The organism is Pseudomonas nitroreducens NBRC 12694 (assembly GCF_002091755.1).
GTDB classification, from domain to species: Bacteria; Pseudomonadota; Gammaproteobacteria; order Pseudomonadales; family Pseudomonadaceae; genus Pseudomonas; species Pseudomonas nitroreducens.
Genome location: NZ_BDAI01000001.1, coordinates 338,485 through 394,864 on the forward strand (window position 1 = coordinate 338,485; position 56,380 = coordinate 394,864).

Genomic DNA, 56,380 nt, shown 5'->3' on the forward strand with positions numbered 1-56,380 from the left:
CGCCTACGAGTACGGCATCGCCGACTACATGCTCAGCTACGTGATCGCCTACGACAGCGAGCGTTTCGGCGACAAGGCACCCAAGACCTGGGCTGACTTCTGGGACGTGAAGACCTTCCCCGGCAAGCGCACCCTCTACAAGTGGATGAACGGCATGCTGGAGGCCGCGCTGCTGGCCGACGGCGTGACCCCGGACAAGCTCTACCCGCTGGACGTGCCGCGTGCCCTGAAGAAGATCGAGGAGCTCAAGCCCCATGTGCTGTCCTTCTGGGGCTCGGGGGCGGAAACCCAGCAGCTGCTGATCGAGGGCGAAGTGTCCATGGGCGCGATCTGGAACACCCGCGCTCAGGTCATCACCGACGACAGCGAAGGCCGCATCAAGTGGACCTTCGACAACGCCCTGCTGGGCTGCAGCAACTGGGGCGTGCTCAAGGGCAACCCGGCCGGCACCGAGGCGGCGATGAAGTTCATTGCCTACGCCCAGGACCCGCAGACCCAGGTCGAACTGTTCAAGATGTTCGGCAACGGCCCGGCCAACCCCGCCGCCGCCGCGTTGATCCCTGACGACCGCAAGCACCTCAACTGCACGGACCCGGCGAACCTGCCCAAGCAGATCATGCTCAGCCACGAGTGGTACACCGACCACTACGGGGCAACCCTGGAGCAGTACCTGACCCACATTTCCAAGTGACGCGGAGCGCAGGTCATGGCCGATAACGCCCCCTCGCGGCTCAAGCTGGGCGCCCTGCTGCTGCCGCTGCCGATCGTCCTGTTCGTGTTCTACGTACTGCCCTTCCTCGGCGTGCTCGGCTGGAGCGTGACCCTGCCGGAGCCCGGGATCGAGCAGTACCAGCGGATCATGACGGACCCGGCGATCCACGACGTGCTCTGGCGGACCTTCCGCCTGTGCACCACGGTCAGCGTGATCTCCCTGGTGATCGCCTACCTGATGGCCTACTGCTGGGTCTACAGCCCGCCGTTCTGGCAGCGCGTGGTGGAAATCTGCGTGTTCATCCCGTTCTGGCTGTCGGTGCTGGTGCGTGCCTTCGGCTGGCTGATTGCCCTGCGCAGCAACGGTTTGCTCAACGACTGGCTGCAATACCTGGGCATCACCAGCGAGCCCTTGCAACTCACGCGCAACGAGCTGGGCGTGGTGATCGGCATGGTCCACTTCATGGTGCCCTTCGCGCTGTTCCCGCTGGTCTCGACCATGCGCCGCCTCGACCCGCGCGTGCTGCTCGCCGCGCGCGGCCTGGGCGCCGGGCAGATGCGCACCTTCTGGAGCATCTTCGTGCCGCAGACCATTCCGGGCATTCTTGGCGCCTTCATCATCGTCTTCGTGTTCTGCCTGGGCTTCTTCATCACCCCGGCGATCCTCGGCGGTGGGCAGACGGTGATGGTGGCCGAGTACGTCTACCTGCAGATGTTCCAGACCAGCAACTGGGGCCTGGGCGCGGCGCTTTCGGTGGTGCTGCTGGCGCTGGTGAGCGGGATGATCTGGGCGCTGCTGCGCATGACCCGCGTCGACAAGCTGGTCGGCTGAGGAACGAGGGCCTGTGGTCGTTTCGCGACGACCGCGACGGAGGCCCATTTGGCGCAGGGCAAGGCGCGAGGAGAGAGGTTTGGTGATCCAAATGAACGACGAGCAACGCGGCACTGCGCCAAATGGGCCCCGTCCCTCCGGGTTGCGCGGCAAATCGCGCCATGCTGCGTTGCAGGACTTGCCAAGGGAATAACCATAACCTGCGTCCCGCGCCTTGCCTGGCGCAATTTGACGCGGCAACGCGGCTCGCCGCGAAACGACAACAGGCCCTCATGATGAACGCACACGAAACCAAAGCCCCCAGCCGCCTGCTGGCGACCATGGCGATGATCTTCATGATCTTCCCGCTGCTGGCGGTGATCCCGGTGTCCTTCACCAGCAAGCGTTTCCTGTCGATGCCCAACGGCAACTGGTCGCTGCGGCATTACCACGCGCTGCTGGACAGCCCGGAATGGCTCTCGGCGATCAGCCAGAGCCTGATCGTCGCCACCGCCACCTGCATCATTGCGACCGCGCTGGCGGTGAGCTTCAGCCTCGGCATCTGGTACCTGCGCTCGCGCCTGGCGACCCTGCTGATCGGCCTGGTGCTGCTGCCCATGGCGATCCCGCCAATGATCTCGGCGATGGTCCTGTACTTCATGGAGACCAAGGTCAGCCAGTTCGCCCCCGGCCTGGGCTACGACACCCTGTTCGGGCTGACCATCGCGCACATCGTGATGGTGGTGCCCTACGGCGTGGTGACCATGCTGGTGGCGCTCAGCCAGCTGGATCGGCGCATCGAGCTGGCCGCGCGCAACCTCGGCGCGAGCCTGGGCCAGACCACCTTCATGGTGGTACTGCCGAACCTCAAGCTGGGCGTGGCGAGCACGGCGCTGCTGTGCTTTGCCCTGAGCTGGGAGGAGATCGCGGTGACCCTGTTCGTCACCAGTACCGAGGTGAACACGTTGCCGCGGCAGATCTGGTCCGGCCTGCGCGACAACATCGACCCGGCGGTAGCGGCGATTTCGGTGGTGCTGATCGCCCTCACCTTCGTCGCGCTGATCGGGCGGATGATCGCCCAGAAGATTGCCGCACGCCCGGTAGGAAGCTGAAGCCTTTCCCTGTGGGAGCGAGCTTGCTCGCGAACAAATCCCCTGGCAGCTCCGGCGCCGGGCGCTTCGCGAGCAAGCTCACTCCCACAGAAAAGCGCTATCGCCGGTGACTCTGCGGCTGAAATTCAACGTCGGGCGCAGCGGCCACTCCCTGCAACAACCGCGCGGCGTAAAGACATCGCGGACGAAGTCCGCTCCCACGGGCGACCGGATATCGGCAGCGCGATCACTCCGCCTTCTTGCGAATCCAGTACAGGTAGGTCCCCGCCTCTTCCTGCTGCTCCACCAGCTCGTGGCCGAGGAAGACGCAGAACTTGGGAATGTCACGGCGCGTGGAAGGGTCGGTGGCAATCACCTTGAGCAGCCCGCCGGCCGGCAGGTCGCGCACCTTGTTGTGCAACATCATGACCGGCTCGGGGCAGTTCAGGCCGGTGGCGTCGAGAATCGCATCGACTGGCTGGGACATCGGGTAACTCCAGAAAAACCAATGGCGTATTGTCGCGCAAAGCGCACCGTGCGGTCACCTCGCGTCCGTCCGGGTCACCCAACCTTGGTTGGGGGTGGGCGCTACGGGCGCCGGGCATGCTGGCGCACCTGCCTGACCTGCCTGGAGTCCCGATGCGCGCCCTCCTCTGCCTGTGCCTCGCCCTGCTCGCCGGCTGCGCCGCCCGCGACCAGGTTCCGGACTTCAGCGCCAGCCGCGGCCAGGACCTGCCGGCCACCTGGTTCGAAGCGGTCATCGTCGCGCGCGACGGCACCCGGCTCTCCGCCACGGTCTTCCAGCCCGCGCTGAAGGCTGGCGAAACGGCCCCGCTGATCGTCCACACCCACGGCTGGGGCGGCTGGCGGGTGACCGGGCCGGAGGGTTACTACGGCAAGAACATGATGTCCGGCCGCGCCGCCTTGCGCGCCTGGAAGGCCGGTTTCTGGGTGGTCAGCTACGACCAGCGTGGCTGGGGCGGCAGCGACGGGCGCATCGAGATGATGAACCCGCAGTTCGAGGTCCAGGATGCCAGCGCAGTGATCGACTGGGCCGCCACGCACCTGGCACGGCTGACCATGGACGGCCCGAACGACCCGCGCGTCGGCATGCTCGGCGAAAGCTATGGCGGCGCCGTGCAGTTGCTGGCCTCGGCGGAAGACCCGCGCATCGACGCCATCGTGCCCATCGCCACCTGGTACGACCTGGCCGACGCCCTGGCGCCGGACGGCCAGCTGAAGATCGGCTGGGGCGGCGTGCTGGTCAGCCTGGGCCTCGCTACCGGCTACGACCTGGGCAAGTTCGTCCAGGCCGACTACCTGCACACCACCGGCGGGCGCATGGCGGAGCCGGTACAGGCCGAGCTGCACGCCAACAGCCTCGCCAGCTACTGCGCGGCCGGCCGCCTGCCCCACGCCGACGCCCTGCTGATCCAGGGTCTGCGCGACACCCTGTTCCCGCTGGACCAGGGCCTGCAGATCCGCCAGTGCCTGAAACAGGGCCCGGCGGACGTGCGCCTGCTCGGCATGCAGGGCGGCCACATCCTGCCGCCGCCCATGCAAGCCTGGAGCGGATTGCCGCCGTTCAACAACGAGCCGGTGATCCATTGCGGCTCGCGGGCGATCAATCTCTATACCGGCATCCTCGCCTGGTACGAGGAAAAGCTGCGCAAGCGCCCTGGCGCCGCCGACGGCGTGCCGGACCTGTGCATCAGCCTCGACCTGGACCAGGGAGTGGCACTAGACGACTTGCCTCCGCCGGGCGTAACCGTCGCGCTGCCGGCCACGGCGATCCGGCCGGCATTGAGTGGCCTGGTTCAGCCTTCGACGTTCATCCCCTTGCAGCGCGTAAGCGAAACCAGCGCCTTGCTGGGCAGCGCCGAAGTGCGCCTGGATCAACCGCTGGCGGAACGCCCGGACGCACAGGTTTTCGCGGCACTGGCGATCCGCAGCGCCAATGGCCGCACGCAGCGCCTGGATGAACAGGTGAAACCCCTGGCGAACCAGGGCAGCACGCGCCTCAACGCCGTCAGCGCCAGCCTTGCGCCGGGGGACGAGGTCGGCCTGCTGGTGAGCGGTTTCAGCGACCAGTACCTGTTCAACAGTTCCTGGCGCATCGCACCGGTAGAGTTGCGGGGCGAGGTGCAGCTGCCGAGCCTGGTGCCGCTGCAACCTCGTATGGCTGGTTCCCCGTAGAAGCAACAGCCTCACGCCCCAACTCAATCCGTGCGCGCGTTTTCCCCTCACCCCAGCCCTCTCCCGGAGGGAGAGGGAGCCTCCCGTGCCGGCTGACGCAGAGTTTTCATCCTGCACCGAATGGTCCCCTCTCCCCCTGGAAGAGGGTTTGGGTGAGGGCCGGGCCAAGTGCAGAACTATCCGATCGGCGTTCGGTGGAGTCCACGATTCGCGAGCAAGCTCGCTCCTACAAAGAGCGAGTCAGAACCAACCTGCAGGGCCGAGGGGGACACCCAGTCCTTGCTCGCGAACAGAGCCACACCAACGCTTCCCGGCGAATCGCCTAACGCAACGGCCCGTCCGGCGCTTCGTCCAGTTGCGCCAGCAGCATCGGCTGGCCATCGCCTTCGGCGGGCAGCAACGCCCACTGCTCCTTCCTGCCGAGGCGGCGATAGACCTGCTTCACCTGGCTGCCCAGCGGCAGCGGCGCCTTGAAGTGTGCATCCAGGCGCACGTTCTCCGTCAGGCGGCGGCCGGTCAGGCTGCGCGCCAGGCCCCACATGCCGTGGGCGAAGGGTTTGCCGAAGCCGTAATGCGAGGCCATCAGGCGCGACAGGTGCAGCGGGTTGAAGTCACCACTCAGACCCGCGTAGCGCCAGCCGACGATCTTCGGCACGCGCCACTGCACGCCGGAGTGGACGGGCGCTTCCAGGGTGTGCCACTGGGCGCGCTCCGGCAGCGGGTCGGGTTCGGTCTGGGCATCGAGGAAATCGCCACGGCGCAGGTAGGTGGTGATCGACTGCCAATAGAGCATGTCGTGGTGCCAGGCCTCGGTGACCACATCCACTTCCAGCCCCAGCTCGCTACGCCGGCTGGTGAGGATGCGGCAGTCGAACTGCAGCGGTTCGTGCTCATCAAGCATGCGGTAGCGCTGGATATGGCTGCGCAGGTGGATCAGCCCCACGACCGACAGCGGCATGCGCGATCGGCTGAGCAGGCGCAGGTGCAGCGGCAGGCTGATGACCTGCGGATAGAGCAGCGGCACGCCCAGCGCCGGGTCGAGACCGAAGTGCTGGCGGTAGGCGCGCAGGTGGCGCAGGTCGAATTTCAGGGTACGGCTGTCCATTGCCAGGTAGGGCACGCGCTCATCGCGGCCCAGGCCGCGGCGCGGCAGCAGCATACGGCTGTAACTGCCCAGCAGGGAGGGCAACTTTCGCTTCACGAAGGTCTCCGCAAGGATTCGCGCCGCCTAGCATGGGCAATGCCGGGCGGCGCGACAAGACACCGAAGGTCGGGTGGCGCTACGGAGCCGTTCCGAGTCGCTAGCGCTCGCCCTTCTCGATGCGGCGCAGGTGGCAGGTCACTTCCTCACGATCGTGGTAAAGCTGCTTGCAGCCGATCTGCACTTTCAGCCCACGCTCGCGGAAGGATTCCTCCAGGCGGTCGAGGATGCGCCGCACCTCGGCATAACGCTGCTTCATCGGCAGCTTGAGGTTGACGATGGCCTCGCGGCACAGCCCCTCGCCGATCCAGGTCTCGATCATCGCTCCCGTGCGTGCGGGCTTCTCGACGATATCGCAGACCATCCAGTCCATGCGCTGGCGCGGGCGGAAGGCGTAACCGTCTACGCGCTGGTGCTCGACCAGCCCGGAGTACATCAGGTTCTCCGCCATCGGCCCGTTGTCCACGGCGACCACGCGCATCTCCCGGTTCACCAGCTGCCAGGTCCAGCCGCCGGGCGATGCGCCCAGGTCCACGGCGAGCATGTCCGGCGCCAGGCGGCGGTCCCAGTCGGCGCGGGGGATGAAGTGGTGCCAGGCTTCTTCCAGCTTGAGCGTCGAGCGGCTGGGCGCCTCGCGAGGGAACTTCAGGCGCGGAATGCCCATCGGCCACATGGCGCAGTTGCGTGCCTCGGCCACGCCGATAAAGGCCTCGCGGCCAGAGCGGAAGGTCAGCAGCAGGCGCGGCAGGCTGGGGTCTTCCACCAGCTTGCCGGCTTTCACCAGGGCCGCGCGCAGGGGCTTCTCGAACTTGCGGCAGAAGGTCGAAAGCTCCTTGCCGTCGTTGGTGTCGAACACCTCCAGCCAGAGGCTGCCGCACTGCGGGAAGCCGGCCAGGGCCTCGAGGATCGCACCAATGCGGTCCTGCTCCGGCAGGGTGGTGAAGCCCGTGCCTCGCGCCCACTGGCGCGGGAAGATCAGCTCGGGGAAGCGCAGTTGGCGCATCAGGCGCTCGGCGCCATCGGCATCCATGCAGATAAATTCGGCGTAGGCTGTAGCCGGTTTGGCGCGAGCGTAGCCGGGAATGTCCAGGCGCGCAGCGTGCTCGGACAGCTCGGCGCAGACCTCATTCTCGAAGCCCGGCCGGCAGTGCAGTAACAGGGTATTCATCGGGGTGTCTCCTCGGCCGCGCACTATAGAGGCTGCCCACGAAGGTTTCATGCTGATTTACAGGAATGGTCCCACAGACAGAGCCATTTGTTCTGAACCCGTTCGCCAAGCGAACGGTCCAGAACAGATGGCAACACGCCGTCGGACGGTCTAGCTTGAGTGTTCTGGCCTAACCGCCCAGAAGACTGCCCGATGATTGCCCTGCATGGCGAAATTTGCCGCCAATCGAGCTTTTTCTGCGATGGATCAGCTCGGTTGAACGCACTTTCGCCAAGTATCGCTAGCGCACCCGACATCAGCCGTGCCTGACGATCACGAGCAGAATCCAAGCCTGAGGAGAATGTCATGCCCGCAGTGGATAGCCTGAACAGCCTGCGTACCCTGGAGGTCGCCGGCAAGACCTATCACTATTACAGCCTGCCTGAAGCGGCGAAGAGTCTCGGCGACCTGGGCAAACTGCCCATGTCCCTGAAAGTCCTGCTGGAAAACCTGTTGCGCTGGGAGGACGGCAATACCGTCACCGGCGATGACCTCAAAGCCCTGGCCGGCTGGCTGAAGACCCGCAGCTCCGAGCGCGAGATCCAGTACCGCCCCGCCCGCGTGCTGATGCAGGACTTCACCGGCGTGCCGGCGGTGGTCGACCTGGCCGCCATGCGCGACGCCATGGCCAAGGCCGGCGGTGATCCGCAGAAGATCAACCCGCTGTCGCCGGTCGACCTGGTCATCGACCACTCGGTGATGGTCGACAAGTTCGCCAGCCAGTCAGCCTTCGCGCAGAACGTCGAGATCGAGATGGAGCGCAACGGCGAGCGCTACGCCTTCCTGCGCTGGGGCCAGAACGCCTTCGACAACTTCCGCGTGGTGCCGCCGGGCACCGGCATCTGCCACCAGGTCAACCTGGAATACCTGGGACGCACGGTGTGGACCAAGGACGAGGACGGCCGCACCTACGCCTTCCCCGACACACTGGTCGGCACCGATTCGCACACCACCATGATCAACGGCCTCGGCGTGCTCGGCTGGGGCGTCGGCGGCATCGAGGCAGAAGCGGCCATGCTCGGCCAGCCAGTGTCGATGCTGATTCCCGAGGTGATCGGCTTCAAGCTCACCGGCAAGCTGAAGGAAGGCATTACCGCCACCGACCTGGTGCTGACCGTCACCCAGATGCTGCGCAAGAAAGGTGTTGTCGGAAAATTCGTCGAATTCTATGGCGACGGCCTCGCCGACCTGCCGCTGGCGGACCGCGCCACCATCGCCAACATGGCCCCGGAGTACGGCGCCACCTGCGGTTTCTTCCCGGTAGACGAGATCACCCTGGGCTACCTGCGCCTGTCCGGCCGCCCGGACGATGCCGTCAAGCTGGTGGAGGCCTACAGCAAGGCCCAGGGCCTGTGGCGCGAGAAAGGCCACGAGCCGGTCTTCACCGACAGCCTGCAACTGGACATGGGCGAAGTCGAAGCCAGCCTCGCCGGGCCGAAGCGCCCGCAGGACCGCGTCGCCCTCGGCCATGTCGGCCAGGCGTTCGATGACTTCCTCGGCCTGCAGATCAAGCCCGTGCCCAGCGAAGAAGGTCGCCTGCTCAATGAAGGTGGCGGCGGTGCGGCCGTGGGCGCCTCCATTGCGGCCGGCGAGACCGATTACCAGCACGACGGCCAGACCCATCGCCTGAAGAACGGCGCCGTGGTAATCGCCGCCATCACTTCCTGCACCAACACCTCCAATCCCAGCGTCATGATGGCCGCCGGCCTGCTGGCGAAGAAGGCGCTGGAGAAAGGCCTGCAGCGCAAGCCCTGGGTGAAGAGCTCGCTCGCACCCGGCTCGAAAGTGGTGACCGACTACTTCCGCGCCGCCGGCCTGACCCGCTACCTGGACGAACTGGGCTTCGACCTGGTGGGTTACGGCTGCACCACCTGCATCGGCAACTCGGGGCCGCTGCTGGAGCCCATCGAGAAGGCAGTACAGCAGGCCGACCTGACCGTCGCCTCGGTGCTTTCCGGCAACCGCAACTTCGAAGGCCGCGTCCATCCGCTGGTGAAAACCAACTGGCTGGCCTCGCCGCCGCTGGTGGTCGCCTACGCCCTGGCCGGTACCGTGCGCACCGACCTGACCAGGGACCCACTGGGCACCGGCAAGGACGGTCAGCCGGTCTATCTGAAGGACATCTGGCCAACCCAGCAGGAAATCGCTGACGCCGTACAGAAAGTCGATACGGCGATGTTCCACAAGGAATACGCCGAAGTCTTCCAGGGCGATGAGAAATGGCGCGCGATCCAGGTGCCGGACGCCAAGACCTACGTCTGGCAGAACGACTCCACCTACATCCAGCATCCGCCCTTCTTCGAGCACATCGCCGACGCGCCACCGAAAGTCGAGGACATCAAAGGCGCCAACATCCTTGCGGTGCTGGGCGACTCGGTAACCACCGACCACATCTCCCCCGCCGGCAACATCAAGAAGGACAGCCCGGCCGGGCGTTACCTCAGCGAGCACGGCGTGGCCTACGCCGATTTCAACTCCTACGGATCGCGCCGTGGGAACCATGAAGTGATGATGCGCGGCACCTTCGCCAATATCCGCATCAAGAACGAGATGCTCGGTGGCGAGGAAGGTGGCAACACCCTCTACGTACCCACCGGCGACAAGCTGGCGATCTACGATGCCGCGATGCGCTACCAGCAGGACGGCACGCCGCTGGTGATCGTCGCCGGCAAGGAATACGGCACCGGCTCCTCCCGTGACTGGGCAGCCAAGGGCACCAACCTGCTGGGGGTAAAGGCAGTGATCGCCGAAAGCTTCGAGCGCATCCACCGCTCCAACCTGGTGGGCATGGGCGTGTTGCCGCTGCAGTTCAAGGACGGCGAGGACCGCAAGGCGCTCAAGCTGACCGGCAAGGAAGTGCTGAGCATCAGCGGCCTGTCCGGCGAGCTGAAGCCGCACATGAACCTAAAGGTCGCGGTGCAGCGCGAGGACGGCAGCCAGGACAGCTTCGAGGTGCTCTGCCGGATCGATACCCAGAACGAAGTCGAGTACTTCAAGGCCGGCGGCATCCTTCACTACGTGCTGCGCAGCCTGATCTGAGGCATGGCGGCGGCCTGCAACAGGCCGCCGCCTCCTTCTTTGGTTTCATTTCGGTGACCAGTGGCGATAGGCTATCGTCCATATCCTGGCGTCACTCTTCTGACTTTTTTCTGTGACAGCCATCAAATTTTCGATCTGGCGGCCGATAAGCTGGACAGACGTACCATTTTCGACTTTGCCCGAGATCCCAGCCTGATGCGCAACAACCAGCCGATCACCCAGCGTGAATGCTCCTTCCCCGCCGAACAGCGGCTGATCTCCACCACCGATGCCCGCGGCGTGATCGGTTACGCCAATGAAGCTTTTACCGCCATCAGCGGATTCTCCCGCGAGGAACTGGTCGGCGCACCGCACAACCTGGTGCGCCACCCGGACGTTCCGTCCGCCGTGTTCGCGCACATGTGGACCACCCTGAAAAAGGGCCGCCCGTGGATGGGCATCGTCAAGAATCGCTGCAAGAACGGCGACCACTACTGGGTCAGCGCCTACGTCACGCCCATCTATGAGCGCAACGAGATCGTCGGTTACGAGTCGGTGCGGGTGAAACCCACCGCCGAACAGGTGCGCCGTGCCGAGGCGCTGTATGCACGGATCAATGCCGGAAAGTCGGCCATTCCCACCCGCGACCGCTGGCTGCCGGTGCTGCTGGACTGGCTGCCGTTCATCCTGATCGGCCAGATCGGCTTCCTCATCGGCGTCTGGCTGAATTCTCACTGGGGCTTCCTGCTGGCCGCCCTGCTGTCGATCCCGCTCGGCCTCATCGGCCTTGGCTGGCAGCAGCGCGGCCTCAAGCGCCTGCTGCGCCTGGCCGAGCAGACCACTTCCGACCCGCTGATCGCACAGATGTACACCGACAGCCGTGGCGCACAGGCGCGCCTGGAAATGTCCATTCTCAGCCAGGAAGCACGCCTGAAGACCTGTCTGACTCGTCTGCAGGACACCGCTGAAACCCTCACCGAGCAGGCCCGCGAAGCCGACTCGCTGGCCCACCACAGTTCCGCCGGCCTCGACCGCCAGCGTCAGGAGACCGAGCAGGTGGCCACCGCCGTCAACCAGATGGCCGCTACCACCCAGGAAGTGGCCGACAACGTGCAGCGCACGGCCGATGCCACCCGCCAGGCCAACGATCTGACCACTGAGGGCCGGCAGATCGCCGCCGAGACCCGCGAGGCCATGCAGCGTCTCTCCAACTCCGTGGGTGAAACCGGTGAAGCGGTCAGTCAGCTGGCCCGCGACAGCGAGCAGATAGGCGGTGTGGTGGACGTGATCAAGGGCATCGCCGACCAGACCAACCTGCTGGCACTCAATGCCGCCATCGAGGCAGCCCGTGCTGGCGAGATGGGCCGCGGCTTTGCCGTGGTCGCCGACGAAGTCCGTTCGCTGGCCCAGCGCACCGCCGAGTCCACCGGGCAGATTCACCAGTTGATCGCCAACCTGCAGAACACCGCCACCGAAGCCGTGCGCGCCATGGAGTCCGGTCGCCGCCAGGCCGACGAAGGCGTGGACCGCGTGTTGCAGGCGGACAACGCGCTAGTGGGCATCAGCGATGCGGTGGCGAACATCACCGAGATGACTACCCAGATCGCCGCCGCCGCGGAAGAACAGAGCGCCGTGGCCGAGGAGATCAACCGCAACATCAGCACCATCGCCAACCTCGCCGACCAGACGTCCGGCGAAGCCCAGCGCACCGCCCTGCTCAGCGAGGAGCTGACGCAGACCGCACAACGCCAGTACTCGCTGGTGGAGCGGTTCAACCGCTGAGCCTTGACAGGCTCCCTGCCGGAGCGCGCCAGGCGCGAGATCGCTGGCGCGCCCGTTCCTGCAGAGGCATCTGTCAGCTACTTGAAGTCCCACTGCATCTGAGCCGGGATGCTGACATCTCGCGAGGAATGCACGCACACGCCCACGTAGTCGGTGAAGCGCGGCGGCGCGGCGATGCCTTCGTCGAGCAGACGCTGGTTGTCGAACAGGTAGTTGAGGTCGGCGAAGCCGCTGTACAGGCGCAGTGCACGCAGCACAAGGCGCGGGTTGGCCTTGCCGATTCGACTCTCGAAGCTGCCGGCCAGCTCGCGCAGATCCTCCGAACTGACCTTCCGGTAGCGGTCCCCCACCGGAGTCTCGCCACGGGCGTCGGCGTAGGCCTGGTCGATTTCGCCGAAGGTGCAGGCAGAGCCGTGTCCGGCGGAGACGTGGTAGAGGTTGTGGCTCAGTTGCGGCTTGAGCGCCAGGGTGACCAGTGCCTCGGCGCAGTAGTCCACCGGGATCACATCGATCTGCTCGTCCAGGCCGCAGGTAAAACTCTCCAGGGCGAAGCCCATGCGGAACACCCAGAAGATGCTGCCCGAGGCGCGGCAGCCCAGTTCGCGATGCCCGACCACGATGGACGGCCGCGCCACCACCAGCGGTAACTGCGGCAGTTCTTCGCGCATGCGCCGTTCGATCTCGGCCTTGGAGGCGGTGTAGTCCACCAGTTGTTCTTCGCTGTCGGGGAAGTCCCAGGATTCGCGCACCGGCGACTCGCGCTGCGGCCCGCAGCACATGGCCGTCCCTACATGCAGGAAGCGCTTGAGGTTGCGGGACTGGCTGAGCAGTTTGGCAAAGGCGAAGGTGCCTTCGACATTCACCGGCCAGATGCTCGGGTTCTTCGAAAACGAGGCGACGGCGGCACAATTGATCACCTGCTCCACGCGCATCAGACGTGCGCGTTCGCCCTGCATCCAGGCGGTGTCGAGCAGATCGCCGCAAAGGATCTGGTGGTCCTGCAGGCGCTCCAGGGCAGCCTCTGGCACGCAGTGCAGCCGCAGGTTGTCGCGCAGGCGCTCCAGGCCCTGGGCTGGGGTTCTGGCACGCACCAGAAACAGCAGCGCCTCGCTCTGGCCGTCGGCAATCAGGTGCGCGGCAACGGAGCCGCCGAGGAAACCGGTGGCGCCAGTCAGCAGCAGACTGTGCGCGATACCTGGGGTGAAACGCGGGGCGTGGGTGGCAATGCGATCGGCAAATTCGGTGTTCATGGCAGCCTTCGGCCTGTCCTCTGGAAGCGGGTTGCCGGCTCCTGGAAGCCGGCGGAGGCGAGGATAGAAGGGATTGCCTTAAGGAGCGGTTACGACGCGAGGAACTCTGCTATCCGCTCGGCGGTAGTCTCCAGATGCTGGTCATGGGTCAGCCCGGAGACCTTGAGTGGCTTGAGATCATGGTCGGCCGCCGCCAGCCAGTGCAGCTGGATCGCCGGCGACAACGCGTAGCGTTCGACCGTGGCACGGTCGCCCAATGCATCGCGTTCGCCCTGGACGATCAGGGTCTGCGTCGTCAGTTCGGCGAGGTGGGCCACGCGCGGTTTTTCCGGCTTGCCGGCGGCATAGAACGGATAGCCCAGGCAGACCAGCGCGTCGGCGCCCAGTTCGTCCGCCAACAGGCTGGCCATGCGCCCGCCCATGGATTTGCCGCCAATCGCCAGCTTGCCTGCTGCTTCGGCGCGAACCTGCGCGTATACCCGCCGCCAGCACTCCAGCAAGTGCTTCTGCGGATTGGGCGGACGCCGCCGGCCGTCCTCGCGGCGCATGGCCATATAGGGGAACTCGAAGCGCACGACAGAGATACCCCGTTCGGCCAGCCGCGCGGCGATGTCGCCCATGAACGGGCTGTCCATCGGCGCACCCGCGCCGTGGGCCAGAACCAGCGTAGCCGACAGTTCGCGCCGTGCCGGGTTCCGCAGCAGCGACAAAGGACCGCAGGCGCCCGCGACAGAGGTCTCAGGCGGCAATTGATCCGAATCAATATTCCTCGACGGGCCTTTATCCATCCTTCACTCCGCTAATTCCGAATTAGTACCTATCCCAAGGGGGAGGGGCGGCGTAAGCCGTAAAAAACCTGCCGGGATGGGCATAGCCCATAACCGTGGATGGAAGCCCATAAATGAGCACAACCAATCAGACCGCTTATAACTATAAGGTGGTCCGCCAGTTCGCCATTATGACAGTGGTGTGGGGGATCGTCGGCATGGCCGTCGGTGTCCTGATCGCCGCTCAACTGGTGTGGCCGGACCTTAACCTCGGCTTACCGTGGACGAGCTTCGGGCGCCTGCGCCCGCTGCATACCAATGCGGTGATCTTCGCCTTCGGCGGCTGCGCACTGTTCGCCACCAGCTACTACTCGGTGCAGCGCACCTGCCAGACCCGCCTGTTCGCAGGTCCGCTCGCTTCCTTCACCTTCTGGGGTTGGCAGCTGGTGATCCTGTTGGCGGCCATTACCCTGCCACTGGGTTACACCTCTTCCAAGGAGTACGCCGAGCTGGAGTGGCCGATCGACATTTTGATCACCATCGTCTGGGTTTCCTACGCGATCGTCTTCTTCGGCACGCTGATTAAGCGCAAGACCAAGCACATCTACGTGGGCAACTGGTTCTTCGGCGCCTTCATCCTGACCGTGGCGATCCTGCACGTGGTCAACAACCTGGAAATCCCGGTCAGCCTGACCAAGTCCTATTCCCTGTACTCGGGCGCCACCGACGCGATGATCCAGTGGTGGTACGGCCACAACGCCGTGGGCTTCTTCCTGACCGCGGGCTTCCTGGGGATGATGTACTACTTCGTTCCGAAGCAGGCCGAGCGTCCGGTCTATTCCTATCGCCTGTCCATCGTGCACTTCTGGGCGCTGATCGCCGTCTACATCTGGGCCGGCCCGCACCACCTGCACTACACCGCGCTGCCGGACTGGGCGCAGTCGCTGGGCATGGTGATGTCCCTGATCCTGCTGGCGCCGAGCTGGGGCGGCATGATCAACGGCATGATGACCCTCTCCGGCGCCTGGCATAAGCTGCGCACCGACCCGATCCTGCGCTTCCTGGTGGTTTCCCTGGCCTTCTACGGCATGTCCACCTTCGAAGGCCCGATGATGGCCATCAAGACCGTCAACGCCCTGTCGCACTACACCGACTGGACCATCGGCCACGTACATGCCGGCGCTCTGGGCTGGGTAGCGATGGTGTCCATCGGCTCGCTGTACCACCTGATTCCGAAAGTCTTCGGCCGCGAGCAGATGCACAGCGTGGGCCTGATCAACACCCACTTCTGGCTGGCCACCATCGGCACCGTTCTGTACATCGCCTCCATGTGGGTCAACGGCATCACCCAGGGCCTGATGTGGCGCGCGGTAAACGCCGACGGCACCCTCACCTACTCCTTCGTCGAAGCCCTGGCCGCCGGCCACCCCGGCTTCATCGTGCGGATGATCGGTGGTGCCATCTTCCTGCTGGGCATGCTGGTCATGGCCTACAACGTCTGGCGCACCGTAGCGGCCGCCAAACCGGCCGAAATGCAAGCCGCGGCGCAGATGGCCTGAGGAGTCCGACATGAAACACGAAGTACTCGAGAAAAACGTCGGCCTGCTGGCCCTGTGCATGGCCGTCGCCGTGAGCATCGGCGGCCTGACCCAGATCGTCCCGCTGTTCTTCCAGGACGTCACCAACACACCGGTGGAAGGCATGAAGCCCTACACCGCCCTGCAACTGGAAGGCCGTGACGTCTACATCCGCGAAGGCTGCGTAGGCTGCCACTCGCAAATGATCCGTCCGTTCCGCGCCGAGACCGAGCGCTACGGCCACTACTCCGTCGCCGGTGAGAGCGTCTGGGATCACCCGTTCCTGTGGGGCTCCAAGCGTACCGGCCCGGACCTGGCCCGCGTCGGCGGCCGCTACTCCGACGACTGGCACCGCGCGCACCTGTACAACCCGCGCAACGTGGTCCCGGAGTCGAAGATGCCCGCCTACCCCTGGCTGGTCGAGAACAAGCTCGACGGCAAGGATACGGCGAAGAAACTGGAAGTGATGCGTGTCATGGGCGTGCCCTACACGGACGACGACATCGCTGGCGCCAGCGACGCCGTCAAAGGGAAGACCGAAATGGACGCGGTCGTCGCGTACCTGCAGGTCCTCGGCACCTCCATCAAGAACAAGCGGTGACAACCTTGGATATCGGGACCATTCGCGGCCTCGGCACCGTCATCGTGATGGTTGCCTTCGTCGGCGTACTGCTCTGGGCTTACGGCGGCAAACGCAAGGAGCGCTTCGACGAAGACGCGCTGCTGCCTTTCGCGGATGACCCGGTAGCCAAGCAGCACGCTGAGCAAGAGCAAGCTTCTAGGAGCAACAACGCATGACTACCTTCTGGAGTCTGTACATCACCGTTTTAACAGTCGGTTCGCTGATCGCCCTGCTGTGGCTGGTATTCGCCACCCGCAGCGGGCAGTCCTCGAACACCACCGACCAGACCATGGGCCACGCCTTCGACGGCATCGAGGAGTACGACAATCCGCTGCCCAAGTGGTGGTTCCTGCTGTTCGTCGGCACCATCGTCTTCGCCGCCGGCTACCTGGTGCTCTACCCGGGCCTGGGCAACTGGAAAGGCGTCCTGCCGGGCTACGACGGCGGCTGGACGCAGGACAAGCAATGGGAGCGCGAAGAAGCCCTGGCCAAGGAAAAATACGGCCCGATCTTCGCCAAATACGCGGCCATGTCGGTGGAAGAAGTCGCCAAGGATCCGCAAGCCATGAAAATGGGCGAGCGCCTCTTCGCCACCTACTGCGCCATCTGCCATGGCTCCGATGCGAAGGGCGCAGCAGGCTTCCCGAACCTGACCGACAGCGACTGGCGCTGGGGCGGCACCGCCCAGGATATCCAGACCACCATCCTCGGTGGCCGCCAGGCCGCCATGCCGGCCTGGGGTGAAGTGCTGGGCGACAAGGGTGTGCAGGACGTGGCGGCCTTCGTCACCGCCAAACTGGACGGCCGCAAGCTGCCCGAAGGCGTGACCGCGGAGAACGTCGACAACGGCGGCAAGCTGTTCGCCACCACCTGCGTCGCCTGCCACGGTCCGGAAGGCAAGGGCAACCCGCTGATGGGAGCGCCTGACCTGACCCACCCGGGTGCGTTCATCTACGGTTCCAGCTACGCGCAACTGCAGCAGACCATCCGTCACGGCCGCCAGGGCCAGATGCCGGCGCAGGAGCAGTACCTGGGCAAAGACAAAGTGCACATCCTCGCCGGATACATCTACAACATTTCCGGCCAGGCGAAGTAAACTCCCCGCCCCCCAACTCGCGCCCGCTAAAACGGGCGCGGGTTTCTGACCTCCGCAATATCGCGACGAAGTGTCGCACCCTCTCTATCTCCTTTCTTCACACCCTTCCTGTTCACGTCTAAGCTGGATTCCATTCGCAAACCTGCAATACGACTAACCTGACCCACTTCCCAGGTTGGCACGGGCGAGCCGAAATGAGCGGCAAGCAGCGGCGCAAAGCGCTCCGGAGCAGGCGTCAAACCGGCTTCGCGCCAAGGCCCGGCGCGTTGCAATGGCTACCTGCTTTCTCCATACTTGCCGCCGTTTTTTTGTCCATAAAATCCAAAAACCGTGGAACCTTAGAATGAGCACAGCAATCAGTCCGACTGCTTATAACTATAAGGTCGTCCGCCAGTTCGCCATCATGACGGTGGTCTGGGGGATACTTGGTATGGGGCTCGGTGTTTACATCGCCTCTCAGCTGGTTTGGCCCCAGTTGAACCTGGACCTGCCCTGGACCAGCTTCGGCCGCCTCCGTCCGCTGCACACCAACCTGGTGATCTTCGCCTTCGGCGGCTGTGCTCTCTTCGCAACTTCCTACTACGTCGTACAGCGCACCTGTCAGACCCGACTGGTGTCCGATAGCCTCGCAGCCTTCACCTTCTGGGGTTGGCAAGCGGTGATCGTGCTGGCCGGCATCACCTTGCCGCTGGGCTACACCTCCTCCAAGGAGTACGCCGAACTGGAATGGCCGATCGACATCCTGCTGGCCATCGTCTGGGTGACCTACGCACTGGTGTTCTTCGGCACGGTGATGAAGCGCAAGACCAAGCACATCTACGTGGGCAACTGGTTCTACGGCGCGTTCATCCTGGTGACCGCCATGCTGCACATCGTCAACAGCATGGAAATCCCGGTAACCGCCTTCAAGTCCTACTCGATCTACGCCGGCGCGACCGACGCGATGATCCAGTGGTGGTACGGCCACAACGCCGTGGGCTTCTTCCTGACCACCGGCTTCCTGGGGATGATGTACTACTTCGTACCCAAGCAGGCCGAGCGTCCGATCTACTCCTACCGCCTGTCCATCGTGCACTTCTGGGCGCTGATCACCCTGTACATCTGGGCCGGTCCGCACCACCTGCACTACACCGCTCTGCCGGACTGGGCGCAGTCCCTGGGCATGGTGATGTCCCTGATCCTGCTGGCTCCGAGCTGGGGCGGCATGATCAACGGCATGATGACCCTGTCGGGCGCCTGGCATAAGCTGCGCACCGACCCGATCCTGCGCTTCCTGGTGGTCTCCCTGGCCTTCTACGGCATGTCCACCTTCGAAGGCCCGATGATGGCGATCAAGACCGTCAACTCCCTGTCGCACTACACCGACTGGACCATCGGCCACGTACACGCCGGCGCCCTGGGCTGGGTTGCGATGATTTCCATCGGTTCCCTGTACCACCTGATTCCGAAGGTCTTCGGCCGCGAGCAGATGCACAGCGTGGGCCTGATCAACGCGCACTTCTGGCTGGCTACCATCGGCACCGTGCTCTACATCGCCTCCATGTGGGTCAACGGCATCACCCAGGGCCTGATGTGGCGTGCAATCAACGCCGACGGCACCCTCACCTACTCCTTCGTGGAAGCCCTGCAAGCCAGCCACCCGGGCTTCATCGTCCGTGCGCTGGGCGGCGCCTTCTTCGCCTCCGGCATGCTGCTGATGGCCTACAACACCTTCCGTACTGTGCGCGGTTTCAAACAGGCTGACGCCGATGCCGCTGCCCAGATCCCCGCTGTAGGAGCTCACTGATGAAGCACGAAGTAGTCGAGAAGAACATCGGCCTTCTGGCCTTCTTCATGGTCATTGCGGTGAGCATCGGCGGTCTGACCCAGATCGTTCCGCTGTTCTTCCAGGACGTCACCAACAAGCCGGTCGAAGGCATGAAGCCGCGCACCGCGCTGGAGCTCGAAGGCCGTGACATCTACATCCGCGAAGGCTGCGTAGGCTGCCACTCGCAGATGGTCCGTCCGTTCCGCGCCGAGACCGAGCGCTACGGCCACTACTCCGTCGCCGGCGAAAGCGTCTGGGACCACCCGTTCCTGTGGGGTTCCAAGCGTACCGGTCCGGACCTGGCCCGCGTCGGCGGCCGCTACTCCGACGACTGGCACCGCGCGCACCTGTACAACCCGCGCAACGTGGTCCCGGAATCGAAGATGCCCTCCTACCCCTGGCTGGTGGAGAACAAGCTCGACGGCAAGGACACCGCGAAGAAAATGGAAGCCCTGCGTACGCTGGGCGTGCCTTACACCGACGAAGACATCGCCGGTGCTCGTGATGCCGTCAAAGGCAAGACCGAGATGGACGCTGTGGTCGCCTACCTGCAAGGCCTCGGCACCATCATCAAGAGCAAACGGTGACAGTGATGGATATCGGGACCATTCGCGGTATCGGCACTGTAGTAGTGATGGTCGCCTTCGTCGGCGTCCTGCTCTGGGCCTACGGTGGCAAACGCAAGGAGCGCTTCGACGAAGACGCCCTGCTGCCCTTCGCGGATGACCCGGTCGCCAAAAAGCACGTCGAGCAAGAGCAAGCTTCTAGGAGCAACAAAGAATGACAACCTTCTGGAGTCTGTACGTCACCGTACTTACCCTGGGCACCATCTTCGCCCTGGCGTGGCTGCTGTTCGCCACCCGTCGCGGTCAGCGCAACGAAGCCACCGACGAGACCGTCGGCCATGCCTTCGACGGCATCGAGGAGTACGACAACCCGCTGCCGAAGTGGTGGTTCATGCTGTTCGTGGCCACCTTTATCTTCGCCCTCGCCTACCTGGCCCTGTACCCGGGCCTGGGCAACTGGAAGGGCCTGCTGCCGGGCTACCAGGACAAGGCCGAATTCGCCAACGGCGAACAGGGCTGGACCGGTGTGCACCAGTGGGAAAAGGAAATGGCCAAGGCCGATGAGAAGTACGGCCCGCTGTACGCCAAGTTCGGCGCCATGCCGATCGAGGATGTGGCCAAGGACGAGCAGGCCCTGAAAATGGGTAACCGCCTGTTCGCTTCCAACTGCTCCGTCTGCCACGGTTCCGACGCCAAGGGCGCCCACGGCTTCCCGAACCTGACCGACGCCGACTGGCGCTGGGGCGGCGAGCCGAAGGACATCATCGCCACCATCGAAGGCGGTCGCCACGCGGCCATGCCGGCCTGGGGCGAAGTCATCGGCGATGCCGGCGTTCATGATGTAGCAGCCTTCGTCACCACCAAGCTGGACGGCCGCAAGCTGCCCGAAGGCGTGACTGACGAGCAGGTCGCCAACGGCCAGAAGATCTTCGCCACCAACTGCGTGGCTTGCCACGGCGCTGAAGGCAAAGGCACTGCGGCCATGGGCGCGCCGAACCTGACCCACCCGGCCGCGTTCATCTACGGCTCGAGCTTCGCCCAGCTGCAGCAGACCATCCGCTACGGCCGCCAGGGCCAGATGCCGGCTCAGCTGGAGCGTCTGGGCAAAGACCAGGTCCACCTGCTGGCTGCCTACGTGTACAGCCTGTCACATGGCGAAGGTGAGAAGAGCGCCGAATAAGCCTCCCTTTCCTACACCCATAGCGACACCCAGCGGCGCCGGTTTCTATACCGGCGCCGCTCTATTTCTGGGTCCATAATTCCTTGCGCGACCAACTGTCGCACCGTTGCAACACCCACCACGCCGTATCATTGTTAGGCGTGCAAGCATATTTCTGACCCTCTCGGCATGTATCGACAGGGCGCCCTCCCGCTGCCGTGGAATGCACTGATGAGCAAACAGATTCCGGTCCAGGACGTCACTCCGCCCACCAAGGGCAAGGGTGAAAGCGTCGACCTTTATGCCTCCCGGGAAAAGATCTACACCCGAGCCTTTACCGGGTTCTTCCGCAACCTCCGCTTGGCCGGGGGCGCCCTCCTCTTCCTTCTCTATTTCGGCACCGTATGGCTGACCTGGAACGGTCGCCAGGCGGTCCTCTGGGATCTGCCCGAGCGCAAGTTCTACATCTTCGGCGCGACCTTCTGGCCGCAGGACTTCATCCTTCTCTCCGGGCTGCTGATCATCAGTGCGTTCGGCCTGTTCTTCATCACCGTGTTCGCCGGCCGCGTCTGGTGCGGCTACACCTGCCCGCAGAGCGTGTGGACCTGGATCTTCATGTGGTGCGAGAAAGTCACCGAAGGTGACCGCAACCAGCGCATGAAGCTCGACAAGGCCGGCTTCAGCGGCAACAAGCTGCTGCGCAAGGTCGCCAAGCACAGCCTCTGGCTGCTGATCGGCCTGGTCACCGGCCTGACCTTCGTCGGCTACTTCGCCCCCATCCGCGAACTGCTGATGGAACTGGTCACTGGCGAAGCCGACGGCTGGGCCTACTTCTGGGTCGGTTTCTTCACCCTCGCCACCTACGGCAACGCCGGCTGGCTGCGCGAGCAGGTGTGCATCTACATGTGCCCGTATGCGCGCTTCCAGAGCGTGATGTTCGACAAGGACACCCTGATCGTCTCCTACGATCCGCGGCGTGGCGAGAGCCGTGGCCCGCGCAAGAAAGGCGCCGACTACAAGGCCCAGGGTCTGGGCGATTGCATCGACTGCACCATGTGCGTTCAGGTCTGCCCGACCGGCATCGACATCCGCGACGGCCTGCAGATCGAATGCATCGGCTGCGCGGCGTGCATCGACGCCTGCGACAGCATCATGGACAAGATGAACTACCCGCGTGGCCTGATCAGCTACACCACCGAGCACAACCTGTCCGGGCAGAAAACCCATCTGGTGCGCCCGCGCCTGATCGGCTACGCCATCGCCCTGTGCATCATGATCGGCCTGCTGATCACCGCCATCCTCCTGCGCCCGCTGGTGGGGTTCGACGTCAGCAAGGACCGCGTGCTCTACCGCGAGAACGCCGAAGGCCGCATCGAGAACGTGTACAGCCTCAAGGTCATGAACAAGGACCAGAAGGACCATACCTACGTACTCAGCGCCAAAGGCATGGATGGCCTGATCCTGGAAGGCAAGAAGGAAATCTCGGTCGCGGCCGGGGACATCTTCAGCATGCCGGTGGAACTCTCCATCGACCCGGAGAAGCTGCCCTCCACCACCAACGAGATCAGCTTTACCATCCAGTCGGTGGACGACCCGTCCATCAGCAAGGAATCCACCAGTCGCTTCATCGGTCCGCGCGTTCGTTGAACCAATGCTGAACGAATTGGCACCCCATGTTGCACATGGGGTGCCAGTAGCGATCCAAGGACGTAGAATTCGCCCGCCCCTTCACCGGGCGGCGTCCCGCAAGGCGCCGCCAGCGAGAGATCAAAGAGCATGCAATCGGCCATGAAGACACCCGTGGAACCCTGGTACAAGCACCTCTGGCCGTGGATCATCATCGCCATGCTGGCCACCTCGATCTTCCTCAGCCTGACGATGGTCAATATCGCCGTGAACAACCAGGACTCCCTGGTCAGCGACAACTATTACGAAGCCGGCAAGGGCATCAACCGCTCCCTTGACCGCGAGCACCTCGCCCAGCAACTCAAGCTGCGGGCGAAGATCAGCTTCGACGAGCTGACCGGCGAAGTGGACCTGCGCCTCACGGGCGACAGCCGTCCGGCCACGCTTACCCTGAACCTGCTCTCCCCCACCCTGGAATCCCAGGACAAGCACCTGGAACTGCGCGCCAGCCCCGCCGAGCCGGGCCGCTACACCGCCAGCCTGGATGCCGCCGTGAAGGGCCGCCGCTTCGTCGAGCTGCTCGGCGAGGAGAACGGCAAGACCTGGCGTCTGTTCGAGGAAGAAAAGGTCGCTCCCGGCGCTACCTTCGACCTCGGCGACGAGCCCCTCAGCGGAGATGAAGCCGAGCGCCCATGAGCGCCGCGCTGCTCTGTTACCACTGCGCGCTGCCGGTCCCGCCCGGCAGCCGCTTCACTGCGCCAGTACTCGGCGAAACCCGCGAATTCTGCTGCCCGGGTTGCCAGACCGTAGCCGAGGCTATCGTTGCCGGCGGCCTGGAAGGCTATTACCGCCACCGCACCGAAGCCGCCCCCAACCCTGACGCCCTGCCCGAACAGCTCGTCGACGAGCTGAAGCTGTTCGACCGCCCCGACGTTCAGCAGCCCTTCGTCCAGCATCAGGGCGATCTCGCCGAGACCACCCTGATCATGGAAGGCATCAGCTGCGCCGCCTGCGGCTGGCTGATCGAGAAACACCTCAAGGGCCTGCCCGCCGTCGCCGAGGCTGGTCTCAACCTGTCCAACCACCGTCTGCATGTGCGCTGGTCCGACAGCGAGCTGCCGCTGAGCGAACTGCTCGCCGAGCTGCGCCGTATTGGTTACGCCGCGCACCCCTTCCAGCCGGACCGCGCCGCCGAACAGTTGCACCAGGAGAACCGCAAGTCCCTGCGCCAGCTGGGCGTCGCCGGCCTGCTGTGGTTCCAGGCAATGATGGCGACCATGGCCACCTGGCCGGAATTCAACATCGACCTGAGCCCCGAGCTGCACGAAATCCTGCGCTGGGTGGCGATGTTCCTCACCACACCCATCGTCTTCTACTCCTGCCAGCCGTTCTTCCGTGGCGCCGTGCGCGACCTGCGCACCCGCCACCTGACCATGGATGTCTCGGTGTCCCTGGCCATCGGCGGCGCCTACCTGGCCGGCATCTGGACCGCGGTCACCGGCCACGGCGACCTGTACTTCGACGCCGTCGGCATGTTCGCCCTGTTCCTGCTCGCCGGCCGCTACCTGGAACGCCGCGCCCGCGAGCGCACCGCCGCCGCGACCGCCCAGTTGGTCAATCTGCTGCCCGCCTCCTGCCTGCGCCTGGACGGCAGCGGCCAGAGCAGCCGCGTACTGCTCAGCGAACTGAACGTGGGCGACCGCGTGCTGGTCCAGCCCGGCTCGGTGATCCCCGCCGATGGCCTGATCCTCGACGGCCAGTCCAGCGTCGACGAATCCCTGCTCACCGGCGAATACCTGCCGCAGCCGCGCCAGAGCGGCGACAGCGTCACCGGCGGCACCCTCAACGTCGAAGGCCCGCTGACCGTACAGGTCAAGGCCCTGGGCGGGGACAGCCGGCTGTCAGCCATCGTCCGCCTGCTCGAACGCGCCCAGTCGGACAAGCCGCGCCTCGCCGAACTCGCCGACAAGGCCGCGCAGTGGTTCCTCATCGCCTTGCTGGTGCTGTCCGCCGTGGTCGGCCTGTTCTGGTGGCAGCACGATGCTTCCCGCGCCTTCTGGGTCGTCCTGGCGATGCTGGTGGCGACCTGTCCCTGCGCACTGTCGCTGGCCACACCGACGGCCCTGACTGCCGCCACCGGCAGCCTGCACAAGCTCGGCCTGCTGGTGACCCGGGGCCACGTGCTGGAAGGCCTGAACCACATCGACACGGTGATCTTCGACAAGACCGGCACCCTCACTGAAGGCCGCCTCACCCTGCGCGCCGTGCGCCCGCTGGGCTTGTTGGACAGCGACACCTGTCTGGCACTGGCTGCCGCGCTGGAGAACCGTTCCGAACACCCTATCGCCCGAGCTTTCGGCCGCGCACCGCAGCCCGCCGAGAATGTCGAGAGCCACCCCGGCCTGGGCCTGGAAGGCCGGGTTGGCGAGCGTCGCCTGCGCATCGGCGAGCCGTCCTTCGTCTGCGCCCTGAGCGGCAGCGACGCGCCCCAGCATCCGCAGGAACCCGGCCAGTGGCTGCTGCTGGGCGATGACAGCGGCGCCCTCGCCTGGCTGGTGCTGGACGATCGCATCCGCGAAGACGCCGCCGACCTGCTCGAAGCATGCCGCGCCCGCGGCTGGCGCACCCTGCTGCTCTCCGGCGACAGCTCACCCATGGTCGACCGGGTCGCCGCCGAACTGGGCATCGACGATTGCCGTGGCGGCCTTCGCCCGGATGACAAGCTCGAAGTCCTGCGTCAGCTGCACCAGCAAGGCCACCGCGTGCTGATGCTGGGCGATGGCGTGAACGACGTGCCGGTGCTGGCCGCTGCCGACATCAGCGTCGCCATGGGCTCGGCCACCGACCTGGCGAAGACCAGCGCCGATGCCGTGCTGTTGTCCAACCGCCTGGACAGCGTGGTGCAGGCCTTCGGCCTGGCTCGTCGCACCCGTCGGGTCATCATCGAGAATCTGGTCTGGGCGGGGCTGTACAATGGGCTGATGTTGCCCTTTGCTGCCCTCGGCTGGATTACGCCGGTGTGGGCTGCGGTGGGCATGTCGATCAGCTCGCTGACCGTGGTGCTCAACGCCCTGCGCCTGACCCGGCTGCCCAAGGGCGCCGGCGCCCCGACAGCGACCACCGCCCTGCCAGCCGCCCCACAAGCGGCGCAGGCGCTGCCACGGAGTTGAAATGCCCGCTCTCTACATAATGATTCCGGTTGCCGTGGTGATCGTCGGCATCTGCATCGCGATCTTTTTCTGGGCGGTGAACAGCGGCCAGTACGACGACATGGACGGGCCCGCCCACAGCATCCTGTTCGACGACGAGGATCCCAAGCACCAGGCCGGCATCGATGAAGCCGAGGGCGATGCCTCGCACAGCAGCCAGAAACAGGACAAGCGCGATGCCTGAACTGGCGCCGCTGCTGGCGTCCGCGCTGATTCTCGGCCTGCTCGGCGGCGGTCACTGCCTGGGCATGTGTGGCGGCCTGATGGGCGCGCTGACCATGGCCATCCCGCCGGAGCAACGCGGACGTCGCCTGCGCCTGCTGCTGGCCTACAACCTCGGACGCATCCTCAGCTACGCCTGCGCCGGCCTGCTGCTCGGCCTGGCCGGCTGGGCCGTGGCGCGCACGCCATTCGCCGCAGCGTTGCGGGTGATCGCCGGCCTGCTGCTGATCGCCATGGGCCTTTACCTGGCCGGCTGGTGGAGTGGCCTGACCCGCATCGAAACGCTGGGTCGCGGCCTGTGGAAGCACATCCAGCCCTTCGCCAGCCGCCTGCTGCCTGTCGCCAGCGTCCCGCGCGCACTGCTGCTGGGCGCACTGTGGGGCTGGCTGCCCTGCGGGCTGGTCTACAGCACCCTGCTCTGGGCAACCAGCCAGGGCTCGGCCATCGACAGTGCGCTGCTGATGCTTGCCTTCGGCCTCGGCACCTGGCCGGTGCTGCTGGCGACAGGGCTCGCCGCCGAGCGCATCACCGCGCTGCTGCGCAAGCGCAGCGTGCGCATGGCCGGTGGCATCCTGGTGATCCTCTTCGGCCTGTGGACCCTGCCCGGCCCGCACCAGGCCTGGATCATGGGCCACGAAATGCACGCCAGCGCCGGTATTGCCCACCATAAAGCCGCTTGATACAGGTCAACAGGCCTCTATCGGACTCTCCCTAGACTGCGCAGGAAAAGCTCGCCACCGGGGAACATCGGCATGCTCGACAATATTCGCTGGGACGCAGATCTGATACGCCGATACGATCTGTCCGGCCCGCGCTACACCTCCTATCCCACAGCCGTGCAGTTCCACGAAGGAGTCGGACCCTTCGACCTGCTGCACGCGCTGCGCGATAGCCAGAAGGCGCAGCGCCCGCTCTCGCTCTACGTGCACGTCCCGTTCTGCGCGAACATCTGCTACTACTGCGCCTGCAACAAGGTCATCACCAAGGATCGTGGCCGCAGCGCCCCCTACCTCGCCCGTCTCATCCACGAAATCGAGATTGTCAGCCGTCACCTGGGCCGCCAGCAGCAAGTCGAGCAGCTGCACTTCGGCGGAGGCACCCCGACCTTCCTGAGCCCCGGCCAGTTGCGTGAACTGATGGCGCAACTGCGCACCCATTTCCACTTCGTCGAGGGTGACTTCGGCGACTACGGCATCGAGATCGACCCGCGCGAGGCCGACTGGTCGACCATGGGCCTGCTCCGCGAGCTGGGCTTCAACCGCGCCAGCATCGGCGTGCAGGACTTCAACCTGGAGGTGCAACAGGCCATCAATCGCCTGCAGAGCCTGGACGAGACCCGCGCCATCATCGACGCAGCGCGTACTCTGCAATTCCGCTCGATCAACATCGACCTGATCTACGGCCTGCCCAGACAGACCCCGGACACCTTCGCCCACACCGTCGAGCAGGTCATTGCCCTGCAGCCCAACCGGTTGTCCGTGTTCAACTACGCGCACCTTCCCGAACGTTTCCCGCCACAACGCCGGATCCTGGCCGAAGAACTGCCCTCCCCTGGGCAGAAGCTGGAAATGCTGCAGCGCACCACCGAGCAGCTCGAAGCCGCCGGCTACCGCTATATCGGCATGGACCACTTCGCCCTGCCGGACGACGAACTGGCGATGGCCCAGGAAGACGGCACTCTGCAGCGCAACTTCCAGGGCTACACCACCCACGGTCACTGCGACCTCGTTGGCCTGGGGGTTTCCTCGATCAGCCAGATCGGCGATCTCTACTGCCAGAACAGCAATGACATCGCCGACTACCAGAACACCCTCGACCAGGGCCAACTCGCCACTCGCCGCGGATTGCACTGCAACAAGGACGACCTCATCCGCCGCGCCGTGATCCAGCAACTGATCTGCCATTTCCAGCTGGACTTCGAGGACATCGAGGACCTCTACAACATCGACTTCCGCGGCTACTTCGCGGAAATCTGGGACGATCTCGAGCGTTTCGCCCGCGATGGCCTGATCACCCTCGGCCCGCGCGGCATAGACGTCAGCGCTTCCGGCCGGTTGCTGGTGCGTTCGCTGTGCATGCTGTTCGACCGCTACCTGCCCATGCAGAACCTGCAGCGCTTCTCGCGGGTCATCTGACGCCCGAGTTCCGCGCAGACGACCGACGGTGCGAGACCAACTGTCGCACCCATTGATACAGGATATGTCGGTCGTCCGAGGGTGTAGGAACAGCCCTGCCCTAGTACTTTTCGAAAGGATTCAAGCCCCGATACCCCGCCGCACTTCCTCATCCCCGTCGCTGGAACCAGCGATTCAGACAGGTCGCCAACTGGCGCGCGACTTGCCGTCTGCGGTACCCTTGGTTTTTGTGTGCCATCCCATTCAAGGAACACTCATGGCCGAAACCATCAAAGTGCGCGCACTGCCACAGGCGCACTGCAAGGATTGCAGCCTGGCTCCCCTCTGCCTGCCCCTGTCGCTGAACCACAGCGACATGGACGCCCTCGATGAGATCGTCAAGCGCGGCCGCCCCCTGAAGAAAGGCGAGTTCCTGTTCCGCCAGGGCGATGCCTTCGGTTCCGTCTTCGCCGTGCGTTCCGGCGCGCTGAAAACCTTCAGCATCACCGACGGCGGCGAAGAGCAGATCACCGGCTTCCACCTGCCCAGCGAGCTGGTCGGCCTGTCCGGCATGGACACCGAGAGCTACCCGGTATCGGCCCAGGCCCTGGAAACCACCTCGGTGTGCGAAATCCCCTTCGAACGCCTGGACGAACTCTCCGAGCAGCTGCCGCAACTGCGCCGCCAGTTGCTGCGGGTGATGAGCCGGGAAATCCGCGATGACCAGCAGATGATGATGCTGCTGTCGAAGAAGACCGCCGACGAGCGCATCGCCACCTTCCTGGTGAACCTCTCCGCGCGCTTCCGCGCCCGTGGCTTCTCGGCCCAGCAGTTCCGCCTGGCCATGTCGCGCAACGAAATCGGCAACTACCTGGGCCTGGCGGTGGAAACCGTCTCCCGCGTGTTCACCCGCTTCCAGCAGAACGGCCTGATCGCCGCCGAAGGCAAGGAAGTGCACATCCTCGACTCCATCGAGCTGTGCGCACTGGCAGGTGGCCAACTGGAAAGCTGATCTACCTGAAAGCTGACCGTCCGGTTGACTTTCCGGTCATCGAAAACGGGCTCGCCACACGGCGGGCCCGTTATACTTTGGCCTCTGCAAAAACCGCATCAGGTGCACATCCAGCATGATCCTCAACCCACTCGACCTGAAGTCCGTGATCCGTGCCGTTCCCGACTTTCCCAAGCCCGGCGTCATGTTCCGCGACATCACCCCGCTGTTCCAGTCGCCGCGAGCCCTGCGCTTCGTCGCCGACAGCTTTATCCAGCGCTACGTCGAGGCCGACTTCACCCACATCGGCGCCATGGATGCGCGCGGCTTCCTGATCGGTTCGATCATCGCCTACGAACTGAACAAGCCTCTGGTGCTGTTCCGCAAGCGCGGCAAGCTGCCGGCCGACGTACTGGCCCAGGCCTACGAGACCGAGTACGGCGAGGCCCTGCTGGAAGTCCACGCCGACAGCCTGTGCGAAGGCGACAGCGTGCTGATCTTCGATGACCTGATCGCCACCGGCGGCACCCTGCTGGCCGCCGCGCAACTGGTACGCCGCATGGGCGCCAGCGTGTTCGAGGCCGCTGCGATCATCGACCTGCCGGAACTGGGCGGTTCGACCAAGCTCAACGACGCGCAGATTTCCACCTACAGCCTGACCGCCTTCGCCCTCGACGAAGCCTGATCGGCGCTGTTTCCGAGAGCGGGCGCTACGGCGCCCGTTTTCGTTTCCGGCCTTCGCACGGGCGCCCCATCCAATGGCTGGTGATGACCGCTTTGGCCTGATTCGACCCTGCCGCGGCCGGAAATGACCTGGCGATTGTCCGACAAGACTCCGAACATGACATCAACCGATGACACATTCGAAGGTGGCATCGCGAACTAACGACAGGGCTTGCCTGGGTGCCGTACCTGCCACGCACCTCGCTCCCGCCCGCACAACAACAAGGAGTTAGTCATGAACGCCAGTACCACGCCGATCCGCGCCAACTTCCCGGTCCGCCGCATGGATTTCACCTTCAGTGAAACCCCGAAGTACTGGTGGGACGGGCAGCCCTTCATGACCCACTTCATGAACAACCTGTCTTCGCTGTTCCCCTACGGCGAGAAGTTCTTCGTCGACAGCGTGCGTGCGGTGCGCGAGCGCATCCAGGACCCGCAGCTGCAGAAGGACGTCAGCGCCTTCATCGGCCAGGAGGCCATGCACTCCAAGGAGCACGCGGCCTACAACGAATACGCCGACGAGCACGGCATCGACCTGGAAACCCTGGAACTGCGCATCAAGGTGCTGCTCGAATCGATCAGCAAGGTCACCACCAAGAAGCATCAGCTGGCGATCACCTGCGCCCTGGAACACTTCACCGCGACCATGGCCGAACAACTGCTCAAGCGCGAAGACCTGAGCGGCCAGATGAAGTCGGACAAGATGTACAAGCTGTGGATGTGGCATGCCGTCGAGGAGAATGAACACAAGGCGGTGGCCTACGATGTCTACCAGCAGGTCTACGGCGGCTACTTCACCCGCACCGCGGTGATGCTGCTGACCACCGTGATCTTCCTCAGCGTCATCGCCGGCTTCCAGATCAACCTGCTGCGCCGCGATGGCCAGCTGTTCAACTGGCGCAGCTGGAAGCATGGCCTGGGCGTGCTGCTGCACCCGCGCCGCGGCTACTTCGTCAACCTGATCCGCCCCTGGCTGGACTATTTCCGTCCCGGCTTCCACCCCTTCGACCACGATACCAAGGCGCTGGAAACCCGCTGGAAAGAGCAGCTGGACTTCGCCGGCTGATCTTCGCCAAACCGCCCTCAACGTCGAAAAACGCCAGGCATCGCCTGGCGTTTTTCATTTTCACCGCGCACCGCGACAACCAGTCACTACACTGAGCAGGGTTTCCGGAGTCCAATGGAACGCGCAGCTCATGCAGAACCATGTCACGAATTGCGAGCCAAGGAGGTTAGATGCCCCACCAAGCCCCCTCCCCTTGGAAGGTTCCGCTCGTCCGTGAGCTGACCCTCATCCTGCTGATCAAGCTGACCCTGCTACTGGTCATCAAGGCCGTCTGGTTCGACCAGCCTACCGTCCCCGATGACGGCTCCCGCGTCACCAGCCAACACCTGCTCGGCGACAGCCGCCCGAGCGACGCCGAGAAGGAGAGCGCCCGATGATTTCCGAAGCCGTCGTAGACCTGTCGCGCCTGCAGTTCGCGATGACCGCCATGTACCATTTCCTGTTCGTGCCGCTGACCCTCGGCCTGGCCTTCCTGCTGGCGATCATGGAGTCGGTCTACGTGATGACCGGCAAGCAGGTGTACAAGGACATGACCCAGTTCTGGGGCAAGCTGTTCGGCATCAACTTCGCCCTGGGGGTCACCACCGGGCTGACCATGGAGTTCCAGTTCGGCACCAACTGGGCCTACTACTCCCACTACGTCGGTGACATCTTCGGCGCGCCGCTGGCCATCGAAGGCCTGATGGCCTTCTTCCTCGAATCGACCTTCATCGGCCTGTTCTTCTTCGGCTGGGACCGCCTGTCGAAGGTCCAGCACCTGTCGGTGACCTGGCTGGTGGCGTTGGGCTCGAACCTTTCGGCGCTGTGGATCCTGATCGCCAATGGCTGGATGCAGAACCCGGTGGGCGCGGAGTTCAACTTCCAGACCATGCGCATGGAGCTCACCGACTTCGGTGCGCTGCTGTTCAACCCGGTGGCCCAGGTCAAGTTCGTCCATACCGTCGCCGCCGGCTACGTCACCGGGGCGATCTTCGTCCTCGCCATCTCCAGCTACTACCTGCTGAAAAAGCGCGACCAGGGCTTCGCCCGGCGCTCCTTCGCCATCGCCTCGGCCTTCGGCCTGGCCTCGATCCTCTCGGTGATCATCCTTGGCGACGAGTCGGGCTATGAGATCGGCGACGTGCAGAAGACCAAGCTGGCCGCCATCGAGGCGGAATGGGAAACCCATCCTGCCCCCGCCGGTTTCACGCTCATCGGCCTGCCCAACCAGGAGGAGCAGCGCACCGACTATGCGATCAAGATCCCCTATGTGCTCGGCCTGATCGCCACTCGCTCACTGGACAAGGAGGTCACCGGGATCAAGGACCTGCTGGCGCATCACGAGGCGCGCATCCGTCACGGCATGACCGCCTATGCCCTGCTGCAGAAGCTGCGCGGCGGTGACAAATCCGAGGCTACCCTGGCGCAGTTCAATCAGGTGAAGAACGACCTCGGCTACGGTCTGCTGCTGAAGAAGTACACGCCCGAGGTGGTGGACGCGACCGAAGAGCAGATTCGCCTGGCCACCCTCGACACCATCCCCGATGTGTTCACCCTGTTCTTCAGCTTCCGCATCATGGTCGGCTGCGGGTTCCTCATGCTCGCTCTGTTCGCCTGTGCGTTCTATGCCTCGGCGCGCAAGAACGAGGAGCGCAAGCGCTGGCTGCTCAAATGGGCGCTGTGGAGCCTGCCACTGCCCTGGCTGGCCGCGCAGACCGGCTGGTATGTCGCCGAACACGGCCGCCAGCCCTGGTCCATCGGTGAGGTACTGCCGGTGCACCTGTCCGCTTCCAGCCTCAGCACCGGCGATGTCTGGGGCTCGCTGCTGGCGTTGATCGCCTTCTACAGCCTGCTGCTGGTGGTGGAGATGTACCTGATGATCAAGTTCGCCCGCCTCGGCCCATCGAGCCTGCACACCGGCCGTTACCACTTCGAGCAGGGCCATGCGGCCAGCGGCGCGGCCACGGCGTAAGGAGACGATCATGGACTACGAAACGCTGAAACTGACCTGGTGGGTGCTGATCGGTGTGCTGCTGATCGGTTTCGCCCTCACCGATGGCTTCGACATGGGCGCCATGGCACTGATGCCCTTCGTGGCGAAGACCGACAGCGAACGACGGGTGGCGATCAACACCATCGCCCCGCACTGGGACGGCAACCAGGTCTGGTTCATCACCGCCGGCGGCGCCCTGTTCGCCGCCTGGCCGATGGTCTATGCCACCGCGTTCTCCGGGTTGTACTGGGCGATGCTGCTGGTGCTCTTCGCCCTGTTCTGCCGCCCCGTCGGTTTCGACTACCGCAGCAAACTGGAAAACCAGCGCTGGCGTGCGGTCTGGGACTGGGCGCTGTTCGTCGGTGGCTTCGTCCCGGCGCTGGTGTTCGGCGTGGCCTTCGGCAACCTGTTCCAGGGCCTGCCTTTCAGCCTCGATGAGATGATGCGGCCGTCCTACCACGGCAGCTTCTTCGCCCTGCTCAACCCCTTTGCCCTGCTCGCCGGAGTGGTCAGCCTGAGCATGCTCTGCCTGCACGGCGGCGCCTGGCTGATGCTGCGCACCGACGGAGAACTGGCTGAGCGCTCCAGGCGGGCCGCGCAGTTGTGCGCACTGGTCTACCTGCTGACCTTCATCGCTGCCGGTGCCTGGGTCAGCCTGGGCATGAACGGCTTCGCCCTGCTCTCGAGCATCGACGGCAATGCGGTTCTGAACCCGTTGAACAAGGAAGTTGCGCTGTCCAACGCCGGCTGGCTGGCCAACTACCACGCCTACCCCGCGACCATCGCCGCCCCCATGGTCGGCATCCTCGGCGGCCTGCTGGCCCTGGCCGCGGCCAGCGGCGGGCGCGGCGGCCTGACCTTCCTGGGCAGCGCCCTGGCGATCATCGGCACCCTGTGCACGGCAGGCTTCGCGCTGTTCCCCTTCGTCTTCCCCTCCAGCGAGAACCCGGCGGCGAGCCTCACGATGTGGGACGCGGTTTCCAGCCACAAGACCCTGGGCATCATGTTCGTCGTGGCCTGCATCTTCGTACCGCTGATCCTCTGCTACACGCTGTGGGGCTACGTGAAGATGTGGGGCCGCCTGAACCGCAAGCACATCGAAGCCAACTCCCACGGCCTCTACTGAAGGAGCAACCGCATGTGGTACTTCACCTGGATACTCGGCGTCCTGCTGGCCTGCAGCTTCGGCATCATCAATGCGCTGTGGCTGGAAACCACTCAGGATCTGGACAGTGACGACGACTGACGCAGCCTTCCTGCGCCACCCCGCCAGCCGCACCTTGTCACTGCTGCTGGCGATTCCCCTGGCGCTGGTCCTGCTGATCCATCCCGCCGCCATGCTCGACACCCAGGGCCGCTACAGCCATGGCCTGCTGATGCTGGCGATGCTCGGGGTCAGCGCCGGTTTCGTCCATGGGGTGGGCTTCGACCCACGCGGCCTGCCCTGGCGCTGGGTGTTCGGGCCGCTGTGCGGCTGGGCACTGATGGCGCTGGGCTACGCGCTCCTGCTCAAGGCGCAATTGGGTCTGTAGAACCACGACGGGCTCATTTCAGCCCTCGGAGCGCCGCGGCAGGTCATCGACCGTGTCGAACCAAGACAGTTGCGACGAACACCATACGTGGCACTGCGGCTCGATCCGCTCCGGCTCGTCCAGGGTGACGATGTTCAGCCCTACCGTTTCACCGTCACGCACGCGGAACTCCATGGGCGTACCGCACTTCACGCAGAAGCGCCGCTCGCCGTCTTCACTGGAGCGCCACAGGCCGAGTTCGCCGGCGGTGTAGGCAAACCCCGTCAGCGCAATCACCGCCCACGGAACAGCCGGCGCGGCATTGGCCTTCTGGCAGATGCGGCAGTGGCAATAGCCGGTTTCCTCCGGTTGCGCATCCACGCGGTAGCGCACCGCGCCGCAGGCGCAGCCGCCGAAGAGGGGAAAAGGCAACATGGTGAGGCTCCCGTGACAGTCTAAGCAGACTCAGAGCCTATCCAACATTCCCAGGGTCTGCAGGACCGCGACACCGGTGAAGAGCAACAGGATTTGTCGCTGGGCCAGGGCGCAGACCTCCTCGCGCAACTCCGGCGGGCGCTCCAGGTAGTCCAGCGACTGCTGGAACAGCTGCCGGCTGATCAGCCGCGACAGCTGGTCCAGTTCGCCCACCTCGACGTCCGGTAGCAGATGGAATTGGCGGATGTCCTCGGCCATGTCCTCGCCGAATTCGTCCATCACCCGCGCCAGTGCCTCACGCAGTACCGGCGACGGTCCGTGCAACTCGCGCACGCCGATGATGAAAGCCTGCGGGTTGCGCTCGACGAAATCAAAGAACAGCCGCACAGTCTCCCGGGTGACGCGCTGGCCGCGCTCCAGGTCCAGGCCGAACGGCACACTGGCCGCGCTCGCCCCCGATAGCGCGCGCTCGGCCGCCTCACGGCGCAGGTCGCGCAACGGCTGGCGCAACTGGGTAGCGATGTCGCGGATGATCGCCAGGCCCAGGTCGTCCACGTCGCTGAAATGCCGGTAGAAGGTGTTCGGGTTCAACCCCGCTTCCCGCGCCAGCTCCCGCAGCCCGAGGCTGCTCAGGCTGCGCCGGCTGGCCGCCAGGCGCAGCGCCGCGTCGATCAGTGCGCGCTTGCCGGCGGCCTGCGTTGGCCGTTCTTCCTGTTCGATTTCCATGTGTCTGGCGGCCGACCCCATCTAAGGTTGGTTGTTCCTGAAGTATACAGATGTCTACATTCCATCACGTAGACAGTTGTATACGCCAGCAATAATCATAACAGGAGCATGGCCATGAGTACGGTTGTGAGTACCCAACCAAAGACTGCCCCCAGACATTGCAAGGTCGCCATCATCGGCACCGGGTTTTCCGGGCTGGGCATGGCGATCCGCCTGAAGCAGGAAGGCGAGAACGATTTCCTGCTGTTCGAAAAGGATGCCGGCGTCGGCGGCACCTGGCGGGTCAACAACTACCCGGGCTGCGCCTGTGACGTGCAATCCCACGTCTACTCCTTCTCCTTCGAGCCGAACCCGGACTGGACGCGCATGTTCGCCCGCCAGCCGGAGATCCGCGCCTACCTGGAGAACTGCTGGAAGAAGTACCGACTGGAAGACAAGACGCTGCTCAACACCGAGATGGCGCGTTTCGAGTGGAGCGATGAGCAGCAGCTCTGGCACCTGTTCGACGCCGCCGGCAACCACTACACCGCCAAGGCCGTGGTGTCGGGCATGGGCGCCCTGTCGATTCCCTCTATCCCGGCGCTCAAGGGCCTGGAGAATTTCCAGGGCAAGGCCTTCCACTCGCAGCAGTGGGACCATGACTACGACCTCAAGGGCAAGCGTGTGGCGGTGATCGGCACCGGCGCCTCAGCCATCCAGTTCGTCCCGGAAATCCAGCCGCTGGTGGCCAAGCTCGATCTCTACCAGCGCACCGCACCGTGGATCCTGCCCAAGCCGGACCGTGCCATCAGCGAGAAGGAGCGCGCGCGCTTCCGTCACTTCCCGGCGGTACAGAAGCTCTGGCGCGGCGCCCTCTACAGCATGCTAGAAGGCCGTGTGCTGGGCTTCACCTTCGCGCCCTGGGCGATGAAACTGGTGGGCAGGCTGGCCGAACGCTTCATCCGCCAGCAGGTCAAGGACCCGGACCTGCGCCGCAAGCTGACCCCGGACTACACCATCGGCTGCAAGCGCGTGCTCATGTCGCACAACTACTACCCGGCGCTGGCCGCCTCCAACTCCTCGGTGATCGTCGACGGCATCCGCGAGATCAAGGCCAGCAGCATCATCACCGCCGACGGCCGCGAGCGGCTGGTGGACGCCATCATCTTCGGTACCGGCTTCACCGCCAACGATCCGATCCCGCGTGGCGTGGTATTCGGCAAGGACGGCGTGGACCTGCTCGATACCTGGCAGAACGGCCCGGAAGCCTACAAGGGCACCATGACCCGCGGCTTCCCCAACCTGTTCTTCCTCATGGGCCCGAACACCGGTCTGGGCCACAACTCCATGGTCTACATGATCGAGTCGCAGATCACCTACGTGCTGGGCGCCATCAAGCTGATGGACCGCCGCGAGCTGCAGAGCGTGGAGGTCAAGAGCGACGTCCAGGACCAGTGGAACGCCAAGCTGCAGCGCGGCCTCAACCACAGCGTGTGGAACACCGGCGGCTGCAAGAGCTGGTACCTGCACCCTGTGAGCGGGCGCAACTGCACCCTGTGGCCGGGCTTCACCTGGCGCTTCCGCGCGCTGACCAGCCAATTCGATCCCAGCGCCTATCATCTGAAGTCCAAGCCGCTGCCCAGCCCTGTCGTCCAACCCCAACGCCACGCAGAAGAGGTGCCGGCATGAAGAACTTCGAGAACAAGGTCGCCGCGATCACCGGCGCGGGTTCGGGCATCGGTCGCGCCCTGGCCATCGAACTCGCCTCCCGCGGCTGTCACCTGGCTCTGGCGGACGTGAATGCCGCAGGCCTCGAGGAAACCCGCCAGTTGCTCTCCTCCACCGGCGTGCGCGTGTCCATCGACACCGTGAACGTCGCCGACCGCGAGCAGGTGCACGCCTGGGCCGACAAGGCCGCCCGCGAGCACGGCAAGGTCAACCTGGTGTTCAACAACGCCGGCGTCGCCCACGCCGGCACCGTGGAAGCCAGTGACTATGAAGAGTATGAGTGGATCACCAACATCAACTTCTGGGGCGTGGTCTACGGCACCAAGGCCTTCCTGCCGCACCTGAAGGCATCCGGAGACGGCCACATCGTCAACGTTTCCAGCGTGTTCGGGCTGTTCTCCCAGCCGGGTATGAGCGCCTACAACGCCACCAAGTTCGCCGTACGCGGTTTCACCGAATCGCTGCGCCAGGAGCTGGACATGGAGCGCGCAGGCGTTTCGGCCAGCTGTGTTCACCCCGGTGGCATCAAGACCAATATCGCCAAGACCGCGCGGATGAACGACAGCATGGTCAAGGTCACCGGGCAGAACGCGGAAGCTGCGCGTACCCAGTTCAACGACCAGTTGCTGCGCACTACGCCACAGAAAGCTGCGCAGGTGATCATTCGCGGCGTGGAGCGTGATTCGCGGCGCATCCTGATCGGCCCGGACGCCCACGCCATCGACGTGATGTTGCGCCTGCTGCCGGTCTGGTATCAGAAGGTGGTCACCGGCAGCATGAAGCTGGCCAAGCGCTTCGCTCCGAAACCCAAGCGCAAGTCAGCCGCCGAGGGTTACGAGGCCAAGTAAGGCTCTGCCGCAACGAATCCCTTTTCCCTGTCGGACCGGCGCCCATCCCCCTTACCCCCGGATGGGCGCCGTTTTTTTCCGTTGCCAGGACGCCCCGTCATTCGCTTATCGCTGTTTATACTGGCAAGCCGCTGCCAGGGAACAACACCAGGGATGACGACCATGAGCCAGACACTGCCCACCTTCCGCTACCACCCCGAACCGCTTTCCACCGGCAGCGTGGTGGCCTCGGCAGAAACCTGCCGGTGTTGCGGCCAAAAGCGCGGCTACGTCTACACCGCCTCGGTGTACACGCGACACGACCTGCCGGAAAACTGCCTGTGTCCCTGGTGCATCGCCGACGGCAGCGCTGCAGAGCGTTTCGAGGCCAGTTTCGCCGATGACTATCCGCTGCTGGACGCCGGAGTACCCGATGCCGTGGTGCGCGAAGTCTGCGAACGCACGCCGGGGTTCGCCTCCTGGCAGCAAGAGCATTGGCTGAACTGCTGCGGCGACGCCTGCGCCTTCCACGGCGACGCCAGGCGGGAGGACATCATCGCCCTCGGCGCCGCCGAACTGGCCGGGCACTTCGCCGACTTCGGCTGGCCGGAAAAAACCTGGCTACAGGTGATCGAGCACTACGAGCCAGCGGGCAACCCGGCGATCTATCACTTCCGCTGCCTGCATTGCGGCAAGACGCGCTACGGGATGGACTTCACCTGAACCCCAGGGCATCTCAAAGCCCCATCTGCTTGGCGATGATCTCGTTCATGATCTCCCGCGTGCCGCCACCGATGGAGAGGATGCGGTTGTCGCGGTACAGCCGCTCCACCAGGCTCTCGCGCATGTAGCCCATGCCGCCCAGCACCTGCACCGCGTCGTAGGTCACCCGGTCGGCGATGTCGGTGGCGAAGTTCTTGGCCATGGAGATTTCCTTGATCACGCTCTTGCCCACCGCCATCTTCGCCGCCTGCCGATAGGTGAACTCTCGGGACACTTCGACCTGAGTGGCCATTTCCGCCAAGCGATGCTTGAGCACCTGGAACTTGCCGATCGGCTTGCCGAACGCCTCGCGCTCGCGGCACCACGCCAGCGCTTCGTCCAGGGCGAGTTGCGCAGTCATGTTGGCCATGATCGCCAGCGCCAGGCGCTCGCTCTGGAAGTTCGCCATGATGCAGGCGAAGCCCATGTTCTCGGCGCCGATCAGGTTTTCCGCCGGCACCTTGCAGTCGTCGAAGAACAGTTCGGCGGTGTCCGATGCCCACCAACCCATCTTCTTCAGCTTGCGGCTGACCGTGAAGCCGGGAGCGCCCTTCTCCACCAGCAGCAGGCTGACGCCACCAAAGCCGTCGCCGCCAGTGCGGACGGCCACGGTGTAGTAGTCGGCACGCACGCCGCTGGTAATGAAGGTCTTGCTGCCGCTCACGCGGTAGTGGTCGCCATCACGCACGGCGCGGGTCTTCAGGCTGGCCACGTCGGAGCCGCCGGACGGCTCGGTGACCGCCAGCGCCATGATCTTCTCGCCGGCCAGCACCTGCGGCGCGATGCGTTCACGCAGCTCCGGGCGGCCCCACTTGATCAAGGGCGGCAGGCCGATATCCAGCGAGCCCAGCCCCGCCACCAGCCCACCGGAGCCGCAGCGCATCAGCTCTTCGCTGGCTGCCACCTTGGCGAACAGATCGCCCTCGTGGCTGCCGCCAAGCGCTTCCGGATAACCAATGCCAAGGATGCCCGCCTCGCCGGCCTTGCGGTACAGCTCGCGGGGAAACTCCTCGGCCTCCTCCCAGTCAGCGACATGGGGCAGGATTTCCCGCTCGACGAAGCGCCGTACGCTGTCGCGGACCAGGCGGTGGCTGTCATCGAAGTACTCGGTGAACACGGACATGGCAAGGCTCCAGACGGTTTGCGTGAAACTTACCTAGCGCTTGCTTGGTTTACAAGGCGAGACACCCGCCATCGGCTAGGACAGATACGCCGTCCCGAATCGCTCGCGGTAAATCGATGGTGCCACCCCGGCCGCGCCACGAAAGGCGTTGCGGAAGCTTTCCACGGTGCCGAAGCCGCATTGCTCGGCGATTCGCTCGACGCTGTCGGTGCTGCCTTCCAGCAGTTCACGGGCTCGCGCCATACGCTCGTGCTGCAACCACGCCTTGGGCGTCATACCGGTGGCTTCGCTGAAGCGGCGCAGGAAAGTGCGTTCGCTCATCGCCACGCGGCTGGCCAGTTCGCCCACCGAGATGGATCGGTCCAGACGCTGGCGGGCCCAGTCCAGCAGCCCGGCGAGATCGTGGCGGGGCGCCTGGGCCACGGGCGCGGGGATGAACTGCGCCTGGCCGCCAGCGCGTTGCGGCGACATGACCAGCCGGCGAGCCACGTTATTGGCCACCTGTACGCCGAAATCCCGCGCCACCAGATGCAGGCAGGCATCGATGCCCGCTGCACTGCCAGCGGAGGTAATCACCTGTCCGGCATCGACATAGAGCACTTGCGCATCCACTTCGATGCCAGGGAAGCGTTCGGCCAGCTCCTCGGCATAGCGCCAGTGCGTGGTGGCACGCTGGCCGTCGAGCAAACCGGTGGCTGCCAGGACGAAGACGCCCGAGCAGATCGACAGCAGTCGTGCGCCCTGGTCGTGGGCCTTGCGCAGCGCCTGTACCAGCTCGGCGGACGGCGCCTCGGCGCGGTCCCGCCAGCCCGGCACGATGATAGTGCCAGCCGTTTCGAGCGCCTCCAGCCCGCCATCGGCCAGCACGTGGATGCCGCCCATGGCGCGCATCGGTCCGGCGTCGACGGCAACGATGCGGTGGCGATACCAGGCAAAGTCGAATTCGGGGCGCGGCAGGCCGAAGATCTCAACGGCGATGCCGAATTCGAAGGTGCACAGGCCGTCGTAAGCGAGAACGGCCACTGCGAGGGGATCACGCTGCATTTGGCGGAAAACTTCCGATCACTGTCCAGGCCGCCACTTTAGCCGGCTTTCGCGGCTGCATACAGTGGCCCCATCTTCCCCAGGAGCCTTGTCATGCCCAGCCTTGTCAGCCAATTCCCCGCCGCCCTGCCCGCCGACGCCCTTGTCCATTTCAGCCATCGGCTGGCCTTCGAGACCGACTGCTCGGACGTGAACGACGCCCTGCAGAATGGCGAGCAGGATTTCGTCCTGCTCGATGTGCGCAACGCCGCTGCCTTCGCCCGTGGCCATGTACCCGGCGCGCTGAACCTGCCAACACGGGAGATCGACGCACGACGCATGGCGCAGTTTCCGGCGGGTACCCTGTTCGTCGTCTACTGCGCAGGCCCGCACTGCAACGGCGTGCACCGCGCTGCCGCCAAGCTCGCAGCGCTGGGCCTGCCGGTGAAGGAGATGATCGGTGGCGTGACTGGCTGGCTGGACGAGGGGCTGGCGCTGGTTGGCGCAGTGGAAGAATCGCGGCGTGCCGACAGTCAAGGCATCAGCTGCGCCTGCTGACCCCGAATGCAATAAGGCCGGAATCTCTCCGGCCTTGTTCGAATCTGTCAGTTGCTGATCGGCCGGCGTCCTGCCAGGGCGTGGGCCAGCGTGCCGCCGTCCACCAGTTCCAGTTCGCCACCCAGCGGCACGCCGTGGGCGATGCGCGACAGCACCAGGTCACCGCCGCCCAGCAACTGGGCGATGTAGTGGGCGGTCGCCTCGCCTTCCACCGTGGGGTTGGTGGCGAGAATGATCTCGCTGAAACTGCCGGCCTTGATTCGCGCCTCAAGCTCAGGAATGCCGATGGCTTCCGGGCCCAGGCCATCCAGCGGCGACAGGTGTCCCTTGAGCACGAAGTAGCGGCCGCGATAACCGGTCTGCTCGACAGCAAACACGTCCAGCGGCCCTTCCACCACGCACAGCAGGCTGTCATCGCGGCGCGGGTCGGTGCACTGCGGGCAGAACTCGTCTTCCGACAGCGTACGGCACTGCTTGCAGTGGCCAACGCCTTCCATCGCCTGGGTCAGCGCCTGCGCCAGGCGCAGGCCGCCGCTGCGGTCACGCTCCAGCAGCTGTAGCGCCATGCGCTGGGCACTCTTCTGCCCCACTCCGGGCAGGGTGCGCAGGGCGTCGATCAGTTGGCGGATCAGCGGCGTGAAGCTCATGGGACGGTCTCGAATTTCCGGAGGTTAGAACGACTGTAGGAGCGAGCCTGCTCGCGAACCCTGCCAGGCCGAAGAGGCCGGAAGAGCGTTCGCGAGCAAGCTCGCTCCTACAGGGGCAGAGCCTGGATTAGAAAGGCATTTTGAAGCCGGGCGGCAATTGCATGCCAGCGGTCATGCCGGACATCTTCTCCTGGTTGTTCTGCTCGATCTTGCGCACGGCGTCGTTCACCGCGGCGGCGATCAGGTCCTCGAGGATTTCCTTGTCTTCCTGCATCAGGCTGTCATCCAGGGAGACGCGCTTGACGTCGTGGCGACCGGTCATCACCACGCTCACCAGGCCGGCGCCGGATTGACCGGTCACTTCGGCGTTGGCCAGCTCTTCCTGCATCTTCTGCATCTTTTCCTGCATCTGCTGGGCCTGCTTCATCAGGCCGGCCATGCCACCTTTCATCATGTCGAGTTCCTCGATTCGTTCAGTCGTCGACCCAGGCTCAAGCCTTGGCCTCCAGGGGTTCGATAGTACCGTCGCGGACGACCGCGGCGAACTGTTGCTTCATCTGTAGCACATAAGGGTCGGCGGCGATCGACGCCTCGGCCTGGCGCTGGCGCTCGGCACGTTTGCGCGCGGCGGCCTGGGCCGGGGTTTCCTGCTCGGGCTTCTGCTGGGTCACCTGCAGGGTCAGCGTACGACCGTGGAACTGGTTCAGCGCATCGTTCAGGCGACGCTGCTGGGTCGCGTTGAACAGCGCGCTCTGGCCCGGATCCAGGTGCAGGTGCCAGGTATCGCCCTCGACGGCGACCAGCGTGCAGTTGGCGCCGATGCTGGCCGTCAGGCCGGCCAGGCCCAGGCGCGGGAACAGGTCCAGCCACTCGGCAGCCAGGCCGGTTGCCGGCATGGCGGCGGGCTCGGGTTCGGGCTCGGCCTGCTCCTGCGGCGCCTCGTTCTCGAGGTAGCCGTAGGACTCCATGTCGACTTCGTAGTAGTCCTCGGCGGGCGGCGGCTCGTCATCGCGGTCGTCGTCCTCGGCCGGAACTTCGGCGATTATCGGGGCCGGCTCTTCGACCTTGGGCGCAGGCGCTTCCACCGGTGCCGGCGTGGCAACTGCAACTGCAGGTGCAGGTGCAGGTGCAGGTGCAGGTGCAGGTGCAGCAGTCTCGACTGGCGCTGGAGCCGCGGCAACCGGTGCGGCAGGTTCGTCCCACGGCAGATCGATCGGCGCCTCGGCGACGGCTTGTTCCGGCTCGGCAGCCGGCGCCGTCGGCTCGAGTTGCACGGCGGCTTCCGGCTCCACCGGAGCCGGCTCAGGCACAGGTTGGACAACCGGAGTCGGCGCAACGGCTGGTTCGGCTTGCGCAGCCGGAGCCGGAGCCGGAGCCGGCTGAGGCGCGGCAACAGCAGGCACAACCGCAGCAACCGGCACTACCGGTGCAGGCGCAACAGCCGGAGCAGCAATGGATGCAACCGGCGCCACAACGGCGGCGCCGGCCACTGGGTTCTGGTTGGAATCAGCCGTGGCCTTGCTGATCCCCAGGTCCTTTAGTGGTGACCTCGGTGCGCCGTCGGCATCCGCCGGGCGGAACGCCAGCATGCGCAACAGGACCATCTCGAAGCCGCCGCGGGGATCGGGCGCCAGCGGCAGGTCGCGACGGCCGATCAGGCCCATCTGGTAGTAGAACTGCACGTCCTCGGCTGGCAAGGCCTGGGCCAGCGCCAGCACACGGTCGCGGTCGCCCTGGCCGTTGTCCACTGCCTCGGGCAGCGCCTGGGCAATGGCCACGCGGTGCAACACGTTGAGTATCTCGGCCAGCACGCCGCCCCAGTCCGGGCCCTGCTCGGCCAAGTGGCGTACCGCCTCCAGCAGCGCGCGGGCATCGCCTTCCAGCAGCGCATGAAGCACGCCGTAGACTTGCCCGTGATCCAGGGTGCCGAGCATGGCACGCACATCGGCGGCCAGCACCTTGCCTTCACCGAAGGCGATGGCCTGGTCGGTGAGGCTCATGGCGTCACGCATGGAGCCGTCGGCAGCGCGGCCGAGCAGCCATAGCGCATCGTCCTCGAACGGCACGTTCTCGGCGCCCAGCACGTGGGTCAGGTGTTCCACCACGCGCTCCGGCGGCATGTTCTTCAGGGAGAACTGCAAGCAGCGCGAGAGGATGGTGACCGGCAGCTTCTGCGGGTCGGTGGTGGCGAGCAGGAACTTCACATGGGGCGGCGGCTCCTCCAGGGTCTTCAACAGGGCGTTGAAGCTGTGGCTGGAGAGCATGTGCACTTCGTCGATCAGGTAGACCTTGTAGCGGCCGCGGCTCGGCGAGTACTGCACGTTGTCGAGCAGCTCGCGGGTATCCTCGACCTTGGTGCGGCTGGCGGCGTCGACTTCGATCAGGTCGACGAAACGGCCCTCATCGATCTCGCGGCACACCGAGCACTGTCCGCACGGAGTGGAGCTGACGCCGGTCTCGCAGTTCAGGCACTTGGCCAGGATGCGCGCGATGGTGGTCTTGCCCACGCCGCGGGTCCCGGTGAACAGGTAGGCGTGGTGCAGGCGCTGATTGTCCAGCGCGTTGATCAGGGCCTTGAGCACATGGGTCTGGCCGACCATTTCGCGGAACGAGCGCGGACGCCATTTGCGGGCAAGAACCTGATAACTCATTGAAATCCATCGCGACAGGTGAGCAGAAGTGCGCTAATCCTAGCGAAGCGGACCGTAAATTGCACTCGATGTCCGCACCGGACGTTGTCGCATCTTGGCAAGGGCCGGGCTACACGGCATTGTGTCGTCGTTCTGCCATCAACGGAGCCTTGATGCGCTTCCTCGCCACCGCCCTGCTGCTGACCGCCACCCTCGCCCAGGCCGACGACCGTCCCCTGCGCTTCTCGGTGGTCGACAGCTGGGCGATGCCGCTGGCGCAGATCGAAAATGGCGAACTGACCGGCGGCATCCTGTTCGAGCTGTTCAACGAGACGGCCCGCGAGCTTGGACGGACACCGGCGTTCCACATCGTGCCCCGCGCCCGCATCGAACAGGCGCTGCTCACTCACTCCGTGGACGTGCGCTGCTACGTCTCGCGCACCTGGATCGAGCACGAGTTCAAGGACTACCGCTGGACTGCACCACTGATGTTGCAGCGCGACCTGCTGGTGGTCCGCGACGCCCCTGCGGAAAACCTCGAAACCCTCCCCAGCCAGTCCATCGGCACGGTGCTGGGCTACCACTACCCCCGCCTGCAGCCGCTTTTGGACAGCCACTGGCTGATCCGCGACGACGCGCGCAACCAGGAGCTGGTGCTGAAGAAGCTGCGCATCGGACGCTATCAATATGCGATCAGCAGCGAGTTCGCGCTGAACTGGTTCAACCGTGATCTGCCCGAGGCGGAGCGCCTGAGAACCGCCAGCGTGATCGAGGAGACCCCGCTGTCGTGCATGGTGCTGGACGCGCCCGAAGTCCGCGCCGAAGAGGTGCTCTCGGTGCTGGCGAAGATCAAGGCGTCGGGGAAGATCGAGCAGATCCTGGATCACTACCGCTGAGACGGGTAGCGCTCGACAGGCCGCGAGGCGGGCCATTTTCCAGGCTCCGAAATGGAGGCGGCCCCGCCAGCCACACCCCGGCACACAATGTCCCCGCCTTGGCTGCTTCCTTCCGGACCTGACCAGGTAAGCGAGTAATCGTTGCGGGGGGACCGACAGGGCCACCATCGCGAGAGCTCGCCAGTCCGGCGAGCCGCGCCATTGTAGCGGCTTGAGCGCAAGTTACAAGCACTTCAAGCACTTACGTTCTTTCCTTTGATCCACATCGCAGCCCGGGGAGCTTTTCCGCCAGGCCACTCAAGCTTCCTCGCCACAGGCCGAAGCAATGGATGAGTCCGCCCGCTCGAGGCGTCCCCGTCCATGCAAGGAGTGTTCAAATGCGATTGATCGTGAACTCTACCGCGCTACTTGCCATTGCCCTCTGCGGCTCGCTGCAGGCAGCCAGCAGCGGCACCATCACCTTTCGCGGCGCCGTCGTCGAGCCTACCTGCCAGATCGGCGTGAGCGACATCACCGGCTCCAGCGGCCGGGTGACGGCCAGCCAGTGCAAACAGTCGGTGGACCTGTACCTGAACGAGCCCCGCGGCAATCAGCTAGCGGTGCATTACCGACTCACCGACAGCCAGGGTCGCACAGTGGAAAAACTCAGCACACCGAACGGCAACGTCGCGGGGATGATTCGCGCCAAGGACCCAGCAGGCACGCGTCACCTCGTGCTGGTAGCCGAGTACCTGTAACCGGTCTCACTGCGCCTGCAGCAGGCCCTCGGGCCGGGGCTGGGTAGAGACTTCCAGGTTCGGCCCGATGAACAGGTCCATCTTGCTGTAGCCCGGACGGGTGCTGAAGGTGGAGTAGCGCTCCGCGCCCTGGTGGAACTGGAAGGCCACGCGATATTCCCCGGAACGCCACAGGCGCAGCGGGAAGGTTCGCGCCTCACCAGGCTTGATCTCGCCCGCGAGGGTTTCCTCGCCGTTTTCCTTGTAGCTGTAGCTGACCGCCGGACCACCCTGCGCCTCGTAATGCAGGACGATCTGCGGGCGCTCGGTCCAGGCCACGTAAGCCCCGAACAACAGCACCAGTGCCCCTACGCCGAGCAGGCGCTGCTTTCTTGCCTTGTCCATCTCGCTCTCCGTCAACCAATGGAATGGCCCGCCCCGTCCTGCATCGCAACGCAGAGGCCGAACGGGCCTGCCGATCAGTTCAGGCTGTCGACCAGAGCCTTGGCGGGCACCAGACGCACGGCCTTCTTCGCGGCGATCTCGATGGTCTTGCCGGTCTGCGGATTGCGGCCGGTACGGGCGGCGCGCTCGCTGACCTTGAGCTTGCCGATACCCGGCAGGGTCAGCTCACCGTCGTTCTCCAGGGCGTCCTGGGCGATCTGCGCCAGTTGCTCGAACACGCCGCGCACGGCGGCCTGGGTCAGGTCGAGGGATTCGGCAATATCGCGAACCAGTTGGTCCTTGGTCATGGGCATGGAATGACTCCTTGATGCGTTGATCTTGATTCTTTGATTGGAAGGAAGGCGTGTCAGGCGCCGATGCCGTGGTTGGCCAGCAGCTTGATCAGCTGCTCTTCGTCCATTACGGCGACGCCAAGTTCCTGGGCCTTGGCCAACTTTGAACCTGCTCCCGGCCCGGCAACGACACAATGGGTCTTGGCGGAGACGGAGCCGGCCACCTTAGCGCCCAGGCTTTCCAGCTTTTCCTTGGCGACGTCGCGGCTCATGGCCTCCAGCGTGCCGGTGAGCACCCAGGTCTGGCCCGCCAGCGGCAGGCCTTCGACGACCTTGCGCTCGCTGCGCCAGTGCATGCCGAACTCCGCCAGCTGTGCCTCGACGGCCTTGGCACGCTCGACGCGGGCGGCATCGGCGAAGTACTCGCGCACCGACTGCCTGGCCTTCTCGTTCACTCCTTTCAGGGTGCTGAGGTCCAGCCAGTCCTGGCTGAGGGCAACCAGTGCGTCGAGGCTGCCGGTGCGGTCCGCGAGCTTCTCGGCGCCAGTGGCGGCGATGAAGGGAATGTTCAGCTTGTCGATGAAGCCTGCCAGGGTGGCGACGGCGGCGAACTCGGCCGACACCTCGCCCTCGTCCTGCAGCTCGACGCCACGCTCCAGCAGTTGCTGGATCACGCTGCGGTTGTGCTCGTCATCGAAGAAATTGTGGATCTCATAGGCCACTTCACCGCCCACATCGGGTAGGTAGGTCAGCACCTCCGGCAGCGCCTTCTGGATGCGCGCCAGCGAGCCCAGGGAGCGTGCCAGCAGCTTGGCCGTCTCCTCGCCCACGTCCGGGATACCCAGGGCGAAGACGAAGCGTGCCAGCGCCGGCTTGCGGCTGTCGGCAATGGCAGCGAGCAGATTGCGCGTGGAGACTTCAGCGAAACCCTCCAGCTCGATGACCTGCTCGAAGGTCAGGGTGTAGAGATCGGCCGGCGACTTCACCAGGCCCTTGTCCACCAGTTGCTCGACGATCTTGTCGCCGAGGCCGTCGATATCCATGGCGCGGCGAGAAACGAAGTGGATGATCGCCTGCTTGAGTTGCGCCTGGCAGAACAGTCGTCCGACGCAACGGTAGATGGCCCCCTCGCTGACCGACTCCTTGCCCTTGCTGCGCTTCACCAGCTGAGTACGTTCGACCTGCGAGCCGCATACCGGGCACTGGGTGGGGATTGCGACCGGGCGCGCGTCTGCCGGGCGGCGCTCGGTGACCACCTGCATGACCTGCGGAATCACGTCGCCGGCCCGGCGGATGATCACGGTGTCGCCAATCATCAGGCCCAGGCGCGCGACCTCGTCCATGTTGTGCAGCGTGGCATTGGAAACAGTTACTCCGGCCACCTGGACCGGCTTCAGGCGCGCCACGGGCGTCACTGCGCCGGTGCGGCCGACCTGGAATTCCACGTCCAAGAGTTCGGTGAGCTCCTCCCGCGCCGGGAACTTGTGGGCGATGGCCCAGCGCGGCTCGCGGGCACGGAAGCCCAGCTCGCGCTGGAAATCGGTGCGATTGACCTTGAACACCACGCCGTCGATTTCGTAGGCGAGACTGTCGCGGCGCGTCCCGATATCTTCGTAATAGGCGCGGCAACCCTCCACCCCCTTGGCCAGCTTCAGCTCGCGGCTGATCGGGATACCCCAGCCCTTCAAGGCCTCAAGGATCTCCACCTGGGTGCCCGGCAGCGTGCCGCCCTCGACCCGGCCAAAGCCGTAGCAGCAGAATTCCAGCGGGCGGCTGGCGGTGATCTTCGAATCCAGCTGGCGCAGGCTACCGGCGGCAGCATTGCGCGGGTTGGCGAAGGTCTTGCCGCCGGCTTCCATCTGCCGCTCGTTGAGCGCCTCGAAGCCTGCCTTGGACATGAACACTTCACCACGCACTTCCAGTATCGCCGGCCAGCCCTCGCCCTTCAGGCGCAGCGGCACGTTGCGGATGGTGCGCACGTTGACGCTGATGTCTTCGCCGGTGGTGCCGTCGCCACGGGTGGCACCGCGGGTCAGCACGCCATTTTCGTACAGCAGGCTGACCGCCAGGCCATCGAGCTTGGGCTCGCAGCTGTATTCCACCTCGGCTCCGCCGCCGAACAGATCGGAGGAAGGCAGCTGATCGGCCAGGCCCTCGCGCACACGGCGATCGAAATCGATGAGATCCTGCTCCTCGAAGGCGTTGCCCAGGCTCAGCATCGGCACTTCATGGCGTACTTCGCCGAAAGCCGAAGCGGCCGCGCCGCCGACGCGCTGGGTTGGCGACTCGGGAGTAATCAGTTGGGGATGATCGGCTTCCAGCGCCTTCAGTTCGCGGAACAGGCGGTCGTACTCGGCGTCCGGCACGCTAGGCTCGTCGAGCACGTAATAGCGGTAGTTATGGTCGTCGAGTTCGCTGCGCAGCTGGGCGATGCGTTCGGCAGCGGTCTGGGAATCGGTCATGCGGGAATCTCGGCGGCTTTTTCTGCTTGAGGTAGAAATGCGAAGCCCCAAGGGTCGCTTGGGGCTTCTGTGCAGCGTGCTGAAAGCTTAGCGCTTCTGGGTCAGGGCGCGTCGTTCGAAATCGATGATGCGCTGACGGTAGTGCTCGATGGTCTGCGCAGTCATCACGCTGCGCTGCTCGTCCTTCAGCTCGCCATTGAGCTCCTGGGCCAGCTTGCGGGCGGCGGCGATCATCACGTCGAATGCCTGCTTGGGATGGCGCGGGCCCGGCAGGCCGAGGAAGAAGCTCACGGCACGGGTGCTGAACTGGTCGATGTTGTCCAGATCGAAGGTGCCCGGCTTGACCGCGTTGGCCATGGAGAACAGCACTTCACCGTTGCCAGCCATGCTCTCGTGGCGATGGAAGATGTCCATCTCGCCGTAGCGCAGGCCGCTTTCCAGGATGTTCTGCAGCAGCGCAGGCCCCTTGAAGCCACCCTCGTCGCGGCTGATGACGTTGATGATCAGCACTTCGTCGATCGGAGCCTGGGCCGCCGAAGAGGCGGCAGCCGGGGCAGCAGGAGCGCTACGCTCCTTGTCCTTCCTGCGCTCTTTCTTCGGCTTTTCCTGGGGCGCTTCGTCCAGCGGGTTCGGGAAATCTTCCTCGTCCAGCGGGCCGAGCAGGTTCGGTGCCGGGTCGTCCAGGTTCAGGTCGCCCTGGCGCGGTTCGCCACGGCGCTTGCCGCGCGACTCCTTGGCGCTGACCTTGGGCAGGTCTTCCTCGTCCAGTTCCGGCTCGCGGTGTTCGACCACCCGGGAAGGCCCGAGCAGTTCAGGAGTGCTTTCATCCCCGTCATCGGGCTGGTTGGCAAACTGGCGATCCAGTTTGAAGCGCAACTTGCCCTTGCCACCCCGCATGCGACGCCAGCCGTCAAACAGAATGCCGGCGATCACGATAAGCCCAATGACGATCAGCCATTCGCGCAGACCGATATCCATCTAATCCCGTAGCCCCTGAACAAAAAATGATGATGAAGAAAAGGACATCCTATCCCTTGAAAACGTGGAGCCAACTTCATGTTCTGACTGATGTTTTCCACGCGATACAAAAGTGGGCATTAAGCTAACACGCTCTCACATAACTTTACACTGTCTATGGCGACACTCCGCCGCGCACTTTGCAACTTTTCATAGCGCTTCCCACCTTCGCTTTGAGAATGCGACCTATCCCAATCAAATCAATACCTTAGACACACAACACGGCACCTTGCCAGCCTGCTGCAAGTTCTGCCGCGCGATCAGGCTTCGGCCAATGCCACCGCCTCTTCCACATCCACCGCCACCAGCCTCGAACAACCCGGTTCGTGCATGGTCACGCCCATCAACTGGTCGGCCATCTCCATGGCGATCTTGTTGTGGGTGATATAGATGAACTGCACTTTCTCCGACATCTCTTTCACCAGTCGCGCATAACGGCCGACGTTGGCATCGTCCAATGGCGCGTCGACCTCGTCGAGCATGCAGAACGGTGCCGGGTTCAGCTGGAAGATCGCAAATACCAGCGCCAGAGCGGTCAGGGCCTTCTCGCCACCGGACAGAAGATGGATGGTGCTGTTCTTCTTGCCCGGCGGTCTCGCCATGATCGCCACCCCGGTATCGAGTAGATCCTCGCCGGTAAGTTCCAGATAGGCGTGACCGCCGCCGAAAACCTTGGGGAACAATGCCTGAAGGCCAGCATTGATCTGGTCGAAGGTTTCCTTGAAGCGGTTGCGGGTTTCCTTGTCGATCTTGCGGATCACGTTTTCCAGGGTGTCCAGCGCTTCCACCAGGTCGTCGTTCTGGTCGTCGAGGTAGCGTTTGCGCTCGGATTGCTGCTGGTATTCCTCGATGGCCGCGAGGTTGATCGGCCCCAGGCGGCCAATGCGCGTGGCCAGTTCCTCCAGGCGGTTTTCCCAGATCTTCTCGGCGGCATCGTGAGGCAGCGTGCCCAGCACGCCGTGCAGGTCGTAACCGTCCTCGTGGAGCTGCTCCTGCAACGACTTGCGCCGCACGCTCAGGGCCTGCCACTCCATGCGCTGCTGTTCCAGCTGGCCGCGCAGCAATTGCGACTGCTGCTCGGCCTGGGTCCGGCGCTTCTCGGCGTCACGCAACTGGCGGTCGGCATCTTCCAGGGCGAGACGCGCGTGCTTGAGTTCGTCCTCCACTGCCATGCGCCGGTCGAGCAGCTCTTCCAGGCGCATGCGTAATTCTTCCAGCGGAGCGGCGCCTTCCTCCAGGTTGAGGTTGAGCTGCTCGCAGCGCTCGACCAGGCGCACCGCCTGACTATCCAGGCGCTCCAGCGCCTGGCGGGTGGATTCGTGCTGGGCACGCAGGGAACCAACGCGCACAGCCAACTGATGGGCTTGGTCCTTGTGCTGGCGCGACTCCTGGCGGATGCGGTCGAGTTTCTCGCGCATGCCGTCGCGTTCGGCGAGCAGCGACTCGCGGCGCTCGGTATCCACCGCCATGGCGTCCAGTGCTTCCTGCAGGCTCAGCCGGGCTTCGCCCAGTTGCTCCTGCTCGATGGCGTGCTGCTCGGCCAGTTCGGCCAGTTCTTCGTCAAGACGGCGCCGACGCAACGTCAACTGCTCGACCTTGGCCTGCTGCGCGGACAGTTGCGCCTTCAATTCGCCCTGGCGGCGACCTTCGTCCTGCAGGCGGCGGCGCACCTGGTCACGACCTTCCTCGGCGTGACGCTGCTCGTCACGCAGGCGCACCAGTTGCCCGTCGATCTCGGCGAGGCGCTGTTCCAGCGTCTCCCGCTCGACATAGAGGCGCTCCAGCTCCTGCCCACGCGCCAGCACGCCACCATCGGCGGATTCGCCACGGCGCATACGCAGGAAGTTGCGGCCGACCCAGTAGCCATCGCGGCTGACCAGGCTCTCGCCGTCGCCCAGCGAAGCGCGCTGGACCAGGGCCTGATCCAGGGTTTCGACCGGGCGCACGCGGCCCAGCCAGTAGCTCAGGTCGACGTTCGTCTCGACCTTGTCCAGCAGGCTGCCGGGGCGGGAAACAGCGCCAGCGGCCAGATCGAGCAGGCGCAGCTCGCCCTTCTCCAACGCGTCGAACGGCAGCCCCTTCAGATCATCCAGCAGCACGCCATGCAGGTCGGCGCCGAGTACGGTTTCCACCGCCAGCTCCCAGCCCGGCTGCACGCGCAGCCCTTCGGCGAGGCGCGGGCGTTGTTCCAGGCCCTGTTGGCGCAGCCACTGCGCAGTGCCGTCGCCCGGATCGAGCGCGGCCTGCTGCAAGGCTTCCAGCGAGGCGATCCGGCCATTCAGGCGTTGCAGCTCGCCCTGCGCCTGGTGCTGCGCAGAGGTGCTTTCCTGCAGGGACTGGCGCACGCGCTCCAGGCGCTCGGCCAGTTCCTGCTCTTCGATCTGCGACTCTTCCAGCAGCAACTCGATGGCGGCAACCTGCTCGCCCAGTTCGAGGATCGCGGCGTCTTCCGGGTCAGCCGCCAGTTGTGTGCGTTCGTCGCTCAGCCGGCGCTGCCGCTCGGCCTGGCGCTCCAGGCTCTGCTCCAGGTGCTGGATGCGCGACTGCTGCACTTCGGCTTCGCGGCGCGGCTCGGCGCTCTGCTGGTTGAAGGCGTCCCAGCGCTGCTGCCAGTCATGCATGCGCTGCTCGGCCTCTTCCAGGCCAACGGTGGCCTCTTCGGCAGCGGCCGCGCTGATCTCCTGCTCCGGGGCCAGGCGCTCCAGCTCTTCGGCCAGGGTGGCCAGCAGCGTGCGGTCGTGGCCCAGGTGGGATTCGGTTTCCTGGCGGGTTTTCTCCGCCTCGCGCAGGTCATCCTGCAATTGCCGCAGGCGCTGCTGGCCGTGCTGGATGCTCTGCTCGACGCGGGCGATGTCGCCGCCCACGGAATAGAAGCGGCCCTGCACCTGGTTGAAGGTTTCCGACAGCTCGTGGTGGCCGTCGCGCAGGCGCTCGATGCTGGCGTCCGCGCTGCGCTGCTCGGCCACCAGCGCCTCGAAGGCCACTTCCTGGTCGCCGATCACCTTTTCCTTCTGCCCGACCTGCTCGTTCAGGTCGCGCCAGCGCAGGGCGCCGAGCTGGGCCTTGAGGGTACGTTCCTCGGCCTTGAACTCCTGGTACTTCTCCGCCGACTGGGCCTGGCGGTGCAGACGTTCGAGCTGGCGTTCCAGCTCTTCGCGCAGGTCGGTCAGGCGCGCGAGGTTTTCCTGGGTGCGGCGGATGCGGTTTTCGGTTTCGCGGCGGCGCTCCTTGTACTTGGAGATGCCGGCGGCTTCCTCGATGAAGTTGCGCAGGTCCTCGGGCTTGGCCTCGATCAGCTTGGAGATCATGCCCTGCTCGATGATCGAGTAGCTGCGCGGCCCGAGGCCGGTGCCGAGGAAGATGTCGGTGATGTCCCGGCGCCGGCACTTGGTGCCGTTGAGGAAGTAGGTGTTCTGGCCGTCGCGGGTCACGCGGCGGCGAATGGAAATCTCGGCGTAGCTGGCGTATTCGCCCAGCAGGGTCTGGTCGGAGTTGTCGAAGATCAGCTCGATGGACGCCTGGGTCACCGGCTTGCGGGTGTTGGAGCCATTGAAGATGACGTCGGTCATCGACTCGCCGCGGAGATTCTTCGCCGAACTCTCACCCATCACCCAGCGAACGGCGTCGATAATGTTGGATTTTCCGCAACCGTTGGGGCCAACCACCGCCGCCATGTTGCTCGGAAAATTGACCGTCGTCGGATCGACGAAGGACTTGAAGCCCGCCAGCTTGATGCACTTGAGCCGCATGCGCCCTCCCCCCTTGTTCTTCTAGTAGCGAGCTTATCGTTCAGCCAGAGCGGCCAGGACCAGTTGGCTGTTGTGCCGACCGTAGTCGAGCAGCACCGCACGGATGCCGGCTTCGTCGCGCCCGACCACCGCGCGCAGCAGGTCTTCGAAGCTGCCGATGAACTGACTCATCTCGCCTTTGCGGCGTTCCAGGGCCAGATGATAAGTGCGGCTGATGGCCGGCAGGAGATTTTCCACGGTTTCCTGCAGGTAGGGGTTGCCAGCGAACGGGAAGGCAGCGCGCATGATGTCGAAGCTGGATTCGACGAAGGCGTTGATGTCGCCGCGCTCGAGGTTGTCCAGCAGGCGCTGCTGGATCGCCATGAAGGGTGCCAGGTCGGCCTCTTCCCGCCAGGTCCGGGCCACGCTGCTGGCGAGCATGATGTACAGCTCGATGACCAGCGAGTAGAGGCTTTCGACGTGGGCGGGAGACAGCTCGGACACCTGGGCGCCGCGGCGCGGCAGGATTACCACCAGGTGGCGGCGCTCGAGGATCAGCAGCGCCTCGCGCACCGAGCCACGGCTGACATTGAGGGTCTGGGTGACCTTCTGTTCCTGGATGCGCTCGCGCTCCTTGAGTTCGCCCCGGATGATGCGCTCGGCAAGGTGATGCGCGATCTGCTCAGCCAGGCTGTCCGGGGCCTTGAACGTCATGGTTGTCCTTAAGAATCGGGGCGCTTTTCGAGGGGTAATGCGGACGCGCAGTGTAACACAGGGTGTTACCGCGCCATCCCCTGCCCTGGGGGGATGACAGAACAAAGGTTGGTGCGTCTGACAGGGGAATCAGGCGCAGGATTGTCAGACAATCCTACACAAGAGACGTATCGGGAGTCGTCCATGTTCGCCTTTTTCCTTTCCCCTGCCTGGATGTTGCGTCTCAAGAAAGCCGGCTACTGGATCTGGCTGGTGCCGGTGTTCGGTATCCCCGTCAGCTACTGGTGGTCCTACGGCAGCAACTATCCCAATGCCTGGGCCTGGCTGGTGATCACCGTGGTGTTCGGGGTGATCCCGCTGCTGGACTTCGTGGTCGGCCGCGATCCGGCCAATCCAGATGAGATCGAGGAAGTCCCACCCATGGAGCGCGAGGGCTATTACCGCTTCCTCAGCCTGCTGACGGTGCCGCTGCTGCTGGGCATGCTGGTGTACGGCGGCTGGGTGCTGGCCACTTATGACGCCTGGAACTGGGTCGGGCAACTGGGCTGGATTCTTTCGGTGGGCACGGTGATGGGCGCCATCGGCATCACCGTCTCCCACGAACTGATCCACAAGGACCCGGAGCTGGAACAGAACGCCGGCGGCCTGCTGCTGGCGGCGGTGTGCTACGCGGGCTTCAAGGTGGAGCACGTACGCGGGCACCATGTGCACGTCTCGACACCGGAGGACGCCTCGTCCTCGCGCTACGGCCAGAGCCTCTACGCCTTCCTGCCCCACGCCTACAAGCACAACTTCCTGAATGCCTGGAAGCTCGAGAAGGAGCGCCTCAAACGCAAGGGCCTGCCGGCGCTGCACTGGCGCAACGAGCTGATCTGGTGGTACGTCATCAGCGCGCTGTTCCTGGTCGGTTTCACGGTTGCCTTCGGCTGGATCGGCGCGGTCTACTTCATCGGCCAGTCGGTGATGGCCTTCACCCTGCTGGAGATCGTCAACTACGTCGAGCACTACGGGCTGCACCGGCGCCGCCTCGAAACCGGGCGCTACGAGCGAACCACCCACGAGCACTCCTGGAACAGCAACTTCCTGCTGACCAACCTGTTCCTCTTCCACCTGCAGCGCCATTCCGACCACCACGCCAACGCCAAGCGCCGCTATCAGGTCCTGCGGCACTTCGACGAGAGCCCGCAATTGCCCAATGGCTATGCCGGGATGATCGTCCTGGCGCTGTTCCCGCCGCTCTGGCGCGCGGTGATGGACCGCCGGGTGCGCGCCTATTACGCCGGTGAGGAATATCAGTTGAGCGCTACCCAGCAAGCCTGATCGACGAGTTCCACGCCTTGGCGGCAAGCCCTACCCCGGCTTGCCGCCTTTTTTCTT

At 64.8% G+C, this 56,380-nt stretch carries 52 protein-coding genes, 1 other RNA gene and 1 pseudogene (1 of these 54 cut by a window edge); 35 read left to right on the top strand and 19 right to left on the bottom strand.

Going from position 1 to position 56,380, the window contains the following annotated elements:
- The 3 genes from PNI01S_RS01520 to PNI01S_RS01530 form a co-directional block, all read left to right on the top strand.
- Positions 1–691 carry the 3' portion of an ABC transporter substrate-binding protein gene (locus PNI01S_RS01520; protein ID WP_024763541.1) on the top strand. It extends 425 nt beyond the left edge of the window, so only the last 691 of its 1,116 coding nucleotides appear in the window; its start codon lies beyond the left edge, outside the window; it ends in the stop codon at positions 689–691.
- A gap of 15 nt (positions 692–706) precedes the next feature.
- The gene (locus tag PNI01S_RS01525) at positions 707–1,543 is read left to right on the top strand and encodes an ABC transporter permease (protein WP_024763542.1); all 837 of its coding nucleotides are present in this window, start codon (positions 707–709) and stop codon (positions 1,541–1,543) included.
- A 275-nt stretch (positions 1,544–1,818) separates the two neighbouring features.
- Complete coding sequence (locus PNI01S_RS01530; protein ID WP_024763543.1) at positions 1,819–2,634, top strand: ABC transporter permease; 816 nt, start codon at positions 1,819–1,821, stop codon at positions 2,632–2,634.
- A gap of 226 nt (positions 2,635–2,860) precedes the next feature.
- Here the strand turns inward: PNI01S_RS01530 and tusA are convergent, their stop codons facing one another.
- Positions 2,861–3,100 carry a sulfurtransferase TusA gene (gene tusA, locus PNI01S_RS01535; RefSeq protein WP_015477744.1) on the bottom strand — a complete coding sequence of 80 codons (240 nt, stop codon included), beginning with the start codon at positions 3,098–3,100 and terminating at the stop codon, positions 2,861–2,863.
- A 152-nt stretch (positions 3,101–3,252) separates the two neighbouring features.
- Here tusA and PNI01S_RS01540 point away from each other — a divergent pair, with 152 nt between their 5' ends.
- Positions 3,253–4,809 (top strand): alpha/beta hydrolase, encoded by a 1,557-nt coding sequence (locus tag PNI01S_RS01540; RefSeq protein ID WP_084357303.1) that lies wholly within the window; start codon positions 3,253–3,255, stop codon positions 4,807–4,809.
- A 322-nt stretch (positions 4,810–5,131) separates the two neighbouring features.
- Here the strand turns inward: PNI01S_RS01540 and PNI01S_RS01545 are convergent, their stop codons facing one another.
- Positions 5,132–6,010: a MaoC family dehydratase gene (locus PNI01S_RS01545; RefSeq protein ID WP_084357304.1), complete on the bottom strand. Its 879-nt coding sequence runs from the start codon at positions 6,008–6,010 to the stop codon at positions 5,132–5,134.
- Between the two features lie 100 nt (positions 6,011–6,110).
- A complete protein-coding gene (rlmM, locus tag PNI01S_RS01550) occupies positions 6,111–7,178 on the bottom strand; it encodes a 23S rRNA (cytidine(2498)-2'-O)-methyltransferase RlmM (RefSeq protein WP_065086652.1) in 1,068 nt (355 codons plus the stop codon).
- A 345-nt stretch (positions 7,179–7,523) separates the two neighbouring features.
- Between rlmM and acnA the strand changes: the two genes are divergently transcribed.
- Positions 7,524–10,256, top strand: coding sequence for an aconitate hydratase AcnA (gene acnA / locus PNI01S_RS01555; protein WP_065086653.1), 2,733 nt, complete (start codon positions 7,524–7,526; stop codon positions 10,254–10,256).
- Positions 10,257–10,451: 195 nt separating this feature from the next.
- On the top strand, positions 10,452–12,017 hold the full coding sequence (locus PNI01S_RS01560) for a methyl-accepting chemotaxis protein (protein ID WP_024763548.1): 1,566 nt from the start codon (positions 10,452–10,454) through the stop codon (positions 12,015–12,017).
- A gap of 77 nt (positions 12,018–12,094) precedes the next feature.
- Here the strand turns inward: PNI01S_RS01560 and cprA are convergent, their stop codons facing one another.
- Complete coding sequence (gene cprA / locus PNI01S_RS01565; RefSeq protein WP_243779390.1) at positions 12,095–13,267, bottom strand: cationic peptide resistance protein CprA; 1,173 nt, start codon at positions 13,265–13,267, stop codon at positions 12,095–12,097.
- A gap of 89 nt (positions 13,268–13,356) precedes the next feature.
- A complete protein-coding gene (locus PNI01S_RS01570; RefSeq protein WP_243779391.1) occupies positions 13,357–14,055 on the bottom strand; it encodes an alpha/beta family hydrolase in 699 nt (232 codons plus the stop codon).
- Between the two features lie 113 nt (positions 14,056–14,168).
- On the opposite strand from PNI01S_RS01570, the gene ccoN (PNI01S_RS01575) reads away from it, so the two are divergent.
- The 22 genes from ccoN (PNI01S_RS01575) (at position 14,169) to PNI01S_RS01680 (ending at position 34,316) form a co-directional block, all read left to right on the top strand.
- A complete protein-coding gene (gene ccoN / locus PNI01S_RS01575; RefSeq protein ID WP_038803522.1) occupies positions 14,169–15,593 on the top strand; it encodes a cytochrome-c oxidase, cbb3-type subunit I in 1,425 nt (474 codons plus the stop codon).
- 10 nt (positions 15,594–15,603) lie between these two features.
- Positions 15,604–16,212: a cytochrome-c oxidase, cbb3-type subunit II gene (gene ccoO, locus PNI01S_RS01580; RefSeq protein ID WP_015477751.1), complete on the top strand. Its 609-nt coding sequence runs from the start codon at positions 15,604–15,606 to the stop codon at positions 16,210–16,212.
- Between the two features lie 5 nt (positions 16,213–16,217).
- Entirely contained in the window at positions 16,218–16,409 is a 192-nt protein-coding gene (locus tag PNI01S_RS01585; RefSeq protein WP_024767473.1) for a CcoQ/FixQ family Cbb3-type cytochrome c oxidase assembly chaperone, read from the top strand.
- Positions 16,406–17,329: a cytochrome-c oxidase, cbb3-type subunit III gene (ccoP, locus tag PNI01S_RS01590; RefSeq protein ID WP_037018020.1), complete on the top strand. Its 924-nt coding sequence runs from the start codon at positions 16,406–16,408 to the stop codon at positions 17,327–17,329. Before PNI01S_RS01585 ends, ccoP (PNI01S_RS01590) begins: the two co-directional genes overlap by 4 nt.
- A 343-nt stretch (positions 17,330–17,672) precedes the next feature.
- Positions 17,673–19,115: a cytochrome-c oxidase, cbb3-type subunit I gene (ccoN, locus tag PNI01S_RS01595; RefSeq protein ID WP_038803521.1), complete on the top strand. Its 1,443-nt coding sequence runs from the start codon at positions 17,673–17,675 to the stop codon at positions 19,113–19,115.
- Complete coding sequence (gene ccoO, locus PNI01S_RS01600; protein ID WP_017516817.1) at positions 19,115–19,723, top strand: cytochrome-c oxidase, cbb3-type subunit II; 609 nt, start codon at positions 19,115–19,117, stop codon at positions 19,721–19,723. The genes ccoN (PNI01S_RS01595) and ccoO (PNI01S_RS01600) overlap by 1 nt, the downstream gene beginning before the upstream one ends.
- A 5-nt stretch (positions 19,724–19,728) precedes the next feature.
- Positions 19,729–19,920 carry a cbb3-type cytochrome oxidase subunit 3 gene (locus PNI01S_RS01605; RefSeq protein ID WP_024763940.1) on the top strand — a complete coding sequence of 64 codons (192 nt, stop codon included), beginning with the start codon at positions 19,729–19,731 and terminating at the stop codon, positions 19,918–19,920.
- Positions 19,917–20,882, top strand: coding sequence for a cytochrome-c oxidase, cbb3-type subunit III (gene ccoP, locus PNI01S_RS01610; RefSeq protein ID WP_024763939.1), 966 nt, complete (start codon positions 19,917–19,919; stop codon positions 20,880–20,882). Before PNI01S_RS01605 ends, ccoP (PNI01S_RS01610) begins: the two co-directional genes overlap by 4 nt.
- A 210-nt stretch (positions 20,883–21,092) precedes the next feature.
- On the top strand, positions 21,093–22,508 hold the full coding sequence (gene ccoG, locus PNI01S_RS01615; RefSeq protein ID WP_038803520.1) for a cytochrome c oxidase accessory protein CcoG: 1,416 nt from the start codon (positions 21,093–21,095) through the stop codon (positions 22,506–22,508).
- 129 nt (positions 22,509–22,637) lie between these two features.
- Entirely contained in the window at positions 22,638–23,183 is a 546-nt protein-coding gene (locus PNI01S_RS01620) for a FixH family protein (protein ID WP_024763938.1), read from the top strand.
- Complete coding sequence (locus tag PNI01S_RS01625) at positions 23,180–25,657, top strand: heavy metal translocating P-type ATPase (RefSeq protein ID WP_084357306.1); 2,478 nt, start codon at positions 23,180–23,182, stop codon at positions 25,655–25,657. Before PNI01S_RS01620 ends, PNI01S_RS01625 begins: the two co-directional genes overlap by 4 nt.
- Before the next feature lies 1 nt (position 25,658).
- Complete coding sequence (gene ccoS, locus PNI01S_RS01630) at positions 25,659–25,880, top strand: cbb3-type cytochrome oxidase assembly protein CcoS (protein WP_024763937.1); 222 nt, start codon at positions 25,659–25,661, stop codon at positions 25,878–25,880.
- Complete coding sequence (locus PNI01S_RS01635; RefSeq protein WP_084357307.1) at positions 25,873–26,598, top strand: sulfite exporter TauE/SafE family protein; 726 nt, start codon at positions 25,873–25,875, stop codon at positions 26,596–26,598. The genes ccoS and PNI01S_RS01635 overlap by 8 nt, the downstream gene beginning before the upstream one ends.
- A 72-nt stretch (positions 26,599–26,670) precedes the next feature.
- Positions 26,671–28,053 (top strand): oxygen-independent coproporphyrinogen III oxidase, encoded by a 1,383-nt coding sequence (hemN, locus tag PNI01S_RS01640; RefSeq protein ID WP_084357308.1) that lies wholly within the window; start codon positions 26,671–26,673, stop codon positions 28,051–28,053.
- A gap of 256 nt (positions 28,054–28,309) precedes the next feature.
- On the top strand, positions 28,310–29,044 hold the full coding sequence (gene anr, locus PNI01S_RS01645; protein ID WP_024763934.1) for a transcriptional regulator Anr: 735 nt from the start codon (positions 28,310–28,312) through the stop codon (positions 29,042–29,044).
- Positions 29,045–29,159: 115 nt separating this feature from the next.
- The gene (locus PNI01S_RS01650; protein WP_024763933.1) at positions 29,160–29,708 is read left to right on the top strand and encodes an adenine phosphoribosyltransferase; all 549 of its coding nucleotides are present in this window, start codon (positions 29,160–29,162) and stop codon (positions 29,706–29,708) included.
- A 273-nt stretch (positions 29,709–29,981) separates the two neighbouring features.
- Positions 29,982–30,812, top strand: a complete 831-nt coding sequence (locus PNI01S_RS01655) for a metal-dependent hydrolase (RefSeq protein ID WP_024763932.1) — start codon at positions 29,982–29,984, stop codon at positions 30,810–30,812.
- A gap of 170 nt (positions 30,813–30,982) precedes the next feature.
- Entirely contained in the window at positions 30,983–31,189 is a 207-nt protein-coding gene (gene cydP, locus PNI01S_RS01660) for a cytochrome oxidase putative small subunit CydP (RefSeq protein WP_054910523.1), read from the top strand.
- Entirely contained in the window at positions 31,186–32,763 is a 1,578-nt protein-coding gene (locus tag PNI01S_RS01665) for a cytochrome ubiquinol oxidase subunit I (protein WP_084357309.1), read from the top strand. The genes cydP and PNI01S_RS01665 overlap by 4 nt, the downstream gene beginning before the upstream one ends.
- Before the next feature lie 7 nt (positions 32,764–32,770).
- Positions 32,771–33,910, top strand: a complete 1,140-nt coding sequence (cydB, locus tag PNI01S_RS01670) for a cytochrome d ubiquinol oxidase subunit II (RefSeq protein ID WP_084357591.1) — start codon at positions 32,771–32,773, stop codon at positions 33,908–33,910.
- Between the two features lie 12 nt (positions 33,911–33,922).
- Complete coding sequence (gene cydX / locus PNI01S_RS01675; protein WP_024763928.1) at positions 33,923–34,030, top strand: cytochrome bd-I oxidase subunit CydX; 108 nt, start codon at positions 33,923–33,925, stop codon at positions 34,028–34,030.
- Positions 34,017–34,316 (top strand): cyd operon YbgE family protein, encoded by a 300-nt coding sequence (locus PNI01S_RS01680; protein WP_024763927.1) that lies wholly within the window; start codon positions 34,017–34,019, stop codon positions 34,314–34,316. The genes cydX and PNI01S_RS01680 overlap by 14 nt, the downstream gene beginning before the upstream one ends.
- Positions 34,317–34,334: 18 nt before the next feature.
- On the opposite strand, the gene PNI01S_RS01685 is transcribed toward PNI01S_RS01680, so the two are convergent.
- Positions 34,335–34,730, bottom strand: coding sequence for a GFA family protein (locus PNI01S_RS01685; protein WP_084357311.1), 396 nt, complete (start codon positions 34,728–34,730; stop codon positions 34,335–34,337).
- Positions 34,731–34,760: 30 nt separating this feature from the next.
- Positions 34,761–35,456 carry a TetR family transcriptional regulator gene (locus PNI01S_RS01690; protein ID WP_024763925.1) on the bottom strand — a complete coding sequence of 232 codons (696 nt, stop codon included), beginning with the start codon at positions 35,454–35,456 and terminating at the stop codon, positions 34,761–34,763.
- 76 nt (positions 35,457–35,532) lie between these two features.
- Here PNI01S_RS01690 and PNI01S_RS01695 point away from each other — a divergent pair.
- The 3 genes and pseudogenes from PNI01S_RS01695 (at position 35,533) to PNI01S_RS01705 (ending at position 38,713) form a co-directional block, all read left to right on the top strand.
- A pseudogene (locus tag PNI01S_RS01695) lies at positions 35,533–37,124 on the top strand (flavin-containing monooxygenase).
- Positions 37,121–38,011, top strand: a complete 891-nt coding sequence (locus PNI01S_RS01700) for an SDR family NAD(P)-dependent oxidoreductase (protein WP_037008764.1) — start codon at positions 37,121–37,123, stop codon at positions 38,009–38,011. The pseudogene PNI01S_RS01695 and the gene PNI01S_RS01700 overlap by 4 nt, the downstream one beginning before the upstream one ends.
- Positions 38,012–38,173: 162 nt before the next feature.
- Complete coding sequence (locus PNI01S_RS01705) at positions 38,174–38,713, top strand: CbrC family protein (protein WP_024763922.1); 540 nt, start codon at positions 38,174–38,176, stop codon at positions 38,711–38,713.
- 13 nt (positions 38,714–38,726) lie between these two features.
- Here the strand turns inward: PNI01S_RS01705 and PNI01S_RS01710 are convergent, their stop codons facing one another.
- Both PNI01S_RS01710 and ftrA read right to left on the bottom strand, forming a co-directional pair.
- A complete protein-coding gene (locus PNI01S_RS01710; protein ID WP_024763921.1) occupies positions 38,727–39,875 on the bottom strand; it encodes an acyl-CoA dehydrogenase family protein in 1,149 nt (382 codons plus the stop codon).
- Positions 39,876–39,950: 75 nt separating this feature from the next.
- The gene (gene ftrA / locus PNI01S_RS01715) at positions 39,951–40,919 is read right to left on the bottom strand and encodes a transcriptional regulator FtrA (RefSeq protein ID WP_084357312.1); all 969 of its coding nucleotides are present in this window, start codon (positions 40,917–40,919) and stop codon (positions 39,951–39,953) included.
- A gap of 93 nt (positions 40,920–41,012) precedes the next feature.
- Here ftrA and PNI01S_RS01720 point away from each other — a divergent pair, with 93 nt between their 5' ends.
- On the top strand, positions 41,013–41,456 hold the full coding sequence (locus tag PNI01S_RS01720) for a rhodanese-like domain-containing protein (RefSeq protein ID WP_084357313.1): 444 nt from the start codon (positions 41,013–41,015) through the stop codon (positions 41,454–41,456).
- Positions 41,457–41,503: 47 nt separating this feature from the next.
- Here PNI01S_RS01720 and recR read toward each other — a convergent pair whose 3' ends face one another.
- From recR to dnaX, 3 genes are all read right to left on the bottom strand, one after another.
- Complete coding sequence (recR, locus tag PNI01S_RS01725; protein WP_024763918.1) at positions 41,504–42,103, bottom strand: recombination mediator RecR; 600 nt, start codon at positions 42,101–42,103, stop codon at positions 41,504–41,506.
- 127 nt (positions 42,104–42,230) lie between these two features.
- Positions 42,231–42,557: a YbaB/EbfC family nucleoid-associated protein gene (locus PNI01S_RS01730; RefSeq protein WP_017516839.1), complete on the bottom strand. Its 327-nt coding sequence runs from the start codon at positions 42,555–42,557 to the stop codon at positions 42,231–42,233.
- 37 nt (positions 42,558–42,594) lie between these two features.
- A complete protein-coding gene (gene dnaX, locus PNI01S_RS01735) occupies positions 42,595–44,754 on the bottom strand; it encodes a DNA polymerase III subunit gamma/tau (RefSeq protein ID WP_084357314.1) in 2,160 nt (719 codons plus the stop codon).
- Positions 44,755–44,906: 152 nt separating this feature from the next.
- Between dnaX and PNI01S_RS01740 the strand changes: the two genes are divergently transcribed.
- A complete protein-coding gene (locus PNI01S_RS01740; protein WP_024763915.1) occupies positions 44,907–45,629 on the top strand; it encodes a substrate-binding periplasmic protein in 723 nt (240 codons plus the stop codon).
- Positions 45,630–45,690: 61 nt separating this feature from the next.
- Here the strand turns inward: PNI01S_RS01740 and ffs are convergent.
- Positions 45,691–45,787: signal recognition particle sRNA small type (gene ffs, locus PNI01S_RS01745), an RNA gene on the bottom strand.
- A 219-nt stretch (positions 45,788–46,006) separates the two neighbouring features.
- Here ffs and PNI01S_RS01750 point away from each other — a divergent pair.
- Positions 46,007–46,366 (top strand): type 1 fimbrial protein, encoded by a 360-nt coding sequence (locus PNI01S_RS01750; RefSeq protein WP_084357315.1) that lies wholly within the window; start codon positions 46,007–46,009, stop codon positions 46,364–46,366.
- A 6-nt stretch (positions 46,367–46,372) separates the two neighbouring features.
- Here PNI01S_RS01750 and PNI01S_RS01755 read toward each other — a convergent pair whose 3' ends face one another.
- From PNI01S_RS01755 to PNI01S_RS01780, 6 genes are all read right to left on the bottom strand, one after another.
- Entirely contained in the window at positions 46,373–46,750 is a 378-nt protein-coding gene (locus tag PNI01S_RS01755) for a hypothetical protein (RefSeq protein WP_037008766.1), read from the bottom strand.
- A 74-nt stretch (positions 46,751–46,824) separates the two neighbouring features.
- Entirely contained in the window at positions 46,825–47,127 is a 303-nt protein-coding gene (locus PNI01S_RS01760; RefSeq protein ID WP_226046604.1) for an HU family DNA-binding protein, read from the bottom strand.
- Positions 47,128–47,156: 29 nt separating this feature from the next.
- Entirely contained in the window at positions 47,157–49,544 is a 2,388-nt protein-coding gene (gene ligA, locus PNI01S_RS01765; RefSeq protein ID WP_084357316.1) for an NAD-dependent DNA ligase LigA, read from the bottom strand.
- Positions 49,545–49,631: 87 nt separating this feature from the next.
- Positions 49,632–50,522 (bottom strand): cell division protein ZipA, encoded by an 891-nt coding sequence (gene zipA / locus PNI01S_RS01770; protein WP_024763911.1) that lies wholly within the window; start codon positions 50,520–50,522, stop codon positions 49,632–49,634.
- Between the two features lie 299 nt (positions 50,523–50,821).
- The gene (gene smc, locus PNI01S_RS01775) at positions 50,822–54,310 is read right to left on the bottom strand and encodes a chromosome segregation protein SMC (protein WP_084357317.1); all 3,489 of its coding nucleotides are present in this window, start codon (positions 54,308–54,310) and stop codon (positions 50,822–50,824) included.
- A gap of 33 nt (positions 54,311–54,343) precedes the next feature.
- Positions 54,344–55,003, bottom strand: coding sequence for a GntR family transcriptional regulator (locus PNI01S_RS01780; RefSeq protein WP_024763910.1), 660 nt, complete (start codon positions 55,001–55,003; stop codon positions 54,344–54,346).
- A 183-nt stretch (positions 55,004–55,186) separates the two neighbouring features.
- Here PNI01S_RS01780 and PNI01S_RS01785 point away from each other — a divergent pair, with 183 nt between their 5' ends.
- Positions 55,187–56,323 carry an alkane 1-monooxygenase gene (locus PNI01S_RS01785; RefSeq protein ID WP_037008772.1) on the top strand — a complete coding sequence of 379 codons (1,137 nt, stop codon included), beginning with the start codon at positions 55,187–55,189 and terminating at the stop codon, positions 56,321–56,323.
- Positions 56,324–56,380: the final 57 nt, after the last annotated feature.

Excerpts from the sequence above, each read along its gene's own strand:
- ccoN (WP_038803521.1), top strand. The coding sequence starts at position 17,673 with ATGAGCACAGCAATCAGTCCGACTGCTTATAACTATAAGGTCGTCCGC.
- ccoN (WP_038803522.1), top strand. The coding sequence starts at position 14,169 with ATGAGCACAACCAATCAGACCGCTTATAACTATAAGGTGGTCCGCCAG.
- ccoP (WP_037018020.1), top strand. The coding sequence starts at position 16,406 with ATGACTACCTTCTGGAGTCTGTACATCACCGTTTTAACAGTCGGTTCG.
- cydX (WP_024763928.1), top strand. The coding sequence starts at position 33,923 with ATGTGGTACTTCACCTGGATACTCGGCGTCCTGCTGGCCTGCAGCTTC.
- zipA (WP_024763911.1), bottom strand. The coding sequence starts at position 50,522 with ATGGATATCGGTCTGCGCGAATGGCTGATCGTCATTGGGCTTATCGTG.
- dnaX (WP_084357314.1), bottom strand. The coding sequence starts at position 44,754 with ATGAGTTATCAGGTTCTTGCCCGCAAATGGCGTCCGCGCTCGTTCCGC.
- PNI01S_RS01710 (WP_024763921.1), bottom strand. The coding sequence starts at position 39,875 with ATGTCCGTGTTCACCGAGTACTTCGATGACAGCCACCGCCTGGTCCGC.
- PNI01S_RS01705 (WP_024763922.1), top strand. The coding sequence starts at position 38,174 with ATGAGCCAGACACTGCCCACCTTCCGCTACCACCCCGAACCGCTTTCC.
- ftrA (WP_084357312.1), bottom strand. The coding sequence starts at position 40,919 with ATGCAGCGTGATCCCCTCGCAGTGGCCGTTCTCGCTTACGACGGCCTG.
- PNI01S_RS01730 (WP_017516839.1), bottom strand. The coding sequence starts at position 42,557 with ATGATGAAAGGTGGCATGGCCGGCCTGATGAAGCAGGCCCAGCAGATG.
- PNI01S_RS01720 (WP_084357313.1), top strand. The coding sequence starts at position 41,013 with ATGCCCAGCCTTGTCAGCCAATTCCCCGCCGCCCTGCCCGCCGACGCC.
- PNI01S_RS01635 (WP_084357307.1), top strand. The coding sequence starts at position 25,873 with ATGCCTGAACTGGCGCCGCTGCTGGCGTCCGCGCTGATTCTCGGCCTG.
- PNI01S_RS01655 (WP_024763932.1), top strand. The coding sequence starts at position 29,982 with ATGAACGCCAGTACCACGCCGATCCGCGCCAACTTCCCGGTCCGCCGC.
- recR (WP_024763918.1), bottom strand. The coding sequence starts at position 42,103 with ATGAGCTTCACGCCGCTGATCCGCCAACTGATCGACGCCCTGCGCACC.
- ccoO (WP_017516817.1), top strand. The coding sequence starts at position 19,115 with ATGAAGCACGAAGTAGTCGAGAAGAACATCGGCCTTCTGGCCTTCTTC.
- PNI01S_RS01620 (WP_024763938.1), top strand. The coding sequence starts at position 22,638 with ATGCAATCGGCCATGAAGACACCCGTGGAACCCTGGTACAAGCACCTC.
- ccoP (WP_024763939.1), top strand. The coding sequence starts at position 19,917 with ATGACAACCTTCTGGAGTCTGTACGTCACCGTACTTACCCTGGGCACC.
- ccoS (WP_024763937.1), top strand. The coding sequence starts at position 25,659 with ATGCCCGCTCTCTACATAATGATTCCGGTTGCCGTGGTGATCGTCGGC.
- PNI01S_RS01650 (WP_024763933.1), top strand. The coding sequence starts at position 29,160 with ATGATCCTCAACCCACTCGACCTGAAGTCCGTGATCCGTGCCGTTCCC.
- ligA (WP_084357316.1), bottom strand. The coding sequence starts at position 49,544 with ATGACCGATTCCCAGACCGCTGCCGAACGCATCGCCCAGCTGCGCAGC.
- anr (WP_024763934.1), top strand. The coding sequence starts at position 28,310 with ATGGCCGAAACCATCAAAGTGCGCGCACTGCCACAGGCGCACTGCAAG.
- ccoO (WP_015477751.1), top strand. The coding sequence starts at position 15,604 with ATGAAACACGAAGTACTCGAGAAAAACGTCGGCCTGCTGGCCCTGTGC.
- PNI01S_RS01525 (WP_024763542.1), top strand. The coding sequence starts at position 707 with ATGGCCGATAACGCCCCCTCGCGGCTCAAGCTGGGCGCCCTGCTGCTG.
- PNI01S_RS01755 (WP_037008766.1), bottom strand. The coding sequence starts at position 46,750 with ATGGACAAGGCAAGAAAGCAGCGCCTGCTCGGCGTAGGGGCACTGGTG.
- smc (WP_084357317.1), bottom strand. The coding sequence starts at position 54,310 with ATGCGGCTCAAGTGCATCAAGCTGGCGGGCTTCAAGTCCTTCGTCGAT.
- rlmM (WP_065086652.1), bottom strand. The coding sequence starts at position 7,178 with ATGAATACCCTGTTACTGCACTGCCGGCCGGGCTTCGAGAATGAGGTC.
- PNI01S_RS01700 (WP_037008764.1), top strand. The coding sequence starts at position 37,121 with ATGAAGAACTTCGAGAACAAGGTCGCCGCGATCACCGGCGCGGGTTCG.
- PNI01S_RS01605 (WP_024763940.1), top strand. The coding sequence starts at position 19,729 with ATGGATATCGGGACCATTCGCGGTATCGGCACTGTAGTAGTGATGGTC.
- acnA (WP_065086653.1), top strand. The coding sequence starts at position 7,524 with ATGCCCGCAGTGGATAGCCTGAACAGCCTGCGTACCCTGGAGGTCGCC.
- cydP (WP_054910523.1), top strand. The coding sequence starts at position 30,983 with ATGCCCCACCAAGCCCCCTCCCCTTGGAAGGTTCCGCTCGTCCGTGAG.
- PNI01S_RS01625 (WP_084357306.1), top strand. The coding sequence starts at position 23,180 with ATGAGCGCCGCGCTGCTCTGTTACCACTGCGCGCTGCCGGTCCCGCCC.
- PNI01S_RS01690 (WP_024763925.1), bottom strand. The coding sequence starts at position 35,456 with ATGGAAATCGAACAGGAAGAACGGCCAACGCAGGCCGCCGGCAAGCGC.
- PNI01S_RS01785 (WP_037008772.1), top strand. The coding sequence starts at position 55,187 with ATGTTCGCCTTTTTCCTTTCCCCTGCCTGGATGTTGCGTCTCAAGAAA.
- cprA (WP_243779390.1), bottom strand. The coding sequence starts at position 13,267 with ATGAACACCGAATTTGCCGATCGCATTGCCACCCACGCCCCGCGTTTC.
- PNI01S_RS01685 (WP_084357311.1), bottom strand. The coding sequence starts at position 34,730 with ATGTTGCCTTTTCCCCTCTTCGGCGGCTGCGCCTGCGGCGCGGTGCGC.
- PNI01S_RS01750 (WP_084357315.1), top strand. The coding sequence starts at position 46,007 with ATGCGATTGATCGTGAACTCTACCGCGCTACTTGCCATTGCCCTCTGC.
- PNI01S_RS01780 (WP_024763910.1), bottom strand. The coding sequence starts at position 55,003 with ATGACGTTCAAGGCCCCGGACAGCCTGGCTGAGCAGATCGCGCATCAC.
- PNI01S_RS01560 (WP_024763548.1), top strand. The coding sequence starts at position 10,452 with ATGCGCAACAACCAGCCGATCACCCAGCGTGAATGCTCCTTCCCCGCC.
- PNI01S_RS01530 (WP_024763543.1), top strand. The coding sequence starts at position 1,819 with ATGAACGCACACGAAACCAAAGCCCCCAGCCGCCTGCTGGCGACCATG.
- ccoG (WP_038803520.1), top strand. The coding sequence starts at position 21,093 with ATGAGCAAACAGATTCCGGTCCAGGACGTCACTCCGCCCACCAAGGGC.
- hemN (WP_084357308.1), top strand. The coding sequence starts at position 26,671 with ATGCTCGACAATATTCGCTGGGACGCAGATCTGATACGCCGATACGAT.
- PNI01S_RS01540 (WP_084357303.1), top strand. The coding sequence starts at position 3,253 with ATGCGCGCCCTCCTCTGCCTGTGCCTCGCCCTGCTCGCCGGCTGCGCC.
- PNI01S_RS01740 (WP_024763915.1), top strand. The coding sequence starts at position 44,907 with ATGCGCTTCCTCGCCACCGCCCTGCTGCTGACCGCCACCCTCGCCCAG.
- PNI01S_RS01570 (WP_243779391.1), bottom strand. The coding sequence starts at position 14,055 with ATGGATAAAGGCCCGTCGAGGAATATTGATTCGGATCAATTGCCGCCT.
- PNI01S_RS01665 (WP_084357309.1), top strand. The coding sequence starts at position 31,186 with ATGATTTCCGAAGCCGTCGTAGACCTGTCGCGCCTGCAGTTCGCGATG.
- tusA (WP_015477744.1), bottom strand. The coding sequence starts at position 3,100 with ATGTCCCAGCCAGTCGATGCGATTCTCGACGCCACCGGCCTGAACTGC.